The 57671-nt window shown below is 69.1% G+C and carries 50 protein-coding genes and 1 pseudogene (2 of these 51 cut by a window edge); 25 read left to right on the top strand and 26 right to left on the bottom strand.

Annotated features, from left to right (window positions below):
* On the top strand, positions 1–665 hold the 3' portion of the coding sequence (locus ACIBX3_RS51650; protein WP_397128128.1) for an ABC transporter ATP-binding protein. The gene continues 43 nt to the left of window position 1, outside the view; only the last 665 of its 708 coding nucleotides appear in the window; its start codon lies off the left edge, out of view; the stop codon is at positions 663–665.
* The gene (locus ACIBX3_RS51645; protein WP_397128127.1) at positions 662–2983 is read left to right on the top strand and encodes an FtsX-like permease family protein; all 2322 of its coding nucleotides are present in this window, start codon (positions 662–664) and stop codon (positions 2981–2983) included. Before ACIBX3_RS51650 ends, ACIBX3_RS51645 begins: the two co-directional genes overlap by 4 nt.
* 247 nt (positions 2984–3230) lie before the next feature.
* On the opposite strand, the gene ACIBX3_RS51640 is transcribed toward ACIBX3_RS51645, so the two are convergent.
* The 6 genes from ACIBX3_RS51640 to ACIBX3_RS51615 form a co-directional block, all read right to left on the bottom strand.
* Entirely contained in the window at positions 3231–3668 is a 438-nt protein-coding gene (locus tag ACIBX3_RS51640) for a hypothetical protein (protein WP_397128126.1), read from the bottom strand.
* The gene (locus ACIBX3_RS51635) at positions 3665–7363 is read right to left on the bottom strand and encodes a multicopper oxidase domain-containing protein (protein WP_397128125.1); all 3699 of its coding nucleotides are present in this window, start codon (positions 7361–7363) and stop codon (positions 3665–3667) included. The genes ACIBX3_RS51640 and ACIBX3_RS51635 overlap by 4 nt, the downstream gene beginning before the upstream one ends.
* A 229-nt stretch (positions 7364–7592) precedes the next feature.
* Entirely contained in the window at positions 7593–8816 is a 1224-nt protein-coding gene (locus tag ACIBX3_RS51630) for an MFS transporter (RefSeq protein ID WP_397128124.1), read from the bottom strand.
* Positions 8817–8940: 124 nt separating this feature from the next.
* Complete coding sequence (locus ACIBX3_RS51625; protein ID WP_397128143.1) at positions 8941–10107, bottom strand: TIGR04053 family radical SAM/SPASM domain-containing protein; 1167 nt, start codon at positions 10105–10107, stop codon at positions 8941–8943.
* A 104-nt stretch (positions 10108–10211) separates the two neighbouring features.
* Positions 10212–11627, bottom strand: coding sequence for a nitronate monooxygenase (locus ACIBX3_RS51620; protein ID WP_397128123.1), 1416 nt, complete (start codon positions 11625–11627; stop codon positions 10212–10214).
* Positions 11620–12699, bottom strand: a complete 1080-nt coding sequence (locus ACIBX3_RS51615) for an Acg family FMN-binding oxidoreductase (RefSeq protein ID WP_397128122.1) — start codon at positions 12697–12699, stop codon at positions 11620–11622. Before ACIBX3_RS51615 ends, ACIBX3_RS51620 begins: the two co-directional genes overlap by 8 nt.
* Before the next feature lie 274 nt (positions 12700–12973).
* Between ACIBX3_RS51615 and ACIBX3_RS51610 the strand changes: the two genes are divergently transcribed.
* Together ACIBX3_RS51610 and ACIBX3_RS51605 are read left to right on the top strand one after the other, a co-directional pair.
* Positions 12974–15277 carry a phosphoketolase gene (locus tag ACIBX3_RS51610; protein WP_397128121.1) on the top strand — a complete coding sequence of 768 codons (2304 nt, stop codon included), beginning with the start codon at positions 12974–12976 and terminating at the stop codon, positions 15275–15277.
* Positions 15253–16416 (top strand): acetate/propionate family kinase, encoded by a 1164-nt coding sequence (locus tag ACIBX3_RS51605; protein WP_397128120.1) that lies wholly within the window; start codon positions 15253–15255, stop codon positions 16414–16416. Before ACIBX3_RS51610 ends, ACIBX3_RS51605 begins: the two co-directional genes overlap by 25 nt.
* Before the next feature lie 201 nt (positions 16417–16617).
* On the opposite strand, the gene ACIBX3_RS51600 is transcribed toward ACIBX3_RS51605, so the two are convergent.
* Positions 16618–16851: a hypothetical protein gene (locus ACIBX3_RS51600; RefSeq protein ID WP_397128119.1), complete on the bottom strand. Its 234-nt coding sequence runs from the start codon at positions 16849–16851 to the stop codon at positions 16618–16620.
* A 12-nt stretch (positions 16852–16863) separates the two neighbouring features.
* Positions 16864–17211 (bottom strand): hypothetical protein, encoded by a 348-nt coding sequence (locus ACIBX3_RS51595; RefSeq protein WP_397128118.1) that lies wholly within the window; start codon positions 17209–17211, stop codon positions 16864–16866.
* Positions 17212–17321: 110 nt separating this feature from the next.
* On the opposite strand from ACIBX3_RS51595, the gene ACIBX3_RS51590 reads away from it, so the two are divergent.
* Both ACIBX3_RS51590 and ACIBX3_RS51585 read left to right on the top strand, forming a co-directional pair.
* Positions 17322–18062, top strand: coding sequence for a multiprotein-bridging factor 1 family protein (locus tag ACIBX3_RS51590; protein WP_397128117.1), 741 nt, complete (start codon positions 17322–17324; stop codon positions 18060–18062).
* Positions 18059–18553, top strand: coding sequence for an NUDIX domain-containing protein (locus tag ACIBX3_RS51585; protein ID WP_397128116.1), 495 nt, complete (start codon positions 18059–18061; stop codon positions 18551–18553). Before ACIBX3_RS51590 ends, ACIBX3_RS51585 begins: the two co-directional genes overlap by 4 nt.
* Positions 18554–18652: 99 nt before the next feature.
* On the opposite strand, the gene ACIBX3_RS51580 is transcribed toward ACIBX3_RS51585, so the two are convergent.
* Positions 18653–20356 (bottom strand): GAF domain-containing sensor histidine kinase, encoded by a 1704-nt coding sequence (locus tag ACIBX3_RS51580; protein WP_397128115.1) that lies wholly within the window; start codon positions 20354–20356, stop codon positions 18653–18655.
* A gap of 594 nt (positions 20357–20950) precedes the next feature.
* On the opposite strand from ACIBX3_RS51580, the gene ACIBX3_RS51575 reads away from it, so the two are divergent.
* From ACIBX3_RS51575 to ACIBX3_RS51565, 3 genes are all read left to right on the top strand, one after another.
* Entirely contained in the window at positions 20951–21193 is a 243-nt protein-coding gene (locus ACIBX3_RS51575) for a dsRBD fold-containing protein (RefSeq protein ID WP_397128114.1), read from the top strand.
* A gap of 571 nt (positions 21194–21764) precedes the next feature.
* Positions 21765–22787 carry an Acg family FMN-binding oxidoreductase gene (locus ACIBX3_RS51570; protein ID WP_397128113.1) on the top strand — a complete coding sequence of 341 codons (1023 nt, stop codon included), beginning with the start codon at positions 21765–21767 and terminating at the stop codon, positions 22785–22787.
* A complete protein-coding gene (locus ACIBX3_RS51565) occupies positions 22747–23025 on the top strand; it encodes a DUF1876 domain-containing protein (protein WP_397128112.1) in 279 nt (92 codons plus the stop codon). Before ACIBX3_RS51570 ends, ACIBX3_RS51565 begins: the two co-directional genes overlap by 41 nt.
* Positions 23026–23375: 350 nt before the next feature.
* Here ACIBX3_RS51565 and ACIBX3_RS51560 read toward each other — a convergent pair whose 3' ends face one another.
* The 3 genes and pseudogenes from ACIBX3_RS51560 to ACIBX3_RS51550 all read right to left on the bottom strand — a co-directional run.
* Positions 23376–24770, bottom strand: coding sequence for a PP2C family protein-serine/threonine phosphatase (locus tag ACIBX3_RS51560; protein WP_397128110.1), 1395 nt, complete (start codon positions 24768–24770; stop codon positions 23376–23378).
* A gap of 426 nt (positions 24771–25196) precedes the next feature.
* Positions 25197–25304 (bottom strand): hypothetical protein, encoded by a 108-nt coding sequence (locus ACIBX3_RS51555; RefSeq protein WP_397128142.1) that lies wholly within the window; start codon positions 25302–25304, stop codon positions 25197–25199.
* Between the two features lie 280 nt (positions 25305–25584).
* Positions 25585–25650, bottom strand: a pseudogene (locus ACIBX3_RS51550) (hypothetical protein); the annotation flags it as partial.
* A gap of 291 nt (positions 25651–25941) precedes the next feature.
* Between ACIBX3_RS51550 and ACIBX3_RS51545 the strand changes: the two are divergent.
* Positions 25942–26811, top strand: a complete 870-nt coding sequence (locus ACIBX3_RS51545; RefSeq protein ID WP_397128108.1) for a universal stress protein — start codon at positions 25942–25944, stop codon at positions 26809–26811.
* Position 26812: 1 nt separating this feature from the next.
* On the opposite strand, the gene ACIBX3_RS51540 is transcribed toward ACIBX3_RS51545, so the two are convergent.
* From ACIBX3_RS51540 to ACIBX3_RS51525, 4 genes are all read right to left on the bottom strand, one after another.
* Positions 26813–26998, bottom strand: a complete 186-nt coding sequence (locus ACIBX3_RS51540) for a hypothetical protein (RefSeq protein WP_397128107.1) — start codon at positions 26996–26998, stop codon at positions 26813–26815.
* Between the two features lie 15 nt (positions 26999–27013).
* Complete coding sequence (locus tag ACIBX3_RS51535; protein ID WP_397128106.1) at positions 27014–27670, bottom strand: CBS domain-containing protein; 657 nt, start codon at positions 27668–27670, stop codon at positions 27014–27016.
* Between the two features lie 226 nt (positions 27671–27896).
* Complete coding sequence (locus ACIBX3_RS51530; RefSeq protein WP_397128105.1) at positions 27897–28019, bottom strand: universal stress protein; 123 nt, start codon at positions 28017–28019, stop codon at positions 27897–27899.
* A gap of 32 nt (positions 28020–28051) precedes the next feature.
* Positions 28052–28231 carry a hypothetical protein gene (locus tag ACIBX3_RS51525; RefSeq protein WP_397128104.1) on the bottom strand — a complete coding sequence of 60 codons (180 nt, stop codon included), beginning with the start codon at positions 28229–28231 and terminating at the stop codon, positions 28052–28054.
* A 489-nt stretch (positions 28232–28720) separates the two neighbouring features.
* Between ACIBX3_RS51525 and ACIBX3_RS51520 the strand changes: the two genes are divergently transcribed.
* Both ACIBX3_RS51520 and ACIBX3_RS51515 read left to right on the top strand, forming a co-directional pair.
* Positions 28721–29656, top strand: a complete 936-nt coding sequence (locus tag ACIBX3_RS51520) for a magnesium transporter (protein ID WP_397128103.1) — start codon at positions 28721–28723, stop codon at positions 29654–29656.
* 128 nt (positions 29657–29784) lie between these two features.
* Entirely contained in the window at positions 29785–30063 is a 279-nt protein-coding gene (locus ACIBX3_RS51515; RefSeq protein WP_397128102.1) for a DUF4342 domain-containing protein, read from the top strand.
* A gap of 118 nt (positions 30064–30181) precedes the next feature.
* On the opposite strand, the gene ppk2 is transcribed toward ACIBX3_RS51515, so the two are convergent.
* Together ppk2 and ACIBX3_RS51505 are read right to left on the bottom strand one after the other, a co-directional pair.
* Complete coding sequence (ppk2, locus tag ACIBX3_RS51510; RefSeq protein WP_397128101.1) at positions 30182–30982, bottom strand: polyphosphate kinase 2; 801 nt, start codon at positions 30980–30982, stop codon at positions 30182–30184.
* A 626-nt stretch (positions 30983–31608) separates the two neighbouring features.
* Positions 31609–32451, bottom strand: coding sequence for a universal stress protein (locus ACIBX3_RS51505; protein WP_397128099.1), 843 nt, complete (start codon positions 32449–32451; stop codon positions 31609–31611).
* A gap of 161 nt (positions 32452–32612) precedes the next feature.
* Here ACIBX3_RS51505 and ACIBX3_RS51500 point away from each other — a divergent pair, with 161 nt between their 5' ends.
* The 3 genes from ACIBX3_RS51500 to ACIBX3_RS51490 all read left to right on the top strand — a co-directional run bounded on the left by ACIBX3_RS51500 (position 32613) and on the right by ACIBX3_RS51490 (position 34761).
* A complete protein-coding gene (locus ACIBX3_RS51500; protein WP_397128098.1) occupies positions 32613–33053 on the top strand; it encodes a pyridoxamine 5'-phosphate oxidase family protein in 441 nt (146 codons plus the stop codon).
* A gap of 806 nt (positions 33054–33859) precedes the next feature.
* Positions 33860–34039, top strand: coding sequence for a hypothetical protein (locus ACIBX3_RS51495; protein ID WP_397128097.1), 180 nt, complete (start codon positions 33860–33862; stop codon positions 34037–34039).
* A gap of 362 nt (positions 34040–34401) precedes the next feature.
* Positions 34402–34761 carry a hypothetical protein gene (locus ACIBX3_RS51490; protein WP_397128096.1) on the top strand — a complete coding sequence of 120 codons (360 nt, stop codon included), beginning with the start codon at positions 34402–34404 and terminating at the stop codon, positions 34759–34761.
* 349 nt (positions 34762–35110) lie between these two features.
* On the opposite strand, the gene ACIBX3_RS51485 is transcribed toward ACIBX3_RS51490, so the two are convergent.
* Positions 35111–36016: a TRM11 family SAM-dependent methyltransferase gene (locus ACIBX3_RS51485; protein ID WP_397128095.1), complete on the bottom strand. Its 906-nt coding sequence runs from the start codon at positions 36014–36016 to the stop codon at positions 35111–35113.
* Positions 36013–36846, bottom strand: a complete 834-nt coding sequence (locus ACIBX3_RS51480; RefSeq protein ID WP_397128094.1) for a hypothetical protein — start codon at positions 36844–36846, stop codon at positions 36013–36015. The genes ACIBX3_RS51485 and ACIBX3_RS51480 overlap by 4 nt, the downstream gene beginning before the upstream one ends.
* Before the next feature lie 2312 nt (positions 36847–39158).
* On the opposite strand from ACIBX3_RS51480, the gene ACIBX3_RS51475 reads away from it, so the two are divergent.
* From ACIBX3_RS51475 to ACIBX3_RS51435, 9 genes are all read left to right on the top strand, one after another.
* Positions 39159–39995 carry a hypothetical protein gene (locus tag ACIBX3_RS51475; RefSeq protein ID WP_397128093.1) on the top strand — a complete coding sequence of 279 codons (837 nt, stop codon included), beginning with the start codon at positions 39159–39161 and terminating at the stop codon, positions 39993–39995.
* A 295-nt stretch (positions 39996–40290) separates the two neighbouring features.
* The gene (locus tag ACIBX3_RS51470; protein ID WP_397128092.1) at positions 40291–40695 is read left to right on the top strand and encodes a pilin; all 405 of its coding nucleotides are present in this window, start codon (positions 40291–40293) and stop codon (positions 40693–40695) included.
* A 260-nt stretch (positions 40696–40955) separates the two neighbouring features.
* Positions 40956–42461, top strand: coding sequence for a hypothetical protein (locus tag ACIBX3_RS51465; protein ID WP_397128091.1), 1506 nt, complete (start codon positions 40956–40958; stop codon positions 42459–42461).
* Positions 42458–43411, top strand: a complete 954-nt coding sequence (locus ACIBX3_RS51460) for a PrgI family protein (RefSeq protein WP_397128090.1) — start codon at positions 42458–42460, stop codon at positions 43409–43411. The genes ACIBX3_RS51465 and ACIBX3_RS51460 overlap by 4 nt, the downstream gene beginning before the upstream one ends.
* The gene (locus tag ACIBX3_RS51455) at positions 43408–45243 is read left to right on the top strand and encodes a VirB4 family type IV secretion system protein (RefSeq protein WP_397128089.1); all 1836 of its coding nucleotides are present in this window, start codon (positions 43408–43410) and stop codon (positions 45241–45243) included. Before ACIBX3_RS51460 ends, ACIBX3_RS51455 begins: the two co-directional genes overlap by 4 nt.
* A complete protein-coding gene (locus ACIBX3_RS51450) occupies positions 45240–47723 on the top strand; it encodes a type IV secretory system conjugative DNA transfer family protein (RefSeq protein ID WP_397128088.1) in 2484 nt (827 codons plus the stop codon). The genes ACIBX3_RS51455 and ACIBX3_RS51450 overlap by 4 nt, the downstream gene beginning before the upstream one ends.
* 124 nt (positions 47724–47847) lie before the next feature.
* Positions 47848–48675, top strand: coding sequence for a replication-relaxation family protein (locus tag ACIBX3_RS51445; RefSeq protein WP_397128087.1), 828 nt, complete (start codon positions 47848–47850; stop codon positions 48673–48675).
* A gap of 182 nt (positions 48676–48857) precedes the next feature.
* The gene (locus ACIBX3_RS51440) at positions 48858–49688 is read left to right on the top strand and encodes a C40 family peptidase (RefSeq protein WP_397128086.1); all 831 of its coding nucleotides are present in this window, start codon (positions 48858–48860) and stop codon (positions 49686–49688) included.
* Positions 49689–49837: 149 nt separating this feature from the next.
* Complete coding sequence (locus ACIBX3_RS51435) at positions 49838–50704, top strand: hypothetical protein (protein ID WP_397128085.1); 867 nt, start codon at positions 49838–49840, stop codon at positions 50702–50704.
* A gap of 133 nt (positions 50705–50837) precedes the next feature.
* On the opposite strand, the gene ACIBX3_RS51430 is transcribed toward ACIBX3_RS51435, so the two are convergent.
* From ACIBX3_RS51430 to ACIBX3_RS51405, 6 genes are all read right to left on the bottom strand, one after another.
* Positions 50838–51245: a ParB N-terminal domain-containing protein gene (locus tag ACIBX3_RS51430; RefSeq protein ID WP_397128084.1), complete on the bottom strand. Its 408-nt coding sequence runs from the start codon at positions 51243–51245 to the stop codon at positions 50838–50840.
* Positions 51242–51709, bottom strand: a complete 468-nt coding sequence (locus ACIBX3_RS51425) for a hypothetical protein (protein WP_397128083.1) — start codon at positions 51707–51709, stop codon at positions 51242–51244. Before ACIBX3_RS51425 ends, ACIBX3_RS51430 begins: the two co-directional genes overlap by 4 nt.
* Before the next feature lie 67 nt (positions 51710–51776).
* Entirely contained in the window at positions 51777–52214 is a 438-nt protein-coding gene (locus ACIBX3_RS51420; protein WP_397128082.1) for a hypothetical protein, read from the bottom strand.
* Between the two features lie 86 nt (positions 52215–52300).
* On the bottom strand, positions 52301–53305 hold the full coding sequence (locus ACIBX3_RS51415) for a DUF932 domain-containing protein (protein WP_397128081.1): 1005 nt from the start codon (positions 53303–53305) through the stop codon (positions 52301–52303).
* 205 nt (positions 53306–53510) lie between these two features.
* Positions 53511–54617, bottom strand: coding sequence for a hypothetical protein (locus ACIBX3_RS51410; RefSeq protein ID WP_397128080.1), 1107 nt, complete (start codon positions 54615–54617; stop codon positions 53511–53513).
* A gap of 1076 nt (positions 54618–55693) precedes the next feature.
* On the bottom strand, positions 55694–56857 hold the full coding sequence (locus ACIBX3_RS51405) for an ATP-binding protein (RefSeq protein ID WP_397128141.1): 1164 nt from the start codon (positions 56855–56857) through the stop codon (positions 55694–55696).
* A gap of 440 nt (positions 56858–57297) precedes the next feature.
* Here ACIBX3_RS51405 and ACIBX3_RS51400 point away from each other — a divergent pair, with 440 nt between their 5' ends.
* Positions 57298–57671, top strand: the 5' portion of a protein-coding gene (locus ACIBX3_RS51400; protein ID WP_397128079.1) for a hypothetical protein. The gene runs 16 nt beyond the window's last position; the window shows 374 of its 390 coding nt (coding positions 1–374); the start codon lies at positions 57298–57300; its stop codon lies beyond the right edge, outside the window.

Below are 57671 nucleotides of genomic sequence, written 5' to 3'. Positions count from 1 at the left end.
AGGGCGTGCGCAAGCAGTATGGTGAGACAGCGGCGCTGGACGGCGTGTCCCTGGGCATCCGCGCGGGAGAGGCCGTCGCCGTGATGGGGCCCTCGGGATGCGGCAAGTCCACTCTGCTCAACATGATCGCCGGCCTCGACCGTCCCACCGAGGGCACGGTCGAAATCGACGGCCAGGACCTGGGCAGCCTGAACGAGACCGGGCTGGCGCTGTTCCGGCGCCGGCACATCGGCATGATCTTCCAGTTCTTCAACCTCATCGACGACCTGCCCGCGCTCGACAACGTCGCGCTGTCCGCGCAGCTCATCGGCATCCCTGCCCGCCAGGCGCGTAGGCGCGCGCTGGAACTGCTCGACGAGCTCGGCATAGCAGGCCGCAAGGACGCCTATCCCGCGACGCTGAGCGGCGGAGAGCGGCAGCGGGTCGCCGTGGCCCGCGCCCTGATGAACCGCCCGGCGCTGCTGCTGGCCGACGAGCCGACCGGCGCGCTGGACAGCCGCTCGGGCGAGCAGGTGATGGACCTGCTCATCGACCTCAACCAGATCGGCCAGACGCTGCTGATCGTCACCCACGACCAGCACCTGGCCGCCCGCTGTGCCAGCCACCTGATCGAGCTCGCCGACGGCCGGGTGGCCCGTGAGAGCGCCCTGGAGCGGGTCGAATGAGCACCGGAACCAGTGCGGTGTGGCGGGCCTCGCGCGCGGCGGTGCGGCGTCGCCGGATCCAGACCATCGTCATCGGCCTGGTCGTGCTGGCCAGCACCACGACGATCATGCTCGCGATGGGGTTGCTCGACGCCGCCACCGCTCCGTTCGACCGGGCTTTCGCCGAGCAGAACGGCGCCCACGCGGTAGTCGAATTCGACGCCGCGAAGACCTCCAAGGCGCAGATGGCGCAGACCGCGCAACGGCCGGGCGTCGAGGCCGCGGCCGGGCCGTTCGACCAGGTCGTCATCGACTTCCCCAGAACCACGGACATTCCCGAGGCCGAAGGCCCACTCAAAGTGGTGGGCCGAGCCGATCCCAGCGGCCCGGTAGATCGTCTGCGCCTCCTGCACGGCCGTTGGGCCACTGCCCCGGGCGAGGTCGTGATCAACCTGCGTTCCGCCGCCGCCCCGCCCCGCCCCGGCACGCTGGGGTCACAGCTGCGGGCGCCGGGAGTACCGCCGCTGACGGTCGTCGGGCTGGCCTCCAGCATGAGCCAGTCAGCCGACGCCTGGGTCGCGCCCGCGCAGATGGCGGCGCTACGCCCGGCCGCCGTCCAGATGCTCTACCGGTTCACCGACCCTTCGACGGAGGAGGTCATCCGCGCCGGCCTGGAGGCGGTCACGGGCGGGCTGCCCGCGGGTTCGCTGACCGTCGCGCAGTCCCACCTCGCGCTCAGGCAGGCCTTCTCCAGCATGGCCGACGCCTACCTGCCGTTGATGGCGCTCTTCGGCGTGCTCGGACTGCTGGTCGCCGTCCTCATCGTCGCGAACGTGGTCAGCGGCGCCGTCGTGTCCGGGTACCGGCACATCGGCGTGCTCAAGGCCGTGGGCTTCACGCCGAACCAGGTGGTCGCGGTCTACCTCACGATGGTATCCGTGCCCGCGGAGGCCGGCTGCGTGCTGGGCACGCTGTTCGGCAATCTGCTGGCCGAGCCGGTGCTGCGGGCCGCTTTCCAGGGCATCGAGAGCGGCAGCGCAGACATCGGGATCAGCCCATGGGTCTCGATCATTTGCCTGCTGGGCATGCCGCTCCTTGTCCTGCTGGCCGCGCTGGTCCCAGCGCTGCGCGCGCACCGACTGTCGGCCGCGCAGGCGATCAGCGCAGGCAGCGCGCCGCGCCCGGGACGCGGGCTGCGCGTGCAGCGCCTGCTCGGCGGCACCCGGCTGCCACGCGCCGTCAGCCTGGGCCTGGGCCAGCCCTTCGCCCGCCCCGGCCGGACCGCGATGACCATGGCGGCAATCGTCCTCGGCGTCATCACCGTCACCCTCACCACCGGGCTGACCAGCACGATGCTCGCCTTCGGCGCCGCCAACCAGGGAACGCCCACAGAGGTCGGCGTGCGGGCGGGCCAACCGGCGTTCGGGCAGCGCGCCCCCGCGCTGAACGACCGGCAGATCGAGGCGCTGCTGCGCTCCTTGCCCGGCGCCAGACAGGTGACGGCCATGGTGTTCGTGGACGTGCACCTGGCCGGGTTCACCCAGCGCAGCGCCGTCAACTTCCAGCGCGGCGACACCTTGACCCTGGCCTCCCAGATCGTCCAGGGCCGCTGGCCGGCCGGACCGGGCGAGATCGCCGCGCCGCCGTCGTTCCTGCGTCAGCGCGGCCTGGCGGTCGGCGACCAGGTCACCCTGCAGCTGAACGGCCGGCAGGCCCGTACCACCATCGTCGGCCAGCTCATGAACGGCGACGCCCGCTTCCTATGGTCGACCTGGCCGACGCTGACCGCGCTGGACCCCGGCACTGCCGCCGACCACTACGAGGTCCAACTCGCCGACGGCTCTGACGCCCACAGCTACGCCAACTCTGTCAAAGCCGCCGACCCCGGCCTGTACCCGGCCGTCTCGAGCCCAGGGGACCTCGCCACGACGACCGTCGTCGGGTTCGCCTCAGTGTTCACTACACTGCTGATCATCGTGGCGGCGCTCGGCGTCTTCAACACCGTCCTGCTCAACGCCCGCGAACGCCGCCGCGACCTTGGCATGCTCAAGTCGATCGGGATGACCCCACGCCAGGTGACGATCATGATGGTGACATCGATGGCGGCCCTGGGCGCGGTCGGCAGCCTGATCGGGATCCCCGCCGGCATGCTCACACACCGCCTGATCGTCGACACCGTCGGGATCATCGTGTTCCCCGAGTGGATGAAGGACGTCTGGCACGCGCCGCAACTCGCCGCGCTGGCGCTGGCGGGGGTGACGATCGCCGTCCTTGGCGCGCTGGTGCCCGCGCGGTCGGCGGCCCGCATGACGATCGCCCCTATCCTGCACAACGAATGACGCCGTCACACATGTGACCTCCCTGTGGGCCCCACCCGCCGGGTAGGACGCCGCATTGCTGCGACGGTCCTACCCGGCGAGCGGAGGGCCTTGTGGGAACGGTCAAGCTGCCGCAGGAGCCTTCCTGTCGCTGTTGGCTGCAACGAGTCGTTGTGCAGCCCGGCGGGCATGCAGGAGATTGACCCGCACGTTGTAGCCGCGCCGGCGGCTACCGCGCGACCGCCAAAGGACTCCTTGCGTGGACCACTCAGGTTGCGGGCAGTGCGGTGGCCAACAGGACGACACCGAGGGATCCCACCAGCGAGGTCACCGCCATGGCCCGCGCCAGCCTCGGGCGACCCCTACCGGTGGCCCAGCCGTGCACTCCGGCCGCGGCCATGACGGCGCAGAAGAGCACCAGCTTGGCGGCCAGGATCCGGCCGTACCCGGGCTCGGCGAGCGAGGCCCACGTGACGCCCTTGTGCCAGGCGATGGCCACACCGGTGGCCAGCTGCACCGGCAGGAACACCGCGACGGTGAGCAAGCCGAATCGTCGGCCGACAGCCGACAAGACATGGCCGCGTCGCTGCTCGTCCAGCAGCCGCCGGGCCAGGGGCAGCACCACCAGCGACACCGTCAGCTGCCCGCCGACCCACAGCGCCGCCCCGAGCACGTGCAGGAACCGCACCACCGACCACCACGTCATGGCGCGCTCACCTTGAACAAACCGTGCGCGCCTGCCTCGGCCTTGCGCATCGTGTGGTCCACCACCGGATACGTGCCCGCCTCCGGGAAGACCAACTCGGCGAACCCGCCCTGCGCGGGAGCCAGGTCGAGCACCTGCGCCCCGCCCGGGTCGTCAGCTCGTAGGAGGTACGCGCCTTCCTTGTAGACCGTGTCGAACGGCGCCCCTACCACATGCAGCGCCGTGCCCGAGCTGGGGCCGGCGGCCACGGCCCAGATGCGCACGCGTTCTCCGGCCTTGGCCTCCAGCGGGGCGTGGTCGTAGCCAGCGGCGGTGCCGTTGAACATCCACCCGTCCGGTTCGCCCTGCCGGATCTTGGCAACCTGGGCGTCGGTGCCGGGCTCGCCGAGATGCAGCTCGCCCTGGACGAGGAGGTACTCGCGGTCCACCTTCGGCAGGCCGGGCGGGTCGATGATGACCGCGCCGTACATGCCGCCTGCGATGTGCTGGGTCATCGGCATGGTCGAGCAATGGTACAGCCACGCCCCGGCGAACTCCGCCTTGAACCGGTACGTCAGCCGCTCCCCCTGCTGGATCGTGCGCATCGGGCCGTCCGGCGCGGTCGCCCCGGCGTGGAAGTCGATGCCGTGGCCCATCGTGCCTGCGTTGACGAACGTGACGACGAACACGTCGCCGACCTTGCCGCGCAGCACCGGCCCGGGCGTGGTCCCGTTGAACGTCCACACGCGCTGCCGCACCCCGGGTGCGACCTCCTGGACGAGGGTGTCGTCGGCGCGGATCTCGACGTGGTGCTCCGTGCCGCCGGGTGCGGGCTTCAACGTCGCGTCGTACGGCTTCCAGCCCGGTGACATGGGCGCGGCCAGATCCACGCGGGTGGGTTCACCCGCTTGCGGGGCGGCGTTCGTGCCGTGGCCGGTGTGGCCGGTGCTCGCCTGGGGCTGGGACGCCGCCGTTGCCGTGCCGGTCGGGATGATGCGCATGGTCATGCCCGCCGCGCGGTGCCCGGCCACGGTGCACCAGCCGTCCACCAGCTCGCCGAGCGGCTGCAGCTTCAGCGTGACGTTCTGGCCGGGGGCCAGCATCGGGGTGCGTTCGCCGGTCGCCAGGCGCAGGTCGTGCCGCTGGGCGTCGGCGTTGGTGACGCGCAGAGTCAGCACGGTTCCCGCGGGTGCCTCGATCACCGCAGGGCGGATGCTCATTCCGGACAGCGTGACGTCGATCGTCTGGGAACCGGTCGCGGCCACCGTGGACGGGCCTGATCCGCCGGTCGTGGCGACGACGACAGCGGCGGCGGTCAGCAGGCAGCCGACGGCCACCCCGGCGATGGCCGGCAGCGCTCGCCGCCACATCCTGCCGTCCGTCGCCGCGTCCGCGGTGGCGGTCGCCGACTGAGCGGTGGTCAGGCGGGCTCGGGTCAGAGCGGTCACGGTCAAGGCGACAAAGGCCAGGGCCGAGCCCAGCACCAGCGCCCAGCCCAGCAACGTCACCGGTTGCGGCACCGGCAGGGCCAGCAGCGGCACCCCCAGGTTGAGCGCCGCCAGCCGCGCTGGCCAGCCGCGCTCCAGCAGCGCCGCGTTCTCCTTGAATCGGGCCGGGCCACCGCCCAGCACCGCAGGCAGCAGATGCAGCAACGAGCCCAGCAGCACCTGGGCGACGAACCCGACGAGCACCAGCGGCAGCAGCGGCTCCAGCGCCGCAGCGACCCCGGCTGCCGGGCGGGTGGCGATGACCACCAGGTTCGCGGCCAATGTCACCTCGAACCAGACGATGGCCGCCCCCAGCATCCATGAGGCCCCGGTGTGCGGGCGTCTGCGACGCAGCGCGTCGGCCAGCGGCGCGAGCACCGCCAGCCCTCCTGCCGCGTACGCGACCAGCCCCGCCAGAGTCACCCACCGCCAGCCCGCCAGCAGCCCGGCGACAGTCACCGCCAGCCCGGGTGCGGCCAGCCGCAACCCCACCCGCGACGCCCGCCGAGTCATGTCTGACATGCGCGTGCGCAGGACCGTCGGCCACAGCGTGAACAGCGTGCCGAGCACGGTCAGGCCGACCCAGCCGAACAGGTTCACCACGGCGTGCGCGGCATGCAAACGCTCGTGCACCGCCCCCTGCCCGATGTGCGCGGCCAGCAGCCCGCCCAGGAGGCCGCCGACGGCGAGCGCTCCGGCCGCGGCCACGTACCAGCCGATGACATGCCCGAACCGGCCGGGCAGCGCCTGCCGCACCAGCCGGACCAGGACGGCGGCGTGCCATAGCACCATCCCCACCGCCAGCGCCGCGCCGACGGCGGCCACCTGCCACGGTCCCGCCGAAACCCCGGCCAGCACCGCCACCGTCGCCGCGTTGAGCAGGCCCAGCCTGGCCAAGCTGCCGCGCTGCGGCGGGGTGCGCACACGTAGCAGTGCCACGGTGAAGTGCTCACTCCAGATCAGGATGGCGGTGCTGACCGCGCCCAGCAGAAACACGTGGATCAGCAGCCAGCGCGGCGCCGGCAGAACGTCACCCGCCAGCGCCACCACGACGGTCAGGGCGAGCCAGCCGACCACGATTGCGTTCGCCCGCAGGTGCCACGAAGCGCGGGGACGCTGCGGCGGCGCCGGCGGTGCGCCGAGCGGCGGCTTGCCCTTTTCTATGCGGATATCGACCGGACCCACTCCGGACACCTCCCTATCGTGACCGGAGCGCGTCAACGCGATCGCGCATCCGGCGAACATCAGCAGAGCAAGCGCCGCCAGCACCCCGCCCAGCGTGCGCACCGCCTCGGCGGCGGCCAGGTCCCCGGCCACCCGCACCGCCACCGCGGCGTGCAGCGCCGCCAGGGGCATATACAGGACGGGCCGGTACGGTAGCCGCACCCGCAGCAGCGCGGGCAAGATCACCGGGGCGTGCCCGAAGACCATGGACATGACGAAGCCGAGGAAGAGCGCATGTAGCGCGGCGTCATACAGGTACCGGCCCGACGCCAGGCCGGTGGCCGCCCACAGCCCCCCGGCCGCCGCCAGCCAGCCGTACCCGGCCAGCAGGCAGACCGCCGCGTACCGGGAGAGCCCAGAACCCCGGACGGTCCGCCGCGCCACGTCGTAAAAGCCGAGCCACCCGGCGACCATGACCATCCCTACCCCGGCCATGCGCGCGCCCGCGACCGGGGCGAGGAGCGACACCACGGCACCCGCGCCCACCAGTGCGGCGGCGGCCGGCAGGCCGGCCCAGGCGATGGGCCGCAGAAACACGACATGCGCCAGCTCCAGCCGCTCCGCAGCGATCGTCAGCACCAAGAAGACGGCGAACCAGACCACCAGCTCCGGCACCGGCCGCCCAGACAGCCACAACACCCCGGCCACCGGCCACGCCAGCGCCCCGCCGAGCTGCAGGAACGTCTCAGGGGACCGACGGCGGCCGAGCAGCGCCAGGTAGATGGCCACCAGCCAGCCGCCACCGGCGGTCAGCGCTACGCGGCCGGCCTGCTCGGCACCGACGGCAAGCGCCACCGCACCCGCCGCGGCGAACGCCGGCGCCGTGTAACCCCAGGGGCGACGCAGCGCAACCGCGCGTTCGAGCGCGATCAATGTGCCGAGGAAACCCAGCGCCATCAGCGGCCCGTGCTGCTCGATGAACGACCCCGGTGCCGGAATCTCGTCGACCAGCAGCGCGAGTCCGCCGACGATCCCGGCGACCAGCGCGACCGCCGCCCCACCCATCAGAGGCAACCGCCCCCAAGCCACTCGCCGCGCAGACCGGCGCCGGTCGGCCCGTCCCGGCTGACCGGGGCGTCCCGGTTGCGCTGCACGTGGCGGCGCGCTGGGAGTCTGCGGTGTCACCACGGTCTGTCACGCCCTCTGTTACGCAGGTGGTCATTTGGCAGCAGTCAGCGGTCCGGCCGCACCGGGGCGTGCCCGGGTGCGGCCGGACCACTGGCAAGCGAGCAGGTCAGCGGGCGCCGGCGTGCTCGGCCGTGCGACGGACAGCCACTGAGCGGATTACGGTCACCGTCAGGGCCAGGGTGAGCGCGGCGGTGATGGCCAGCAGGGCCAGGCCGAGGCCGTAGGAGCCGAGCTGTCCGTAGAGGAAGCCCATCACCAGCGGGGGCACGAAGCCGCCGAGTCCGCCGGCGGCGCCGACCAGGCCGGTGACCGTGCCGACCTTGTCAGCCGGTGCGACTTGGGCGACGAGGGCGAAGGTGGCGCCGCTGCCGGCGCCGAGCGCAGCGGCCATGGTCAGGAAGGCGATGGTGCCGATCGGCATGAGGCCAGGCGTGAGCGCCTGGACGGCGGCCATGACGGCGATGGTGATGAACACGCCGGTCAGCACGGGGACGGGGCCGATTCGGTCGGACAGCCAGCCGCCGAGGGGCCGGGCCAGGACAGCCAGCACGACGAATCCGGCCATGCGGTTGGCGGCATCGGCGAGCTCCAGGCCGTAGCCGGTCTGCAGGTAGGCGGGCAGGTAGACGGAGAAGGCGACGTAGCCGCCGAACGCGACCGCGTACAACACGCACGCCTGCCACGTGATCGACAACTTCACCGTGGCGGCCATGCGCGCCGCCAGGGGCTGGGTCGCGACGGTGCGGCCGGGCGCGTCCCGCAGCACCAGCCACGCGACAACCGCATACACGGCCAGGACGAGGGCGGTGATGACGAACGGGGTGGCCGCGCCGCCGGTCCGCACCAGGGGGACGGTGGTCAGCGCGCTGATAGCGGTGCCGCCCATCCCGGCCCCGAAGACGCCGACCGCCAGGCCGCGCCGGTGCGGCGGGAACCAGGCGTTGACGAAGGGCACGCCGACGGCGAACGCGGTGCCGCCGATGCCGAGGAAGAAGCCGCCCGCCAGCAGCGCGGGCAGTGAGGTCTGCCCGAACAGTCCGATGAACAGCACGGGCACGATGGTGGCGGCAGAGATGAGCGGGAACATCACCCGCCCACCGAAACGGTCGGTCAGAGCGCCGACCGGGATGCGGCCCAGCGAGCCGACGATCACCGGCACGGCCACCAGCAACGCCTGCTGCCCAGCCGACAGGCCGAGCAACTCCTTGAAACGCGGCCCCAGCGGGCTGAGCAGCGCCCAGGCCCAGAAGTTCACCGCGAAGCCCAAGGTCGCCAAGCCCAGCATCAATGCGGGCTTGCGGCCGGTCGCGGCGGTCGGTGGGTTCGTCATGTCATCCTCACGTGATCGTGCATTCATGGGTGGCCGCGGCTGCGTGCCGCGCAGATGTCCTGGTCTCATCTCAGCTCAGAGGCCCTGGGGCGGGGTATGGACCAAGGTCCCGACGTTGGGGGACTTAGGGCGTGCGGAGGTGCCGGGCCAGGTCGCTCTGGTAGGGGAAGCTGCCCGGCTCGTAACCGCACCAGGGCTCCTCGGCGAGCACATCCCCGGTGCAGGCGTACGCGCGCGACCGCGAGCCACCGCAGATGCTCCGGAACTCGCACGCCCCGCACCGCCCGCCCAGCCGGTCGGGGTCACGCAGCGCCGCGAACAAGGGCGCGGACCGGTAGATCTCGGTCAGCGGCCGATCGCGTACGTTGCCCCCGCCCAGCGGCAGGAACCCCGACGGGTGCACGGTGCCGGTGTGGGAGACGAACACGAAGCCCCGCCCAGCGTTCACGTCGACCGGCGGGCGGCGTACCCGGCTCTTCCCGACCAACCCGGCATGCCGTGCCCGCCGGCGCAGGTTCTGGTAGAGCGGCCCCAGGGTCTCGGTGTGGTCGGCGCCATGTTCGTCCAGAATGAGCCGTTGCACGGCCACACGGCGGAAATGGTGTGCCTCGGTGGTCTTGATCGGGATTGTGGTGCCGAGGTCGTACAGGAAGTGCAGCACGTCCTCGGCCTCCTCGGGGCTCAGCGCGGACAGGGCCCGGCCCCGGCCGGTGGGCACCAGGAAGAAGACGCTCCACAGCAGCGCGCCCTGGTCGCGTACCAGGCGGGCGATGTCTGGCAAGCGCGTGAGGTTGCGGCGCGTGACCGTCGTGTTGATCTGTACCTTGAGTCCGGCCTCACCGGCGGCCTGCCAGGCCGCCATGGTCCGTGCGAATACGCCGTCGTAGCCGCGGAAGGCGTCGTGCCCGGCGGCTGTGGCCCCGTCGAGGCTGAGCGAGATCGCCGCGGTGCCTGCATCGCGCAGCCGGGCGAGGTTGCCGGGGGTGAGCGCCGGGGTGGCCGACGGCGACACGGCCGGGGACAGCCCGAGCTCGCGAGCCCGCCGTACCAGCTCGAACAGATCGGGCCGCTGGAACGGGTCGCCGCCCGTGATCACGAACAGCGGCGCGGGCCGGCCGAAGTCCGCAACCTGCCGCATCAGCTCCCCGGCCTCGTCGGTGGTCAGCTCCTCGGGATGCCGGTCGGGCACGGCCTCGGCCCGGCAGTGCAAACACGCCAGTGGACAGGCCCGGGTTGCCTCCCAGATCACGATGAAGGGACGGTCCGCGACATCCCGCCGGACCCGCCGCAACGGTGATCTCTCAGGCGGCCGCTTGCTGGAGCGCCGATCTTCTGGGGCGGCACTGCCCGGTCGGCCGCTTTCCCGCGTTGGCTGGACGGTCTCCGGTCGCTCGGTCATACCCGGGCTCCCAGCAGGATGTTGGCCACCACGTCGGCGGCCGAGTGGTCGTCGGGCAGGCTGTCGAGGAAGCTGGCGTCCTGGCCGAGCGTGAGCAGTGGCGGCTCGTCGTAGCCGTCGGCGCGATGCTGCCCGAGCCCGATCGCAGCGAGCAGGCCGTTGCACAGGCAGCGGCGGTCGGCCGCCTCCTCGGCCGGGCGTCCCTTGCGCACGTAGATGTCCACTGGCTCGGCCGGGCAGCGGTAGCCGATCGCGCCGTCCGGCTTCGCGTACGGGGTGCGCAGGTAGCCCAGGTCGCACAGCCGCGGGCGTGCCTCGTACACCTCCTGCTCCGACAGCGTCCCGGGGACAGCGGCGACCTTGAACGGGAACCCGGTGGGCGAGGCGCGCGGGTCGTTGCGCACCTGGAGGGCGCCGTTCGCGGCCTGCTCGCGCAGGCGTCTGCGTAGCCCGGGTTCGAGCCCGGACTCCCGGCACAGTGCGAACGCCGACCCGACTTGAATCCCCTCCGCGCCCGCCGCCCATGCCCGCGCCAGCCCGCCGGGCGTGCCATACCCGCCCGCCAGCCAGAATGGCAGCCCGAGCCCGGCGATCTTGCCCAGGTCGGCCTCGTCGCGCGGCCCGTACACCGGCTCTCCCGCTAGGTCGAGCGTCATCCGGCCGCGGGGCGGCGCGCTGTGCCCGCCCGCCGCCGACGTCTCGATCACGAACCCGTCCGGTCTGGTCAGCGGCGATCGGGCCAGGTAGGCGGCCAGCACGTGCGACGACACGATCGCCAGCAACCTCGGCCGCGCCAGCGGCGTCAGGCGGCGGCCGAGCAGCCCGGCCGGGTCGATCCCGATCGTGTGCCCGTCACCGCCCGCCACGGCGACCGAGATCCGGGCGGAGCGGTGCTCGGACAGGTCGTCGAGCAGCCGCGGGATCTCCGCCGGGATGCCGGCGCCCATCAGCACATAGTCGGCACCAGCCAGCATCGCACCGTACACGGCCGCCGGGGTGGCGAGCTGGATCTTCTCCAAGTAGTTCACCCCGACAGGGCCGTCGTGGCTCTCCTTGGCCAGGAAGACCTCGGCGAAGTTGGCCACTACGGAGAGTTCGTCGCGGGCCGGATTCGATCGCAGCCCAAGTCGGGGCACCGGCCGATACGGCACATCCCGGCCGGTTCCCCCGGGCACGAAATAGCGGCTGAGCACCCGCTCGGCGACCTCGGGCACCGGGAAGCAGGCCAGCGCGCGGCGCAGGTGGCCGCCCGGGTCGCCGCGCTGCAGCCGCCGAGCCAGGGTGACGTCCAGCGCCGTGCCGGACACCACGCCGAGCTGCCCGGTCGCGGCGACCGCGCGGGCAAGCTGCCACCCCGACACGCCTACCCCCATCCCGCCCTGGATCAGGACCGGTCGTACCAGCTCAGCCACGCCGGGCCTCCCGCGTGGCCAGGTCGAGAGCCTCGAACACAGGGCGGCGGGGAACGCGTGGGACCGGCGGGCCGTACCCGAGCCTGATCAGCATCTGCACGTGGCCCAGGGGTCCGGCGTGGTCGCCGCGGTGCTGCGGCGGGCGCAGGTCGAGCGGCTGGCTGAACATCGACGCGGCCACGCCGTGCGCGGTCGCGGTGAGCAGCACCCGCTGCAGTGCCTGCCCGGCACGCAGCCAGTCCCGCGGGCCATCACCTGTGGTGAACAGGGCGGCAAGCTGCGGATCCGGCTCGAAGTCCGCCTGTTCTGGTCGACGGTCACGGACGACCTGCGCACCGCCCGAAGCGAAGTCGCGCAGGGGCAGCTCACCGTGTCTCGGACGGGGACCGAAGGCGTGCTCGGGCACGCCATCGGAGCGTGCGTCCGAACCGGTCCAGCGGGCCAGCTCGGCACGGTAGGCATCCTCGGCGGCCAGCGTGCCCTCGGCCACGGCGACCATGTCGAGCACGCGCCGCGCCGTCCGCCCCTTGACCAGCACCAGCGTGGCACCCTCCGCATGGGCCGCACTGACCAGGTCGAGAAAGACTTTCCTCGGCAGCGGGCGACCATCGAAGGGGAAGCGGTTGGTACGCCGGTGCGGGATCATGTCATGCAGCAGCCGCTCGTCCTGGTCGGGCGGGCCACCCGCTATGGCGCGTACGGTGGCCAGCAGGTCAGGCCGTTCACCAGGGTCGGGCAGCGGCAGGACCTGAGAGTCGTAGCCGGTCATCCGGATCGCCAGCCGCAGGTTGAACAGTGCGGCCCCGCAACTGATGCCGAGACCGCGGCCCAGCGGATCGGTGACGGCCAGCAGCCGGTCGAGGTCGGCGTACAACTCCATAGTGGCGTCGTCGACACGGCGGAAGCGCCACGGCTGGCTGTTGTGCACCGATGGTGCCGCGACGGCGGCGCCGACCAGCCTGCGCACGCCCGCCCGCGTGGCGAAGGGCTTCTCCCCATCAGCAGACTGGGGGACGGCATAGGGCTCAGCGCTGGGAACACCGGACTCGGGAATCGCGCCAGTTCTGGTCATCGGGCCATTCCCAGCGCAGAGGTAACAACGGACATGGACCCAAGATCCCGCGCTGCACCGTCTTCACAGCAGGGACCAAAGTCCTTCAGAGCACGTCCGATGGACCGTTTTCGCCAAGACGCCGCAGGACGCTTCGACGGCAAGAGCCGCAAGCTCGCAGTAGGCAGAGTCCCACTGGCCGCATCGTGACCGGGACCATGTTGCTCTGCGAGGTTGGGACCAAGGTCCCTAGGCCGATCGCGATACATCCGAAATATTCGGACCTATGACACCCATGCAGAGAATCGATGCGTACTGGCGTGCCGCGAACTATCTGTCCGTGGGGCAGATCTACCTGCTGGACAACCCCCTCCTGACCGAGCCGCTGCGGCCCGAGCATGTCAAACCGCGCCTGCTCGGCCACTGGGGCACCACACCAGGTCTGAACTTTTGTTTCGCCCACCTCAACCGGATCATCGCCGAGCGCGGCCAGGACATGCTCTACATCGCCGGTCCCGGCCACGGCGGCCCGGCGGCGGTCGCGCACGCCTGGCTGGAGGGCTCCTACTCGGAGAAGTACCCCGACGTCTCACAGGACGCCGCGGGCATGCAGCGGCTGTTCCGGCAGTTCTCCTTCCCCGGCGGCATCCCCAGCCATGTCGCGCCCGAGACGCCCGGCTCCATCCACGAGGGCGGCGAACTAGGCTACTCGCTGGCCCATGCGTTCGGGGCCGCCTTCGACAACCCCAAGCTGGTGGTGGCGTGCATCGTCGGCGACGGCGAGGCCGAGACCGGCCCGCTGGCGGCCAGCTGGCACTCCAACAAACTGCTCGACCCCTACCGCGACGGCGTCGTCCTGCCGATCCTCCACCTGAACGGCTACAAGATCGCCAACCCGACCGTGCTCGCCCGGATCCCCGAGGAAGAGCTGATCAAGCTCATGGAAGGGTACGGCTACCGCCCGCACATCGTCGGCCCCGACCACGAGCAGATGGCGAACACCCTGGATGAGGTGTTCGACCAGATCGCCGCCTACAAGGACGGCCTGGCCGACCGCCTTCCTATGATCATCCTGCGGACGCCGAAGGGCTGGACCGGCCCACGCGAAGTCGACGGCAAGCCCGTCGAGGGCACCTGGCGCGCCCACCAGGTGCCGCTGTCCGCCGTTCGCGACAACCCCGAGCACCTGGCGATGCTCGAGGAGTGGATGCGCTCCTACCGGCCCGAGGAACTGTTCGACGCCGACGGCCGCCCGATCCCCGCACTGCGCCAGACCGTGCCAGAGGGGCCGCTGCGGATGAGCGCCAACCCGCACGCCAACGGCGGCGAACTGCTGCGCCCGCTCGCCCTGCCGGACTTCCGCGACTACGCGATCGAGGTCAAAGCACCCGCCACACAGACCAGCGAGCCCACCCGCGCCCTCGGCGCCCTCCTGCGCGACGTGATCGCCGCCAACCCGCACACCTTCCGGCTGATGGGCCCGGACGAGACCGCCTCCAACCGGCTGCAGGCCGTCTTCGAGACCACCACCCGAGCCTGGAACGCCGCCATCGAGGAAACCGACGAACACCTCGCCGCCGGCGGCCGGGTGATGGAGGTGCTGTCCGAGCACCTGTGCCAGGGCTGGCTGGAGGGCTACCTGCTGACCGGCCGGCACGGGTTGTTCAACTGCTACGAGGCGTTCATCCACATCATCGACGCCATGTTCAACCAGCACGCCAAATGGCTACAGGCCTCGAAGAAGATCCCCTGGCGGCGCCCGGTCGCCTCGCTCAACTACCTGCTGTCCTCCCACGTGTGGCGCCAGGACCACAACGGCTTCAGCCACCAGGACCCCGGCTTCCTCGACCTCGTGGTCAACAAGAAGGCCGAGGTCGTACGGGTCTACCTGCCACCGGACGCCAACACCCTGCTATCGGTCGGCGACCACTGCCTGCGCTCCCGCGACTACGTCAACGTGATCGTCGCCGGCAAGCAGCCGGTGCTCGACCTGTTCACCATGGACGAGGCCATCGCCCACTGCACCCGCGGCCTGGGCATCCTGCCCTGGGCCTCCACCGACTCCGGCGCCGAACCCGACGTGGTGCTGGCCTGCGCCGGCGACGTCCCCACCCTGGAGACCCTCGCCGCAGCCGCCATCCTGCGCGAGCACCTGCCTCACCTGAAGGTGCGGGTCATCAACGTGGTCGACCTGATGCGGCTGCAGCCGCCGTCGGAACACCCGCACGGCATGCCGGACGCCGAGTTCGACACCCTGTTCACCACCGACACGCCGATCATCTTCAACTTCCACGGCTACCCGTGGCTGATCCACCGTCTCACCTACCGCCGCAACGGCCACCACAACCTCCACGTGCGCGGCTACAAAGAGGAGGGCACCACCACCACGCCCTTCGACATGGCCATGTTGAACGACATCGACCGCTTCCACCTGGTCATGGACGTCATCGACCGCGTCCCCGGTCTCGGCACCACCGCCGCCCACCTGCGCCAGCAGATGACCGACGCCCGGCTCCAGGCCCGCGCCTACACCCGCGAACACGGCGAAGACCCCGCGGAAATAGGCTCGTGGACATGGCCAGCCACATTCTCGTCCTGAACACCGGATCCTCATCGATCAAGTACGAGCTGGTGGACGTCGAGACCCATGAGCGCCCGGCCAAAGGCCTTGTGGAACGCATCGGCGAGGAGACCGGGCGACTCACACACCGGACCGGGGACGGGCCGCCACACGTGCGTGAGCGGCCCTTCTCCGGCCACGGCGAAGGACTGGACGCGATGATGGAGGCGTTCACCACGTCGGGGCCCGAGCTGGACCCCGTCGCGGTCGGGCACCGGGTGGTGCACGGCGGCACGCGGTTCACCGAGGCCGTGCTGATCGACGACGAGGTGATCGCCGCCATCGAGGAGCTGTCCCCGCTCGCGCCCCTGCACAACCCGGTCAACCTCACCGGGATCAGGGTCGCCTGCAAGGCGTTCCCCGGCGTGCCGCAGGTTGCCGTGTTCGACACCGCCTTCCACCGCACGCTGCCGCCCGAGGCGTACACGTACGCCGTGCCTTCCGAGTGGGGCGTGCGGCGCTTCGGCTTCCACGGCACCTCCTACGCCTACGTCTCCCGCCGCGCCGCCGCTCTCCTCGGCCGCGACCTCACCGACCTCAAGCTGATCCTGCTGCACCTGGGCAACGGCGCCAGCGCCACCGCCATCAGCGGCGGCCGCAGCATCGACACCTCCATGGGCATGACGCCCCTGGAGGGGCTGATCATGGGCACCCGCTCCGGCGACGTCGACCCCGCCCTCGCCGGCTACCTCGCCCGGGTGCATGGCCTGAACGCCCAGCAGGTGGAGCACGCGCTCAGCCACCGCAGCGGCCTCCTAGCTCTCACCGGCACCAGAGACATGCGCGAAGTACGCGCCCGCGACGACGACATCGCCCGTATGGCCCTGGAGATCTACACTCGGCGCATTCGCAAGTACGTCGGCGCCTACTACGCGCTGCTCGGCCGGGTGGACGCAATCGTCTTCACCGGCGGCGTGGGCGAGCACGACGCGGCCACTCGAGCGGCCTCCCTGGCCGGGCTCGACCGGCTCGGCATCACCGTGGACCCGGGACTCAACGAGACGGACTCGGCCGATGAACGGGCCGTCTCCCCTCCCGGCGCCGAGGTGCCGGTTCTGGTCATCCCGACGGACGAGGAATGGGAGATCGCCCGCCAGGCCCACGCACTCGTCTCATGACAGGCTGCAAGTGGATCTCCCATCTGCCAGCGCTGTCTCGGCCCATCCGCGCATCTCGATCAACCCGAATACCTGGCCTCGCTTCCTCCCTGGCCATGCCGACGCGCATAGTCTTCTCCTCCCATCGGCGCTCGCCGCAGGGTTGTCGGCGGGGGCTCCCGGTTTCCGGTCGGTGGGCCCTCCGACCAACGGAGATGCTCTCTACACGCTTCGGCCGGTCAGCCAGTGCCACGTTTCCCTTGCCTTACGAGCCGTCCCGCGCGCCGTCTCCTCTTGCCGAACAATCTTGAAGTTCTGCCATGTCGTCCGGCGCACGGCCCACTGGCCACCTTCGGCGATCAGCTCCAGTTCGACGCCTTCGTAGAAGGAGGCTTGATCGTGTACCCGGGTGCGAGCGCCGCGTTCGCGATATGGCGACCAATCGAGCTTGGTCACACCGAGCATGGATCAGGACTCGATCGACGTGTGCCTGAGCGGATTCGGGTACTTCGTTGGCCCGTCGATCCGGCCCAGGTTGCGGGGGCACCGGGGGCATGTCTTGAGCGCCACATCGAACGCGATCACCTCGCCCCAACCTTGATCGGCAAGCGCCTCGATCAGCCACGTCCACGCGAATATGAGGTCCGTCGTCAGGATCGCGCCGGAGACCTCCGCAGACGTCACCGGGTTGACGTGGGCCTGCACGAGATACACGTTCGTCGTGTTCTTCGGCACGTAGATCACCATGCCGTTGATCTCGACGGCTGCCTTGTCTCCCCGGTCCCGGGTTCGCTGGGGGGTGAAGGTGTTGCTCACGGCCTCAGCATCTTCGGTGACGACAGGACAGCGCACCGTCACCCCTGGACACCTAGCGACATCTTGCAGTCAACTAGATGCGCTTGGATGTCTTAAGGCAGGATGCCGCCATGGTGAACGAACGCCTACGCCGTGCCATGCTCCGCGCAGGGCTCGATCCCCATCATCTCGCGGACCGCGCTGAGGTAAGCGTCAAGTCCGTCGAGCGCTGGCTAAATGGGACGGTCGTCCCCTACCCCAAGACCCGGTACCGGGTTGCCGCCATCCTCGAAGAAGACGAGTCGTATCTGTGGCCGGACGCCATCGACAAGGCGTCGCTCGTGGGTGCTGAGCTGGTCGCTTCCTACCCACGCCGCAACGACGTGCCGCGCCATCTGTGGACAGAGACGCTTCGCAACGCCGAGCGCAACATCGACCTGCTTGCGTTCGCCGGCCTGTTCCTGACGGAGGAACACCCTGACTGGCTGCCCACGTTGGCGGGCAAAGCGAAAGCGGGTGCGCGGGTGCGCCTGCTGCTCGGCGATCCGCAGGGCGCACAGCTCGCCTCGCGTGACGCGGAGCATCAGATCGGCGGGGGTGTGGCGGGACGTGTGACGGCGGTGCTCACCTACTACCAGAAGCACATGCCGCCGAGCGTGCAGATCCGCTTGCACGACACACCGCTGTACAACTCGATCTACCGGTTCGATGACGAGATGTTGGTGAACGTCCACGTGTACGGATTGCTCGCCGCGTACACCCCCACGATCCATCTGCGCAGGATGGACGGGGCATGGTTCAACACCTACCTGGAGTCGTTCGAGCGGGTATGGGCATCAGCCCGGACATGGGATCGAGGGACCGCCGCGTGACAAAGAAGACGAAACGCCTCGATTACTGGCGTGACCCGGACGCGCCGAAACCGACCAGTCGCAAGGCGTCGGCGAGTGTGTTCGTCCGCGACGACGCGGGCCGTCTGCTGCTGCTGCGCCGCACGGACAACGACCTGTGGACGATCCCCACCGGGGGCGTGAAAAAGGCCGAGACGGTCGCCCAGGCAGGCGTACGAGAGTGCAGAGAGGAGACCGGCCTAGACGTTGAGGTAACGGGCCTCGTCGGCGTATTTTCCACTCCCGACCACGTGATCGTCTACATGCACGGCGACAAGGTCGACGAGGTGCGACAGCCGATCAACATCTGCCTGCGCGCCCGGGTCATCGGCGGGACTGTCCGACCGGGACCCGGTGAGGCACGCGAGGTGCGATGGGTGGACCCCGATGACCTTCAGGACTACCCGATCCACCCGGCGATCAAGCTACGGATCGAGCGAGGGCTCACAGCGACTGAGCCGTACATCGGCTAAGACCCCAGATACCCGTGAACGGGCCGCCTTCCGTAGCGCGCTCCGATCTTCCTCGCCTCACTCGCCGTACAGCCCGAGACACCACCCGATAGCCATTCTTCAGTCAAAGGGGACGTGCCAGCGTAGCCGCGTCCCGCCCTCCTCCAGAGCCTCCAGCTCGGCGGAGCCGCCCAGGCGGCCGGCCCGTTCCTCGATGTTGCGCAGGCCGCTGCGGCGTCCCCCTTTACCCAGCCCGACCCCGTTGTCGGTGACCACAAGCGTGAGTCGCCGGTCAGCGACCTCCACCGACACCTCCGCCCGGGTCGCGCGGGAGTGGCGTACGACATTCGACAAGGCCTCGCGCAGCACGGCCAACAGGTGCTCGGCGACAGGCTCGGGTACCACGGTGTCGATCTGACCTTCCATCCGCAGGCCCGGCATGAACCCCAGATGCCCGCCCGCCCCCTCCACCAGCTCGACGATCTGGGTACGCAGGCTCGGAGCGGCCTCCTCGCGCGGAGTCTGCAGGGCGAAGATCGACGAGCGGATCTGCCGGATCGTCTCATCCAGCTCATCGATCGCGTGCTGCAGCCGCTTGCCCGCCTCCGGCCGCTCCACCAGCCGCACCGTGCTCATCAACGTCATCGCGGTCGCGAACAACCGCTGAATGACCACATCGTGCAGATCCTTGGCGATGCGATCCCGATCCTCCAGCAGCCCGAGCCGCTCGGCATCACGACGAGCCTCGGCCAGCTCCAGCGCGACCGCGGCCTGACCCGCGAACGACTCCAGCATCTGCTGATCAGCCCCACTGAACGGCAACCGCCCGCTCCGCTTGGCCAGCGCCAGCACCCCTCGCGCCCGCGGCGCCGTCCCCAGCGGCACCATCAGCCCGGGCCCGTACCCCAGCCGCCGCAGCGGCGAGTCCGGGTGCGGACCGCTTGGCAGATCCCGTTCCGACACCGGCACGCCTCGCCTGAACGCCTCACCGACCGGCGTGGCCGAGACATCGAACGTCATCCCCAGCAGTTCGCCGACTCCCTCGCCGCCCTCCGCCACATCCACGACCAGCGTCTCACCCGACGCCTCCGGCAGCAGCACCTGGACCAGATCCGCGTCGCACATCTGACGGGCCCGTGCCGCCATCGTGGTGAGCACCTCATGAAGGTCGGCGCCGGACAGCAGACTCGTGGTGATCTCCGACGATGCCTGCAGCCAGGCCTCCCGCCGCCGGGACTCCTCATACAACCGAGCATTCTCTACCGCCACACCGGCCGCGGTCGCCAGCGCGATGACGACGGCCTCGTCCTCCTCGTCGAAGTCGCCACCGCCGCGCTTCTCGGTCAGATACAGGTTGCCGAACACCTCGTCCCGCACCCGTACCGGCACCCCGAGGAAGGTGCCCATCGGCGGATGCCCCGGCGGGAAGCCGTACGACTCCGGATGATCGGAGATGCGGCTCAGCCGCAGCGGCCGGGCGTCCTTGATCAACAGACCGAGCAGGCCCAGCCCATGCGGCCAGTGCTCGATCTTGGCGATCTCCTCCTCGCTCAACCCCACCGGAATGAACTGGACGAGCGTGCGCTCCTCCCCCACCACGCCCAGCGCCCCGTAGCTGGCGTCCACCAGCTTGGTCGCCGTCTCCACAATGCGCCGCAGCACGGTCTCCAGATCCAGGTCGCTGCCCACCGACACGACGGCCTCGAGCAGCGCGTGCACCCGATCGCGCGTGGCCAGCACGGCGTTCAACCGCGTCTGCAGCTCAGCCAGCAACTCATCCAGCCGCATCTGCGGCAGCAGCGGACGATGCTCACTCTCGGACATACCGATCAGTGTTGCAGCAGGCCGCCTCGCCGCCCACCCCGGCCTCGGGGCGGGCGTGTGGCCGTACGCACCCGAACGGGACACCCAGCCGTGTGATCATCTGCGGGTATTCGCTGGAGGAGAGCTCCTACCGGGATGAACTCGCGCAGGTCGTGCATCTCCGGCGCCTGCGTGGGGCATGCGGCGCTGACCCCGTGCGCGGCCGATTGCGCTTTGCGGCTGGCCGGCGACCTTGCTCCGTGTCCCGTGCACACGGACCACCTTCTCCCTGCGCCCGCCCCCACTGTCCCAGCCGCGCTGCGAACCACGATCCGGGGCGAAAGTCCCGGCCAGGACGGCGTTGGTCCCTCGGCTGCCCAATGCCGCCGACCTTCAGACCTGCGTGGCTCAAGTCCGGATCGCCGTCCGGTCGTGCGGATCGTGATGGAGCCGTTGGACTGGTGGCTGAAGGCTGCCTCCGCCTCGGTCAACGGGCAATGGACACCCGGTCGAAGGTCTTTCGTCCCATCGAAAGCGGGCGTTCGCCCCTGATGGGCGTACGGGTGCCCGCTGGAAACTGGACACGACTGAGGGTTTGTGCAGGAGGTTCTTACGGTGGCGAACAAGCAGTGGATCGTGCAGATCTATCTGGCCGACGAGGGCGATGAGACGTCGGCCCGAGCTGTCCTGATCACCAGGGGCGGCGGGCGTGTGGACGGCCTGGGGCGCACGCACCGCAACCCGGCCGGAGCCTGGGTGCCCGAGATCGGCGACGAGCTGGCCGCCTCTCGCGCCCTGACCGACCTGGCCGGCAAGGTGGCTGCCATCGCCAAACAGGACCTCGCGCTCCGGGGCTGACCTCGGTCCCGATCGAGGGGACGGAGGACGAGACGTACACCGTCGCCGGCTGGCACGTCCAGGCCGTGGTGATCTGCGCCCATCCGCTTCCCCGGGTCCCGGTGGGCTGCCCGGACCTTCGGCGCCGCAGCCGCCATCGAGGGGGCCGCGGGCGAGGTCCTCATGACCAGCCTGCCCAGCTGGACAACCAGGCTGGACCCGGGCACCTGAGCGAACTGCCTCAGGCGGATCCGCGAGGTGCCACTGGCGCCCCTGGCCAGGCCGACGGCCGACAGCAGCGCTAGCACGGACGCGCCCCACAGCAGCAGGGCAAAGAGTGCACCATCTGGCGTAACAGCAACCCCACCACAGTGGCGCGGCCGGCCGACGGCAGCGTGTTCGGCCCGTCCGCGGCCAGTCGCACAGCCGTCTCAGCTTCAATGAGACGGCCTGAGCTGGGACATGGTCGTCATGTCCGGCTATCTCCGCTCACCCTAGGCGCCGGGCAGGGGCTTTCGGCACCAAAGCCGGGGCCGTCCGGCCCTACCGGGTCTAGGGCGGATGCAGGAGCGTCAGTCGCGGGAGGTGCGTCATGTCCACTCAACTCGCCACCGAACTCGGCCTCCGGCGGCTGCTGGTGGCGGCCGGTCAAGCGCCGTCAGTGCTCAACACCCAGCCGTGGCGCTTCCGCGCAGTCCGCCACGAGTACGTCGAGCTGTACGCCGATCGCGACCGGCGGCTGCGGGTGAGCGACCCGCGCGGACGCAACCAGTACATCAGCTGCGGCGCGGCCCTGTTCAACCTGCGTCTGGCGATCCGCACCTCCGGGTGGCGGCCGATGACATTCCTGCTGCCCGGCTCGGAAGACGAGCTCGATCTCCTGGCCGCCGTCCGCATAGGGGCGCCGCTGCCCGCCTCGGCCGGACAGCACGAGCTGTACGATCTCATCCCCGTGCGGCGCACCAGTCGTTGCCCCTTCTTCGACCGGCGGATACCACAGGGCGTCATGGCCGAACTGCGGATCGCCGCCGCCCGCGAGGGCGCGGGCCTGGCGTCGCTCGACCGCCACAGCACGCTCGACACCCTCGACTACGCCGCCATCGCCGAGGACGAACTCGCCGCTGACCACGAGTACCAAGCCGAGCTGGCGGCCTGGACGATGCCCGGAGCACGGTACGACGGCGTGCTTGCCTACGTGCACGGCCCTCATGCCGTCCATGATCCCGCACCGGTCAGGGACTTCGGGCGGCAAAGCGGCGAAGCCCGCTTCGAGGAGCGACCTCAGCTCGCCGTGCTGACCACGATGGGCGACCGACCGGTCGACTGGCTCCGCGCCGGACAGGCCCTGCAGCGGATGCTGCTGGTCGCCACCAAGCATGGCCTGTCGGCATCGTTCCTGAACCAGCCGCTCGACCTGCGCGACATGCGCCGCCGCCGGGATCCGCATCACCGGCGCGGCCACCCCCAGATGATCATCAGGCTCGGCTACGGCCCGTACGTCCCCCGCTGCCCACGCCGGCCCGCCACAGAGCTCTCCCATGGAGACACGCAAGCTTTTGAAGGAGGTCGTAGTCATGGAACCCATGCATTGGACCGTGCAGATTTACCTCAGTGAGGACGGCGACGACACGCGCGCACGGGCGGTGCTGACCACCAGGGACAAGTCAGGGCTGACGGGGATCGGCCACGCCCGCCGCAACCCGGCCGATCCCGCCGTGCCGGAGATCGGCGACGAACTGGCGGCATCACGGGCACTGGCCGATCTGGCCCGGAAACTAGCCGTCATCACGCAACGTGACATCACCGAGATCGCCGGATCCCCCGTCCCCCAGCGCTCATGGCGAGTGAGGTAGGGCCGCCCAGCTGACCAACGGCTCCCGCGGGCCGGGACTTCTGCCTCTGTCTGCGCCGATCCGGCCGCGCTGCGATGAAGGCAGGACCGTGCTAGGGAGGAACCCACGATGCACGTCACCGTCAAGGAAGTCCTGACGACCAAGGCGATCTCCGTCCAGGCCGACGCCCCGTTCAAGGACATCGCCGACATGCCCGGTCATCGTCATCCGTGACAGGGGCCCGCTGCCGCGCAAACCCGACCGGGGGCCGACGATGGCGGGCCTGGTTGTGCGTCCGGCCGCGTACGGCAGTCTGCCGTTTTCTCCTGCTGGCGGAAGGCGCGTGGTGGTTCCTGGCCCCTGCTCTACACCTACCCGGCCCACGTGGATGCCTCCTCGTCATGGGTGACCTGCCGCCCTTCTCGTTCACCTCCGGCGCGTCGGATGTGCGACGTGCGTAGGGCGAGGATGGCCATGTCGTCGTGGCCATCGCTGGGGTGTTGGTCGATCAGTGCTTGCACGAAGTCGCGCAAGGGCAGGGCGGCGTGGGTCGTGGCGATGGTGGCGAGGCGTTCCATTCCCTCTTCGATCGAGTGCTCGTGGTGTTCGATGAGACCGTCGGTGAAGAAGACCACTGTGGCGCGTGGGGGCAAGGGGTGGGTGTGGTCGTGGCGCGGTTGGGCGATGTCGACCCCGAGGGGCAGGTCAGGGTCGACGGGCAGGTAGCGGGCCTTCTTGTGGTGAGCGAGCAGCAGTGGCGGGAGATGACCTGCGCTGCTCCAGCGCAGCCTCCAGCCATGGGCTTCAGGTTCGACGCGGGCAAGGCACGCGGTGGTGACTGGGTTGTCCGTGATGGCGTGGACGGTGCGGTCCAACTGGCTGAGGACGGCGCTCGGCGGGGTGCGCTGGTCGTAGAGGAGGGCACGCAGCATGTTGCGGGTCTGGGTCATGGCGGCGGCGGCCTGGAGATCGTGTCCTACGACATCGCCGATGATCGCGGCGCAGGATCGGTCGGGGACGAGCATGACGTCGTACCAGTCTCCGCCGACGTGGCCGGGGGCGGCGGCGGGGCGGTAGGCAGCGGCAGCGTCGAACGGTTCCATGTGCTCGGGGAGCTGAGGGACCAGGAGCCGCTGGAGGCGCTCGGCGTCGCGGCGGGTTTGCTCATACAGACGGGCGTCGTCGATGGCCAGTCCGGCGGCGCCGGCCAGCGCGATGATCAGGGTTTCGTCGTGGGCGTCGAAGGGCCGTCCGTCGAGCCGCTCGGAGACATACAGGTCTCCGTAGATCTTGCCGCGGATGTTGATCGGGACTCCCAGCAGGGTGCGCAGGGGCGGATGGCCAGGCGGGAAGCCTGCCGAGTCCGGGTGGGCGGAGATGTCATCGACGCGCAATGGTTCCGGGTGGTTGATCAGATGCCCGAGTAGGCCGCGCCCGCGGGGAAGCTCCGTGCCGATCAGGTCGGCCTTCTCTTGCTCCGACAGACCCATGGGGACAAACAGTGCAATGTTATTTCCTTCCTCATCAAGTACGCCTAGGGCGCCATAGCGGGCGCCGACCAGGTCCATCGCGGTGGATACGATCAAACCCAGTACGACGGATAGTTCCACCTCCCGAGTCAGGACGGCCTCATACAAGCCGTGCAACTGGTCCTGGGCCCGGGCCAGCGACCTGAGCTGCTCGGCGATCTGCTCCAACTCGGTGCCCAGGCGCAGACTCATTCCGTGGATTTGCGACTGCTGCGGCTCTTCCGCTTTCTCCGTCATCGTGGCCGCCCGGTGGCTAGGCGCTCGGTTTCGGTGGCCATCGCCGGTAAGAGCCCGGTGCCGATCTGGATCGGCATGCGGTACGTGGCCCGAGACAGACTATTACCCACCTGACCAGGGATAACGCCTCCATCGTGTGTCGTGTGGCAGCTTTGCGACCGACAGGGATCGATTGGAGCGACCATCCGGCAGCCAACCACACCTTCTGGTCTCCGCCCCAACCAACCTGGGGATGCTCGGCGTTCCCACGCATGATCAGCTGCTGGGACATCATCACCGCCGCCACCGCGACGCTGGCCAGCAACCGCCCGACCCCCACCAGGCGACGCTGCAACGCGTCAGCGGCTCCCTTGACCATCATGGACGCGATCCGGCTGCTCGCGCTCGCCGCCCCCGCGGCGGTGACCATCGCTCGGTCGCGCCCCCTTACCACAACGGTGCTGGCGGAGACCGCTCGTCCGCGGTCTTGTCCACCGGCACCGATTCTCCCGTCAATGACGACTCGTCGACGAGCAAAGCCGCCGACTCCACCATCGTGGCGTCGGCCACGTGATGTCGCCTTCGGCCAGGACCGGCAGGTCTCCCACAACGACTCGGCAGCGGGGATGTCCAGGCGGGAATCGTCGCGGATCACTCGTGCCGCCGGACCGTGAACTGCGACAACTCCGTGGTGGCCCGTTCGGTGCGGACCTCCTGCGCCACCCCGGACGGAGGTGTTGACGACGATCACCAGCATGATCACGGCTGTGTCGGCCGAGTCGCCCGTGGCGACGATCAACGCCGCCACTAGCAGCACGATGATCAGCGGATCGCGAAGCTGAGCGGCGACCCGCCGCCAGAGCGGGACGGGCGGCCGTTGCGGGGAACAGGTGCTGCCCATCCCGCTCCAGGCGCACCATCGCCTCCGCAGACAACAGTCCGGAGCGTGCGGGAATCACCAGATCGATCAGCGCCTGCGTCTGCATCTGCTAACGGCAAACCCGCGCTTCAGCACCCAGCGCGCCAGCCCGTGCCCACACCAGCCACTCGTGAAAGTGCTGACTCACAGGCCACCGACCTCGGCCGTGGCTCCTTGAATCCCGTCCGGTTCCCACGGGATCATTTCCACCTTTTGGGATTCCTGGCCCTGCCAGGCCATCTGGCGAGGGAATGGAATGGAGGGGGGTATGGGATGTCTGATGTGATCGTCGTGGGTGTCGACGGCTCGAAGCCCGGATTCCGCGCCGTGGCATGGGCGGCCGACGACGCCTTTCGGTTGCATGTGCCTCTGCGTAGCGTCTGTGTGGTGGAAACCTGGCCCTACCAGGTTCCACAGATCGCCGGACCCGAGTGGGAAGAGTCACTGATAACGAACGCGCGAAAGACCCTGGCCGAAGCCGAGGAAATCGTGCGTGAACGCCAGCCTACCGTCGAGGTGAGCGCCGAGTTGATGACCGGAACGCCGGCGGCTGCCCTTCGCGCGCAGGCCAGCGACGCAACCGAGCTGGTGGTCGGTAGCAGAGGATTGGGCGGCTTCGCCGGGGCCGTGCTTGGCTCTGTCAGCATGAACGTCGCGGGCCAGGTGCCGGGCCCCGTGGTCGTCGTCAAGGCGGAGACAGCGACGGTGCACGGTGAGATCGTCGTCGGCCTCGATGGCTCCCCTGCCTGCGAGCCGGCCATGGCCTATGCCTTCCGGCAAGCCGAGCTGCGCGGAAGCAGATTGCGGGCGGTCTACGCCTGGTCGCTGCCGTTCGCCTTGGCCGCTGGCTTCTCTTGTGACTTCGAAGCGTTGCGAGAGGCCAATCAGCACGTCGCCGAGGAACAACTCGCACCGTGGCGAGAGCGATGTCCACAGGTCAAGGTGATCGTGGACGTGCGGCGCGCCCACCCTGTCGAAACGCTCGCCGCTGCTGGCGATCGAGCCGACCTGCTAGTCGTGGGCTCACATGGCAGGAGCGCGGTCGGGTCGATCGTCCTGGGCTCGGTCAGCCGGGGCGTCTTGCACCACGCACGCTGCAATATCGCGGTGGTGCGCGCCCACGAGACACCCACTCCGGCATAACTCAGGCGCTGACACCAGCATGCGGAAGGATCAACGATCCAACTAGCTCAAACGAGGCAGCGCCGGCGGACGGCCGCTCGGCTTCGATGCCCAGTGGCACACCGAGCGCAACACCGGGTACGGGCCGGCCCAGCGGCACCACGGCATCCGGCGCGCCCTTCAGGTGCAGGATCCCGTACACCACCATCGAGGCGCGGCACCGTTACATCCCAGAGGGGACGATGAGCAGGTCGTCCTTTTCCGGGACCACCTCGTTGACCACGTCGATCACGCCCTCCACGGCGCGCACCGCTTCGACGAGCGCGATGGCCTCGGACCTCCATGGCACGCTGCCGCTGATCGTCACGACGCCCTTGTCGATCTCGATGGAGAACGTCTCAGGATCCGTAAGCACGGCCCTGACGTCCGCCTCCAACTCTGCGGAGGGCCGGGTGAAGACCTGCAGCACGTCACGCCGGCATAGCGTGCCGATGACCCGTCCGGTGACCACGTCGATCACGGGCAGCTGCTTGATGCGCCTGGCGCGCATGAGCCGGGCCGCGTCACGTACGCTGGTGCCCGGTGTCACGGTGATCGCCGGAGAGGTCATCAACTGTGCCGCCGTCACTGCGGCCGCCTTTTCGTGTTCGCGCCGTTGGCTGCGCGTCTCGAACGACGACATACTGTGCCGGACCGTGTCTGTCTCCTTGAGCAGCAGATCGCCTTCGGAGATCACGCCCACCGGACGGCGGTCGGCGTCAACCACGGTGACCGCGCCCACCCCGTGCCGCTGCATGACCGTCACGATGTCGGTGAAGGCCGCGTTCTCCCGCACGGCCACGGCTACTTGACCCATGATGTCCTTGACTTCGATTGACATGGCGTCCACCTCCATGCCCACACTCCAATCCCCGCCGTCCCGCCAGCAGTGGCGAACGTCCTCGACGCCGGTGACCAAGGTCCCGCCTGTGGCCTCTCGGCCGATTCACGAGACCCGCATGCTCAGCCGCAGGATGGCGCTGCCGGGACCGGTTGATGAAGGCAACGTCGTTGGCCGGCCGGCGTATCAGCCAGGTCCCTCTGACCGGCGGTCAGCGACTCGAAGCTCATGACTCCTGCTCGATGCGAGGCCTCGCGATCGCGACCGGGCAGGTCACGTGGTGGAGCACGCCGTGGCTGATTGAGCCGAGCACCGCCGATGCCAGCCCGCCCAGCCCGCACGAGCCCACCACTACCAGGTCAGCGCTCCGGGCCGCCGCGATCAGCGCGACCGGGTGCCCACATGGTTGGTCGTCGGTGATGAGAAGATCGGGTTGCTCCCACGCCAGAGCATGACACGCTCACGTGCCGCGCGATTGTGCGCCTGCATGGCCTCCTCGATCAGGTTGCCGTAGACGACGGCGTACGGTGAGAAGAGCGGCACCAGCCACGCGGAGACCACGTACAGGTCCGCCTCCCGTGCCCTGGCTTGCTCGACGGCATGGGCGTTCTTGGCACCCAGGCCTTCGGCCTACCGCACACACCGAGGTCACGCTGCTCGACCTCGACGACCGGCTCGCGAGCTGACCTTTACTCTGCCCGCAGCTGCTGCCGGCGTCGAGCGGGAGGGACCTTCGGCGCATGGCATGAGGCCCAAAGACCCTACGCGTGCAGCGCTCCGGCAGGCCATCGTCGGAGTGCGACACCCGCTGAGACGGGCCCGAGGGCCGGGGCCCGGAGATTGTCTCCGGGAGAAGCCCTGAGCGGACAACAGGGAGAGGCGACGGTGGCCGTGCGACCCACCAGACCCGCCATCACCGCGATGGCTGCCCTGTTCCACCGGGCGGGCCACCAGCCCGGACGGCCCGCCAGGCGGGTGTCGCCGTTCGTCCCGACGTTCCGAGGGATCATCCCCTCCTCACGCAGCCTTCGGCCGGGCATCATGAGCGCCATGCCTACCACCGCCGTCGAGCACGTCGTCACCCGGGTTCCCGTGTTCGCTCCCGAGGTCAATGCGGGCCAGGCACGCGAGCGCATGCTGGGCGAGCGGTTCGACACCGCTTCCGACGCCGTGGTCCTGGATCCGGCAGGACTGCTGGTCGGCATGATCAACATCGAGCGGCTGCTCGCGGCCCCGCACGACATGCCCCTCTCGGAGCTAGCCGACACGGATCCGCCCGTCGTGCTGCCCGGCGTGGACCAGGAGGTGGCGGCCTGGCGGGCCGTGCAGCACGGGGAGAGCAGCCTGGCCGTGGTCGGCGAGGACGGCCGCTTCCACGGGCTGGTGCCTCGGCGCCGGCTGCTGCGCGTCCTGCTCGAGGAGCACGACGAGGACATGGCCAGGCTGGGCGGCAGCCTCAAGGCCAAGACGGCCGCCGAGGAGTCCGTGCGGCGCCGGTTCCTGCACCGCATCCCGTGGCTACTGATCGGGCTGGCCGGCGCGATGCTGTCGGCGGGCATCGTCGGCTCCTTCGAAGAGCGCCTGTCTGCCAACGTGACCTTGGCGTTCTTCCTTCCCGGCGTGGTCTACCTGGCCGACGCCGTGGGCACCCAGACCGAGGCCGTGGTGGTGCGTGCGCTGTCGGTGGGGGTCTCCGTCCGCCGGCTCGCTCGTGGGGAGGCGATCACCGGCCTGGTCATCGGGCTGGCGATGGCCGCCGCATTCCTGCCCTTCGCCCTGCTGTACGGCGACGCGGGCGTGGCCGTGACGGCCGCCATCGCCCTGTTCGCCGCCTGCTCCGTGGCCTCGCTGCTGGCCATGGGCCTGCCGTGGCTGCTCAACCGCCTGGGCCGCGACCCCGCCTACGGTTCCGGGCCGCTGGCCACCGTCATCCAGGACCTGGTCTCCATCACGGTCTACCTGTTCACAGCGCTGGCCTTCGCCTGACGGCCCACCGGCGATTCAGCCGCTCCGAATCGGGACCACCGGCGGCGATGATCAGGCCCTTCGGCCGTACCTCAGGCGGCTGCCGGGAGGAATCCTGACAGTGGCGCAAGTCAGAGAGGAGACGAGAAATGACCATCGCTAAGGAAGAGATCAGGGTACGTGGCGCGGAACTCACCGAAAAGATCAAGACCGTCATCCATGAGGGAAACGTCAGCCGGATCATCGTCAAGGACTCCCATGGCCACACCGTGATGGAGACCCCCGTGACCGTCGGCGTCGTGGCGTTCATCGCCGCTCCTGTCGTCACCGCCGCCGCCGCGCTCGCCGCCGCCGCGGCCGAATGGACCATTCAGATCCACCGCGACCCCCAGGATGAGCAGGACCCGCCGCCGATTCCTCCAGCCTGAAGACCACCAGGGCGAGCCAGGACGTGGACCCGGTCACACGGCGCCGGAGTGCAGTGAGCCGTGTGACCGGGGACGCCGGGCTCGCCGTGGCTCCGTGGAGCGGTACACGGTGTGGCGGTCATTCGTGAGCGAGCTCCGAAGCCACGTCGGGAACGCGTGTCTCCAGACGGGGCGGGCGGCGATAGCCCGTGGAAGGTGGTCGCTTCGGGATCTTCAGCGGCGCCCGCTGCACCTCCCGGTATGGGATGCTGGACAGCAGGTGGGAAATCATGTTGATCCTGGCCCGCCGCTTGTCCCCGCTCTCCACCTCGTACCACGGCGCCTCGGGGATATGCGTGTGGATCATCATCTCGTCCTTGGCCCGGGAGTACTCCTCCCAGCGGGTGATCGACTCCAGATCCATCTCCGACAGCTTCCACCGCCGCATGGGGTCCTCCAGCCGGGCCCGGAAGCGCCGCTCTTGCTCGGCGTCATCGACGGAAAACCAGTACTTGCGCAGCAGGGTCCCGTCCTCCACCAGCAGCCGCTCGAAGATCGGGCACTGGTGCAGGAAGCGCGTGTACTCCTCCTGCGTGCAGAACCCCATCACCCGCTCCACCCCGGCCCGGTTGTACCAGCTCCGGTCGAGCAGCACGATCTCCCCCGCCGCCGGCAGATGCTCCACGTACCGCTGGAAGTACCACTGCGTACGCTCCCGCTCGGTGGGCGCGGGCAGCGCGACGATCCTGGCCACCCGGGGGTTGAGGTACTCGGTCACCCGCTTGATGGTGCTCCCCTTGCCGGCGGCGTCCCGTCCTTCGAAGATCACGACCACCCGCTGACTCTCAGCCTTCACCCACTCCTGCAGCTTCACCAGCTCGGCCTGCAGCCGAAAGAGCTCCCTCTCGTACGGTTTGCGCCGCAACCTCTGGTCGGCCATAAGCGAACCCTTCCTGCACGGCTACTAGGGTGCTGCCGAACCCATCGTGCCAGGCTGGCCGGAAAGCTACGATCTGTCGGCTGGCGGCTGAGGAGCGTGACTGTCAGCGAGCGCCTTTGGGGCTTTCATCCCGCCGCCGGAGCAAGCGCCTGGTGCCAGCGTGCGGTGTCTGTGTGCCGGAACGGCCAAGAGATCAGGCCGTCGGTCACCCGCCAAGGGGGGGACGAACTCGGCGGAGTCCCCCGTCAGTCCCGTAGAGCTCGATCTGCCGCTCCGCACCCTGATCGTCGCTACAGCAGCGGACGAACGACGATGGTGTCCTCCGCGTCGCAGGACATCTCATACTCCACGTCGACGACGCCCTCGACGGCTCAAAGCGCCTCCACAAAGGCGATGGCCTGAGAGCGGCGCCGCATGCGGCCGCCGGGGAGGTCATGAGCTGGACCGCCGTCACCCCCGCCGCCTTCACGCGAACGAGGTGTTCCGCAGCACGGCGATGGCCACCCGCCCCATGACTCCTTGACTTCGATCGACATGATGTCGTACTTCGCTTTCGCCTTTCGCAATCCCTCTGGACGACGCCGTGCGGCAGCGGCGAACGTCCCGATGGATCTTGGGTCCTTGCGCTAGGCGCGAACCACCGCCACCGGGCAGCGGGCGTGGTGCAGCACGCCCCGACTGACCGAACCGAGCAGCATCGACCCCACGGCGCCGCGCCCGTGCGAGCCCACGACCAACAGATCCGCCCGTCCGGATGCATCGGTGAGCGCCTCCACAGGATGCGCTGATTGCACGTCCTCGATGACCTCCACTTGCGGGTAATCCTTGGCGACGGCTTCCAGCCGGTTCCGGACGACCTGGTGCTGCGCCGTACGTACCTCGTCCATGTCGTAAGCGATCTCCGGGGCGAAGGCGTGCACCGGCAGCTGCCAGGCGTGCAGCACCCGCAGTGCAGAACCCCGCAGCTTCGCCTGCTCGAAGGCGTAGGCGAGCGCGGGCTCGCACTCGGGCGAGTCGTCCACGCCGACGACGACCTCCCCCTGCGGCGGCCGGTGCTCGCCCCGGATCACCACGACGGGGCAGTGGATGTGCCCGGCTACATGGATGCTGACCGAGCCGAGCAGCGCGCCGGCGAAGCCGCCGAGCCCTCGGCTGCCCACCACGAGTTCGGTGGCGTCTTTGGCTTGCTCGCGCAGGACCACGGTAGGCGTGCCCTCGATCTGCTGCGTGGTGACGTCCACGGTGGGCTGGCGCTCGTGAACGAGTGCCTCGGCTTCGCGCAGGATTCTCCGCCCCTCTCGGACCAGGAAGTCGGGCAGGCCGACGTAAGGGTATTTGCCGAGCTGGTACCAGCTACCATCCAGCGCGTACACCACCCGTAGCGGCACCCGCATGCGGAAGGCGTCGTTGGCCGCCCATTCGACCGCGGCCCGTGAGGTCACGGAGCCGTCGACTCCCACGATGATCATGATGTGTCCCTCCTTCGTCGTACCTCCATCGCACCCTGCCCGCACCTGTCGGGTGCAGTGCCAGAGGTCGGTCGCTCAAGGGACGAAGGGCCCTGTACGCTCTGCCACGAGATCGCGAGGGTAGCGTCATCACTGTGACCGTCACCGAGAAGGAGATACGCATGACGACCCATGGCGACTCGCGTCCCGCCGCGGCAGAGCCGACGCTGGAGGTCCTCGATCGTGAGGAGTGCCTGCGACTGGTGGCGCCGGGCGGCATCGGCCGGGTGGCGTTCAACGGCTCGCACGGGCCGACGGTGCTGCCTGTCAACTACAAGCTCTACGACGGCGCCATCGTCTTCCGCACCTCTTACGGCGGCCCCATGGACCAGGACCTGCGCACCGGCCTGGAGGGCGTGGAGATCAAGATCGGTTTCCAGGTGGACCGGATCGACGAGGCTAAGCAGGAGGGCTGGAGCGTCCTCATCCAGGGTCCGGCCCACCACGTGCCGCCGGACGAGGTGCCCGATGTCGACGTCACCCCGTGGGCGGGCGGCGACCGCCACCTGTACATCCGCATCGTCCCGCATCACGTCACCGGCCGCCGCATCCACCGCCTATGAGGAACTCGCGGCCGGACGGTCCCTGAGCCAGCCGCCGTTGGCAAGCACGCGCGGCGTGCCGGGCCGGTTCAGACCTTCATGGGGACATGCCAGGCGCGCCTACAACAGCCACGGGGAAACGCACCTGGTGCAGGACCCCGTGACTCACCGAGCCGAGGACGGCAGAGGCGACTCCTCCCCCAGCCCGCGTGATCCCACCACCGCGAGGTCTGCCAGGCGCGAAGCCCGACCGGGACTCCGACTGGACGACTGGCCTCGGCCATCTTCACGATCTCGACATCCGGGTACTTCTGCCGCCACACCGCCAGTCGCTGCCCGATCTCCCTCCCAAGGTGTCCCGCAGTACCACCCAGCGCCAGCCCGGCGAGCTCTCCCATCAGGGACGATCGTCCCCGGTGGGCGCGGGCTTGTCGGCTGTAGGACTCGGCGGGCCAGGTCGCACAGCGGCGGGGTGAGTACGGCGGCGCCCAGTGCCATGGCCCAGCCCGGCGGTGGGATCGGGGCAAGGGCGAGCAACGTGGCCAGCGCCTGGATCGCCAGCAGCCTGCGAACGATCACCCCAAGCCCGGCCATGCGCTACGAGCCGAGCGCAAGTGCGGTGGTGACGGCCGCGGCCATGCTCTCGGGCACCGCCGCGATCGCCAATGCAGGCCGACCACGTCGTTGCGTATTCCGCCCTTCGAACGTCCGCCCCGGAGCGATGACGGCCATGCCTTTGGTCCCTGCGGTCTGGGACGTTCGCCGCTACCCGTCAGAACGTCGAGCGTTCACCCTGTGGGTGTTCCGTAACGTGGAGGTGAACCATCATGATCGGTGGACGAATGGTCATGGAGGCGTCAGCAGTCGATCTCGAGCTGCTGGCACTGAAGAAGCGGGTCAACGACCTGGAAGAGCAGGTCCGTACGCTGACGGCGGCGAACCTCGCCCTCGTCCGGAGTGTTGACAATCTCCGCTGCGCCTATGCCGGCCAGCCCCTCGAAGTGTGAGGAGTGCCGGTCGGGTCGTTTCTCCCGAAACCGGTCAATCCCATGTCGACAGGCGCACGCCCCACAGAGCCCGGGGTGTGGCGGTAACGATCACTCAGAAAGGCTGACGCGCGCGCCCAACGACAGGCAGCTTCACTGCAGGCGACGACACGTAGCTACGGATCTTTTGTTCGCGGCCAGCTGCGGAAGCACACGTTGACACTCGCAAGAGGAACTGCTCGAGGCACCAAGCTCTTCGCATCCTGTGGTACTCGCCAAATGTTGATCAAGCCATGCCGTTACAGCTCTCACCTGCGATATCTCGGCCGTGGCGATGCCTCACAGTGGCACCGTTCTGATCTGCTCAGCGGAACGGATAGCGCATGTTCCCTCGCATCGTCCTGGCGACTACCGCCCTCACGATCGTGCTGGTGGCGGCACCAGCTGCCGCCCGCTCACCTAGCGGTTGGCGTGACGACGCCGGCTGGGGTTCGGTCACCGTCTCGGCCGACCGCAAGCACATCACGGTCTGCGACCTGAGCGACGATGGCCAAGCGGTGCGGGTCGAATATGCCACCACCTACCTGCAGAAGTGGACGGTGGCCGACGGCAACGGCGCCAGGTGGGGCTGCGGAACCGACTCCGCCTTCTTCAGCCGCATCACGGTCTTCAAGCTATGCCAGGGCCGGAAGTACGGGGCATGCCGTCCCTCCGTGTGGATCAGACCGACCGGCCTGGCCTAGAAGCATGACGCTGCGACGGGGGCTCGCGTCGCGGGCGGAGGATACGGGCCCGCTGGGAGATCTCCAGCAAGCCCGATTCCTCTTTGCGATCGGACGGATATGGCGAGTCGCCAAGTGAAACGCCGCAACGGCGATCCAGTGGTGGGTGCCGCGTTCCTTCCCACCAGCATCCCGCCTTCTGGGAGTGGCTGTGGCGCGACTAAGGCCGAGTAGCGATGCCCGAGCGCACATGGGTCGTGCCGCCGACGCCAATCTGGCATGGGACACCAGCCACGTCCACAGATCCACGCCTCAATGTTGCACGGTCCGAGCCGTCCGTACTCTTACGACTCGTCCCCTCGGGCGTTGATCACGTGATATCCCCCGCCCGAAGCTTGCCGGAGCCGTTCTGCAATGGCGCCGAGCCTGCTGGCTGCGCAGGCTTGGTGAAGATGAGTAGGTCCTCGTGCGCGGTGGCGTGGATGGGCATGCCGCGCGTCCAGCCCTTGCGCGCCTCGTAAAGCTGGAAGAACGACGCCCGGTTGAGCAGCCTGCCATTCCCCACGCCGCAGAGCAGGCACACGATCCGGTCGGCGAACTCCAGCCCGGCCCGCCGAGCCACCTTCTGCACATGGCCGGGCAGGTCGACCAGTTCCCCGCGCGCCCGGTACGGCCGCACCGTCACCGCGACCGTCCCGCCCGGCCGCAGGAGCTCAGCACACCCGGTCAGGATCTGGGCGAAGCCGTCCAGCAACACGGGCAGGCGCTGGTGGGCCAGGTTGGCGCGGTCGCGGGAGTAACGCTGGTTCCACTTGCGGATGCCCGGCTCGCCGCTGTCGCGGCTGGCCCGGATGTGGCCGTGGGTGGCAGCCCCGTACGGCGGGGACGTCAGCACCAGCGCCGCCTGCCCGGCCAGATCTGGCAGCAACCGGGCGATGCCGCGTGCGTCACCGGCGAGCACAGTGCCGAATCCGGTGGCACCCTGGCGGCGGGCGTGGGCGAGGTTGGCCACCGCGAGCTTGGCCCAGCCCTCCTCGTACTCCACCCCGGCCGCGTGCCGGCCCAGGTGCACGGCCTCCACCAGGGTGGTACCGATGCCGCACATCGGATCGATCACTAGATCGCCGGGCTCGGTGTAGGTGTCGATCACCCGGGTGGCGATCGCGGGCAGCATCTTGCCGGGGTGTTTCATCGATTCCGGCAGGTAGCGGCCCCGGCGCTGGGTGCGGGACGGTTGCTGGCCAGTAGTCCACACCGATGTCGTCACCGTGGTCATGCCTGCTTTCCTTCCACCCACGTCTGCTCGCCCAGCACCGGATCGTCTGTTTGCGTGCTGGCAGTGCCGGCGTGGGACGTGACTGAGGGTTCCGTGCGAGGTTTGGTGAAGATCAGCAGGTCCGAGTGCACGCGGGTGCTGGCGGGCATTCCCGCAGGCTCCTGCCCGTGCGTTCTCGAGCGGACGCCGCAGAACAGCGTGGGCTCGATGGGCGCGCCGCGGGCCGGTACCCGCAAGGCGACGATGTGCTGCAGGTACACCAGCCCTGCCCGGCGCGCCTCGATGATCAGGTTCGGGACGGGGTCGACGGCGTGTCGTCCGCTGCGGCGTAGAGCAGTCACGACCGCGAGGTGACCACCCGGCTTCAGCAGCGCCGTCACTTTGGCCACGTCGAGCGCGATCGGCTGGTTGTGCTGGAGGGGATCAGCCGACGACCGTGTCGGCTGCCGTCTTTCCTGCGGGCAGGTGTGCTTGGCCACCACCAGCGCGGCGAGACCGGCCAAGTCTTCGACGGCGGTGAGCACAGTATCGGGGCCGGTGAGGCGCAGGTCGGCCACCTCCAGGTCGTGGTCGGGATGCGTGGTGGCCAGCATCTTGCCGATGACGCCGGCCAGGCCGGGGCTGGTGATGATGGCGGTGGCGTGGCAGCCCAGCGTCAGCGCGGCGGAGACCACATGGTGGTCGGCGGCATCCAGATCGATCACCAGATCGCCGAGCCGGGTGCACGCGGTCACCATCTGGCGGGCCAGCGGCCCGCTCACTGGAAGGCAGCAGCCACTGGGGCAGGCGGGCACGGATTCTGTGTCGGCGGCGGCCAGCCAGACACTCAACGGCAGATGCCCCTGCTGAACATCGCGTGTGCGCTGACGGCCGACGGCGTGGGCGATGGTGTGAGAGCGGTGGGAATGAGCGGGTGGCGTCACGATGGTGTGGCCCGATCACCCAGGCCGACTGATCCCTGTCACTGATCTAAATACCTGGGCCCGAGGCCAGGTTCGGACATGACGGTAGGCAAACGGTCGGTCATGCCTGCTCCCTTGCAGGGGCTCAGCCGAGCGTTCCTCCTGTACCAACCCGGCGATCTCAGCCAAGCACAAGGTGCCTCCAGCCGTGGCAGTCACCCTTGCTGATCAAGCTAGTCCACCTCAAGTAAGGGTGCCCTGATCGGGGCCTTCACCGTCCAGGCTCGGGCGGATGGTGAAGGGTGCGTGGCCTAAACGGGCTCAGGTTCGGGAGGGGACGGCCCCGTTCCCGGACGCAGGCTGAGCGCAGAAACGGTCCGCGCCCATGCCTCCTACATGGGTGGCATCATCACCACCATCAGAAGAGTTCTCGCAGGTCAGAGCATTTTCGTGCACGTTCGGGACAGTTCTCGGACAGCAGGATCATCCTCTGGCCATGGATGGCCAAGGGAAGATCAAAGCCCGAAGCACAGCCGAAGAGTCATGAATAAGCTGCGCACCGTAGCGATCAAGTGGTCGGGAGCGGAGAATGCGCCAAAAAATTAAGAGACTGCGTAGGCGGGTGCGCGCCAGAAAGCTGCTGCTGGTGGGCGGAGCGGCCGCCACCGTGGCCGCCGCGATGATGCTGGACGGAGCTGGGTCGGTCAAGTCGACCGGCCAACCGAGCCCCGTACCTCGGGCGGTGGACACACACCGGGCCACCACTGGAGATGATGCTCCCCTGTCTGCCCGACTGCGGAGTCAACCGAACGCCTCCTCCGCCTCCCACACCCGGACATCACCGGCCATGCCCCGCCGGAAGACCGGTAAAAAAGACGATCACGGTGGCGGTGCCAGGCATGTCGACGCGGCCAGCAACCATGCGCACGTCCACCAGTCGCACGGTGGGCACGAACCCCCGCGATCACGGCCGCTGGCGGAACCTGCGCCTGACCGTCCCGCTCTCCGACCGAGTCCTCACGCGAAGCGCACACCGGACAGCCCGCGTCCGACCTGGTGGGACACCACCCGGCGCGAGGGGAACCGATCGCTGATCGGTATGAAGTGCGATGAGTTGTTCCCGCCGCATAAGCGGGAGTTTCGGCTGCGCAACACCGCGTGCCATCGTCTCTTGGGCTGAACGAGGCCGGTGACTCCTGGTCTCCGGACACCGCCGCGACGGCAATCAACGATGGAGGACCCCCGCCGGTGTCGGCGGGGGCGATCACGATGTCCCTTGGGGTGTTCACACGCCGCCCCGGCCTGCGATGAATCGCGGGCTCGAAGAACGCTTCCCGAGACGGCGAGCGTTTCCCGGCAACGCGCAGACGCGGTTACCCCTCGTCCCGACCCGCGGTCACTGGTTCCCCCGCACCGCTTCCGCCATCGTCGAGCGGGAGCGCCGCGCGACCGTTGACGTGTACCCAGGTGCGTGACGTTCGGGGTGTGCACGCCCCTGGTCGTCTCCAATTCAATGGCCTCCTTGCCTGCGAGGTCGGGATCGGCGTCGAGCAGCCGCATCCCGGCGCCGACTATCCCGTCGGTGACGCAGGTGATGCTGGGGCATCCTGCTCACCGCCGCAAAGCCCGGCCGCTCACCCCACGACATTGCGTCATGGCAGCCACTCCGAAGGAGACGAGCAAGATCTCATCGGAGTCGGCATCCGGCTCGGCGATCGCGGCCTCAGTGTTGAGCCTTGGAATGGAAACAGCTGGTTAGAAGATCGCTTCCCTGAGTAAGCGCGGGCCTCGGACCCATCCTGTACGCACCTGAACCGCAGGTAGGGAACTCCCTCCCCGGCACCAGCACCGGGTTCATGCGCGCCCGGCGGCCGGTTCCTCACCGCGTGCGGAGGTGAACGCCTCACACGGGTGAGCTCCTCGGGTTTCTAGCAGGGCCGCATGACATGCCCACCAACCTGCTCAATCTTTGACCTGCGTAATCCGGCATGAGGCCGTCTTCGCAGGTCAGCACGTTTCCGATGACAGTCCGAACACCAGCCGGACCAGCCGCTCTCTGAGTTCGGAAATCAGCCGATCCGCTGTGTTGCCCCAGGTCGAACCCGGTTGCGCCGCATCGCCTCACCTTGGCCTGATCTTTATGTGATCCGATGTCTGTCCGGAAGTCGTCCGGTTCCTGTACGTCGCCTCTGGCGCCATGAGCAGCGTCCGACATCGCTCGATTCCCTTCGGGAGCTGCCATGTTCCACACCCCATCCCAGACCGCGTCCACCGCTACGGCCGCCGACACCCCCTCGCAGACATCCCGTGCCGGGAGCGGGGCCCCGGCGTCCGCCCGGGACACCTCGCCAACTCACCAGGCGCGTCCGCTGGATCTGGCCGAGCGCTCCTTCAGGCTGCTGATGCAAGGGCCACAGCCGCTGGCGGTCGATGGGGCCACGCTAGGGCCGGGTCTGCCCGCCCGGCCGATTCCCCTGGACGAGCTCGGCGCGATTCTGCTGCATCCCTGCTGCGACCGAGCCACCCGCGATGGCGTGTGGCGATACCTGATCGAGCAGGCGCGTACCCATCGCGGGGCGTGGATGGTGGCCGCCGTCGCGTTGGCGGCGCCGATGCTGCGGCGCCTGCTCAAGACCCTGGCCGAGACGCTTCCCGTGGAGCGGGAGGAGCTGGAGGCCGAGCTGCTGACCTGCTTCATGGAGGCGCTGCTGCGGGTGGAGCTGTCCTGGACGCATCCGGTCTTGCGGTTGTCCCGGCTGACCCAGTTCGGCGTCCTGCGCGCTTACGCCGCCGCCCAGCCCGACCTGCTCACCGAGCCCGATACGACCGGCGACCAGCCGGCGTTGCGGTACCCGGCCGGCCATGCCGACCTGCTGCTGGCCCGCGCGGTCGCCCACGGCATCATCACCGCCCCGGCGGCCGAGATGATCGAGCTGACGCGGCTGGAGGACATGCCGCTCAGCGTCTACTGCCGCGAGCGCGGCCTGCTCTACTGCACCGCGCTCAAGCAGCGCCAGCGCGCCGAGGCCCGTCTGGCGCAGGCGCTCGCCGCGGGCCAGCTGTCCGACGAGCCATAGAGCGCACACCAGGCGATCACCTTGTCGACGGCTTGCCGGTCATGAACGCGCAAAATCCGCTGGCCTCGATGTCCGATCTCGGCCCTTCGACCAGGTCTTTTCACAGGTGAAAGGCAGCGCGGACGCCCACCGGTCCGGCCGGGCCGCACCCGGCCACCCGGTTCCTGTCACCACCGGATCCGCCACCGCACCGCACCAGAGGAGGACGCCCACCCGGCCTGCCGGACCCCGGGCGTCCGCGCCGCCTCGCACACCCTGACCCGCGCATCCTCGACACCCTGCCAGGAGGCCCGTCGTGATCCCACGTTCCCGCTTCACCTCCCGCAAAGCCCTGCTCATCGCCGTGTTCGTCCTCGCCGCCGTCGCCTTCGGTACCCTCGTCGAACTCGCTCTTGCGCACCTCGCCCACGCCGTCGGCCAGGAGGCTGCCGGCATGTCGGCGGCCAAGCCGCAGGAGGCGAAGCCGGCGGCCTCGCTCAACCAGGTGATCGACAACCTGCGCAACGTGATCGTCGGCCTGCTGGTCGGCCTGGCCACGCTCTTTCTGACCGTGGGCGGAGTCCGCTACATCCTGGCCGGCGGCGACCCCGGCGAGGTCGAAGCGGCCAAGAAGACGCTGCGCTACGCCGCCATCGGCTACGGCACCGCCGTACTCGCGCCGCTGCTGGTCAGCATTCTCAAGGGCATCGTCGGAGCCTGACTGTGAACCGCCACCCGCCCGCTCGCCCACCGTGCCCCTCGCCGGTGGCCGCCGTGGGTCGTCTCGCGGCCCTGCTGATCACGCTGGTCGCCATCACGCTGACAGTAACCAGCACCGCAACCGCCGTATCTCCCGTCCCTCCCCCAGCGCCAGCACCGACACCGCAGCGGGAGCCGTCGCCTACCGCCAACCCACAGCCGTCACCCGCACCCTCGCCCACGCCGACTCCGACCTCGATACCTCGGCGGCCCACCGGGCCGATGCTGACGCCGCCGCCAGAGATCCGGCCGAGCACCCCGGTACCGGACCAAGGCGCGGGGGTGGAGGAGTGCGGCTGGCTGGATGTCGGCTGCAAGTTCAACCGTGCGGTGAACGGCTGGTTCGGGCTGGTCGTGACCGAGGCGATCCATCCCACCTTCGCGCTGGTCGGTGGACTGCTGTTGTCCTCACCGCCGCCCTCCATGGTGGAGCGGGTTCGCGAGTTGTCGGATCACGTGCGGTTGGTGGCCAACGCCTTGCTGGCCTTGTTCGTGCTGGCCGGCGGACTCATCGTGATGGCGCATGGCAGCGTGCACACCGCCACCACGGCCCGCGACATCGCGCCGCGCCTGGTGGTCGCGGTCATCGCGGTCAACACCTCGCTCACCGTGTGCCAGCACGCCATCGAGCTGGCCAACGGCCTCGTCGCCGCGCTGCTCGGGGACGGCGTGGATGGACGGCGGGCGGGCGACCTTCTGGCCAACAAGCTGACCAATCCGATCGGCCAGCTCCAGGCCCCGCAGATGTTTCTGATCTGGATGATCGGCCTGGCCGTGGTGATGGGGCTCATTCTGGCGTTCATCGCGATCCTGCGGATCGCGCTGCTGCTGTTTCTGATCATCGCAGCGCCGCTCGCCCTGTTGTGCCACGCGCTGCCGCAGACCGAGTACATCGCCCGGCTGTGGTGGCGCGCCATCACCGGCGTCCTCGTCATGCAGGTACTCCAGGCCCTGGTCCTCATCCTGGCGTTCAAGGTGTACTTCACCGACGCCGCCGATGCCTTCGCCACCGGTCCCGACGAGCCGGTCCTGGCGGCGGTGAAACCGATCGTCAGCAGAGCGCTGGATGCGCTGGTGCTGATCGGGCTGCTGTTCATCCTGATCAAGATCCCAGGCTGGGTCGCCCGCTCCGTCTGGCAGCCCGCCCAGCCCCAGCTGCTCACACGCCTGGTCAAGGCGGTGCTGCTCTACAAACTCCTGGGCGCGGCCAAGGCCGTTGCGGCCGGCAGGACCGCCCGCGCCGGGGCGAAGTCCCGGTCGGCCGTGCAGCACCGCCGCCCGCCGCCTCGGCCTCGGCCCGGCGCGGGTGGGCGGCCCCATCCCGCCGGGCCACGACCACGCGGCGGCCCGGCGACGACCTCCAAGGGAGGACCACGACCGGTGCACACCTCGACCTCGGCCTCAGCATCCGCGTCGACATTCATCGGTGGCGCGGCGCGGCAACTTGAGCTGCCACTCGACATGCCGCCCACACCCAGGTCGGCCTCTACCTCCCGTACCTCCCGCCGAAGCTGGCGGCAGCTGGCGTTGCCGTTTCCGGTCACCCGGGTACCGCGCCCGCCCACGAACACCGCCCCGTCGCCGACGAACAAGTCGTGGATCCGGCCGAAGCCACCCTGGGTTCAGCCGATGCTGCCCGGTATGCCGACCCGCGCCGCCCGGCCTCGCCAGCTGCAACTGCGGCTTGATCCACCGCCCCGGCGCGTCCGCGGGAGGCGAGAACAGTGAACGAGCCGGAGCCGTTGATCGCGCACATTCCCGCCGATGTCAGCCAACCGGACAAGATTGCCTACGGACTCACCGCTCACCAGATCGTCATCGTTGCCGCCACCGGCGGCCTGGCCGCGCTCGTCTACTACCTATGCCACGACCTGGTGCCGGTGCTGGTGCTGGCCGGGGCACTCCTGCCACTGCTCGCAGTCGGCCTGGTGGTTGCGCTCGGCCGCCGCGACGGCTTGACCTTCGACCGCTTCGCCCTGGCCGCGCTCGCCTTTGCCCGCACACCCAAGAAGCTGGTCGCCGCCTCTGAGGGCGTGGTGCAGCCGCCCGTGTGGTGTCGGCTGCGCGGCAGGCTACCAGCCCCATTGCGGCTACCGGTGCGCGCCATCCGCACCGACGGAGCGCTGGAGCTGGCAGACGGTGGGGTGGCGGTGCTGGTGGAAACCAGCACGGTGTCGTTCCACCTGCGCACGACGGGCGAGCAGGCCGCTTTGGTGGGGGCGTTCGGCCGCTGGCTCAACTCCCTGGAAACCCCAACGCAGATCCTCGTCCGAGCCCGTCCGGTGGACCTGGACGGCCTGATCGACGGCCTCGACCAGCGCGCCGACGGCCTGCCACATCCGGCGCTGGCCCATAGCGCCGCCGACCACCTGGCGTTCCTGCAGCAGCTGAACGCCTCCCGCGACCTGCTGGCCCGGCAGGTCCTGCTGGTGCTGCGCGACCACCACCCGGCACGCGGACGGAGAAGGGTCCGCCGAGATGCCGCAGCGGCCGTCGTGCTGCGCCGCGCCGACGAAGCAGCGCGCAGCCTGACTGCCCTCGGCATCACCACGACGGTCTTGGACGCCCAGGCCGCGCGTCGGGTGCTGACCGAATGCCTGGACCCGGGCGGCTCGCATCCGGCCCAACAAGCTCTGCCGGACGACCTGATCTCCGCCACTGACCAGGAGGATCGATGAAACGCCGCCACCATGACCGCCCGTCCGAACCCACCGCGCCCATGGAAGCGGGCGGGCTCTACGAACCCGGCGCGCTGGAGATAGGCGCCCGCACACTCACCTTCCCCGGCGGCGTTACCGCCTCGTTCGCGGTGGTCGGCTATCCGCGCGAAGTGGGCGCGGGCTGGCTGGAACCCTTGCTCACCTACCCTGGCCGCCTCGACGTCTCGCTACACATCGAACCGATCCCGCAGGCGGTGGCGGCGATGCGACTACGCCGCCAGCTTGCCCGGCTGGAATCGGCCAGCCGCAGCGACGCCGCGCACGGCCGCCTGGCCGACTTCGCCGTCGAGGCCGCCGCCGATGACGCCACCGACCTGGCCGCCAGCCTGGCCCGAGGCCACGGACGGCTGTTCAAGGTCGGCCTCTACCTCACCCTGCACGCCGCCACCGACGCAGAGCTCACTGCCGAGATCGACCGGGTGCACGCGCTGGCCGCCTCACTGCTGCTGGATGCCCAGCCGACCACCTTCCGCGCCCTCCAGGGCTGGATCACCAGCCTGCCCCTCGGCACCGACGCCATCGCCTTGCACCGCACGTTCGACACCACCGCACTGGCCGCCGCATTCCCCTTCACCTCACCCGACCTGGCCGCCCCTATCGGGGACAGCGCGGTGTTGTACGGCACCAGCGCCTCGGGCACCGGCATCGTCGTGTGGGACCGCTTCGCGCAGGACAACCACAACTCCGTCACCTTGGCCCGCTCCGGCGCCGGCAAGAGCTTCCTCACCAAACTCGAAGCCCTGCGCCTGCTCTACCAGGCGGTCGAGGTCGCTGTGGTCGACCCCGAAGACGAGTACGCCCGCCTGGCCCGCGCGGTCGGCGGCACCCACCTCCGCCTCGGCGCCACCGGAGTGCGGTGGAACCCGCTCGACCTGCCCGCCAGCCACGGCCCCCACGACGACGCATTGTCCCGGCGCGCCCTGTTCCTGCAAACGCTGATTGCCACCATGCTCGGCGCACCATTGATCGCGCAGGCGCGCGCCGCGCTCGACACCGCCGTCCTGGCCACGTACGCGGCGGCCGGGATCAGCCGCGACCCGACCACGTGGACCCGGCCCGCCCCGCTGCTGGCCGATTTGGTGGCGGTGTTGAAGGCCAGCAAGCAGGGTGTGGATTTGGCCGAACAGCTCACCCCGTATGTCTCCGGCTCCTACCGGGAGTTGTTCGACGGGCCGACCACCACCACACCGACCGGACATTTGATCGTCTTCTCCCTGCGGGACCTTCCCGAGGAGGTCAAACCGGTCGGCATCCTACTGGCGTTGGATGCCATCTGGCGCCGGGTGGCCAACCCTCGAGACCGCAGGAAACGCCTGGTCGTGGTGGACGAGGCGTGGCTGCTGATGAAACAGGCCGAAGGCGCCCGGTTCCTTTTTCGGATGGCCAAGGCCGCCCGCAAGCACTGGGCCGGGCTCGCCTTGGTCACCCAAGACGCCGCCGATCTGCTTGGCACGGAACTCGGCCAGGCCATCGTGGCCAACGCCGCCAGCCAGATCCTGCTGCGCCAGGCCCCGCAAGCCATCGGCGCGGTCGGCGACGCCTTCGATCTGTCCGACGGGGAGCGGCAATTCCTGCTCACCGCCGAACGTGGCGAAGCCTTGATGGTGGCCGGCCCGGCGAGCCGAGTCGCCTTTCATGTGATCGCCTCCCCCGCCGAGGCCGAGTTGATCACAACCGACCCGGCCGAGCTTGCCGAACTGGAACGCCAAGAAGACCCTGCACACGCCCTCAGTCCGCTGATCGCTGATGCCGCCTACGACGAGCTTGACGAGGAGGCCGACCCGCTATGAGCCCCACCGTTTCCTGCCTGCTGTGCGACATCAGCGACCGAGACGTCGAAAGGGCGCTGGAGTTCCTGCGCGAGCTGCCCGCCCGGCTGCCCGAGTACGCGCTGCATTACGGCTGGCGCATCGCCCTCACCGTCCTCGCCATCATCTCCACGCTGGCCCTCGCCCGATACCTCATCGGCCGACTGCGCCACCGAAGACTCACCATCAACGCCCGGCTGATCGAGATCTCCTGCCCGCCCGACAGCGACCCACACGGCGCCCAAGTGCTGTGGAGCCAGCTGATCGGACTGCTCCGCCCCGCCTGGAAACGCCTCCTGACCGGCCAACCCCATCTGGTCTGGGAGTACCAAGGCGATGACTCCGGCATCCGCGTCCGCCTCTGGATACCCGGTACCGTCCCACCCGGCATCGTGGAAAAGGCCATCCAGGCCGCCTGGCCCGGGGCGATCACCACCACCACACCTGCCACCCGCCCGCTGCCGCCCTACGCCCGCGCCGTCGGCGGACGGCTGATCCTCGGCCGCGCCGAGCACTTCCCGCTCAAGAGCGACCACCCCGCAGACCCGATCCGCTCCCTGCTGTCCGCGATGAGCGGGCTGCGCGACGGCGAGCACGCCCTGGTGCAGATCCTGGCCCGGCCCACTACCGGCCGCCGCCTCCGGCGCGCTCACCGAGCCGCCGCCGCCCTGCGGGGCGGCAAGACCAGCAGCGCGATCGGCCACGCGCTGGACGAGCTCGTGCTGATGTCCGGGCACGCGCATCCGGGCGAGCTGGCCCGCATGTTCCCCGAACGCGCCGAGCAGGTGCGCGCCATCCTCACCAAAGCGAACCAGCCGCGCTACCAGGTCGCCATCCGCTACGCCGTGGCCTCCACGCGCGACGACGATGCGACACCTGATCGACTGCGCGGTCAAGCCCACACTCTGGCCGCTGTCTTCGCTTTGTTCACCTCCGGCCACCAGCACCTGCGTCGCGCCCGGCTCTGGCGCCCCCACACGCTGGCCAGCTCACGCCATCTGCACCTCGGCTATCTGCTGTCCGTGGGAGAGCTGGCAGCGCTGGCGCACCTGCCCTGGGATGTGGACGCCCCCGGCATCACCCGCGCCGGAGCCCGCCCCATCGCCCCCTCCTCCGCCATACCACGCGGTCCGGCCAGCGGCCCGGTCCGGGTACTGGGTGACAGCGACAGCGGACCACGGCGCCCCATAGCCCTGCCCGTGGCCGACGCCCGGCACCACATCCACGTCCTCGGCGGCACCGGCGTCGGCAAATCCACCCTGCTCGCCGCCATGGTCCTCGCTGACGCCCGTGCAGGCCGAGGCGCTCTGGTCATCGACCCCAAAGGCGACCTGATCACCGACATCCTCGCCCGACTCCCCGAACGCGCCATCGGCAGAACCGTTGTGTTCGACCCGCAAGACCCCGCTCATCCGCCAACGATCAACGTGCTCGCCGGGCCCAATCCCACCTTGGCGGTCGACTCCGTCGTCACCATCTTTCACCGCTGCTTCCGCTCAGCCTGGGGACCACGTGTCGACGACCTGCTCCGGTCCACCTGCCTCACTTTGACCCGCGTCCTTGGGCAACGCGCCACTCTCGCGGAAGTCCCCCGGCTCCTCACCGACTCCGCTTTCCGCGCCCGCATCACGGCCAAGCTCGACGACGAACTGCTAAACGGGTTCTGGGACTCCTACCACGCGCTCACCCCCGCCGGACAAGCCACGGTCATCGGCCCGGTGATGAACAAGCTGCGTGCCGTACTGCTCCGCCCTTTCGTCCGTGATGCTCTCACCAGCCCGAACACCACCGTCTCCGTCGGGCAACTCCTGGACGGCGGCGGCCTCATCCTGGCGCGTCTCCCCAAGGGCATCCTCGGCGAAGATGCGGCCAGACTGTTCGGTTCGATCCTGCTCGCCCACACCTGGCAAGCCGCCACCCGCCGAGCCGACCGCAACGAGGCCGACCGGCCCGACGCCGCCCTCTACATCGACGAATGCCACAACTTCCTCAACCTGCCGGGCCACATCAACGACGTCTTGGCCGAAGCACGCGGCTACCGGCTCTCCCTCGTCCTCGCGCATCAGCACCTCGACCAGCTCCCCGGCGACCTGCGAGAAGCACTGTCCGCCGACGCCCGCAACAAGATTTACTTCAACGCCTCCCCCAAGGACGCAGGCGACCTCAAGCACCACACCGCGCCTCTGATCACTCCGCACGACCTCACCCATCTGGGTGCTTACCAGGCGGCTGCCCGCCTCGTCATCGACGGCCAGCAGACGTCCGCCTTCACCATGCGCACCCGCCCTCTGCCGCCCGTCATTCAGGAACGTGCAGAGGCCATCCGGGAGGCCTCCCGCGAGCGCTTCACCCAGCCGCGCCTCTCCACCCCTTCTCCTGCAGCGCCTCGCAAGCAGCAGGGTGTGTACGACTCCGAGTGCGACCCCCGCCCCTCAAGTCGCAGCCTCCCTGGCGGGAGGTGAACCGGCACCAACCAGAGACCTGCCAGAACCGGACTTCCATCCAGCGCATGGGCGCCGCTTTGAGAGGAACCGCATGGCTGCTACCCGTATCCCGCTCGGACTGCCTCGCTTCGACGCCGCCGCGATGGTCGAGCTCGCGGCGCGACTCACTCCGCGTGACTACGACATCCTCAGCTTTCTGCACCAGCACCGAGTGTTGACCACGCATCAGATCCAGCGCCTGTTCTTCACCCTGCCCCAGCCCACTCGCCGCCGTCTCGGCATCCTCCACAAGCTGCACGTCGTGACCCGCTACCGGCCCTGGATGCCCTACGGGGGCTCCGCGCCTCATCACTGGATCCTCGGCCGCGTCGGTGCCGAACTTCTGGCGCTGAAAGAGGACGTCACCGTCAAGGAACTCGGCTACCACCCAGATCTGGCGATGTCCGTGTCGGTATCCACGAAGGCCAACCATCAGATCGGAGTCAACGACTTCTTCACCGACCTGCACTACCTCGCTCGCCAGGAAGGTGCCGAGGCGCGTGTGAAGGAGTGGTGGTCCGAACGACGCTGCGCCAAGCTCTGGGGTGACCTGGCTCGTCCAGACGCGTACGGATACTGGATCGAGGCAGGCAAGGAGATCGACTTCTTCCTCGAGCACGACACCGGGACCGAGACCCTGTCGAAGGTGATGGCGAAGCTTCCCGGCTACGCCAACCTCGCCGAGGCGACCGGCATCACGACGCCCGTCTTGTTCTGGCTACCCAGCCACACCCGCGAAGCCAATCTGCGCAAGCTCCTCGCCGAAGTCGAAGTGCCCGTCGCCACTGCCGTCCACACCAGCCTCGGCGACGGCCCGGCTGGACCCGTCTGGCTACCGGCCGGAGCGCAAGGACCTCGGGTCCGGCTGGCCGAGCTCGCCGACGCCTGGCCCCACCTCGCCCGCTCTGCTCAAGACGTCCTTGACACCTGACGGATGACCGCCCGCTTCTCGCTGGAAGGAACTCCCAAGAGGTGAAGACAGCCGCGGCCGGCACCGCACTCCTGCTTCTTCTCGTTGTCGCCTTCATCGCAGCAGCCACCAGCATCCTCACCAGCTCAGGAAGCCCTGGAGGCACTGGCTGCCTGATCACGACAGCGGGAAGCCGGGAGGCTATGTCGGTCGCGGAACTGGATGAGGAGCAGCGCGGCAACGCCGCCCTCATCGTCCAAGTCGGCCTGCAACTCGGCCTCCCCGCCCGTGCGTACGTGATCGCGATAGCCACAGCCCTGCAGGAGTCCAAGCTCCGGAATCTGCCCTCCGGGCACCTGGATTCTCTCGGCCTGTTCCAGCAGCGAACTTCACAAGGGTGGGGAAGCCCGGCGCAGATCCTCGACCCCAACTACGCGACCCGCCAGTTCTACGACCGGCTCACCAACGTGCCCGGCTGGCAGCGACTTCCCCTGGCCAAGGCCGCCCAAAGCGTCCAACGATCCGCCTTCCCCAACGCGTACGCCCCATGGGAAGCACTCGCCCAGCGCACAGTCGATGTACTGACCGGCTCGTGCGTCGGCATCATCCCCGGCGAGCAGGCCGCAGCCGTGATCGCCTATGCCCACGCACAGCTCGGCAAGCCGTACCTGTGGGGGGCCGAAGGCCCGGACTCCTTCGACTGCTCTGGCCTGACCATGCGTGCCTTCCAAGCGGCAGGCGTCACGATCCCGCGCGTCGCCGCCGACCAATGGCGACACGGCCCGCCCATCCCATCCGGCCATGAACAGCCAGGTGACCTGGTCTTCTTTCGCATGGAACAGAACGGCCCCGGCCACGTCGGTCTTGTCATCGCGCCGGGCCAGATGATCCACGCCCCCAATCGGCGCGAGGTCATCCAGCTTAGTTCCTATCGGCGTAGCGACCTGGTGGGATTCACCCGGCCCGGAGCCCCGTACGACCCAGTCCCGGATAGTGGCCAATCACCGCTTCGTCTCCGCCAGCCCGGCCTGTGAGCAGGTCCTTTCAAGCAACGCATGGTCACGGAGAGGTATGCTTCCGATACTCTCCGGGAAGATCTCGAAAGGGCTCAGGAACGGAGGAGGCCGAAGTGGAAGGGCGACCCGCAAAGGCGTCACCGTACAGAGTGACCATCCCCCACGCCTTGAACGCACCTCTGGAACTCCGCGCAGACAACTCGGTGGTGCGGCTGGCCGTGGTCGAGCGCGCCCACGTCAAGCAACTCCACGACGTCTGGGACGCGACCGGCGTCTATGTCCTTCTCGACCGCCCCAGCGCAGACGGCACCTGGGGTGCCTACGTCGGCAAGGCAGCGCCCGGTACTTTGAGCAAGCGCCTCCGTACCCACCTGCGCAACCGCGACCACTGGTACCGCGCGCTCCTGATCCGGCGTGACACCGAAGATCCCTTCCACACCAGCCAAGTCGGCTGGCTCGAAGGCCGCCTCTACGACGTCATGGCCCGCGCCGAGCTCGTCCACCTGCACAATGGCAACCGGCCCCAGGACTGCACCATGCACCTGGACGACCAGATCGGCATGGCCGAACACCTCCGCCCGATCTTCAGCGCTCTGCACCTCATCGGCCATAACCTCACGCCTCCCGTCCCCGCACGTCGCTCCCGATCGACCCGGGCCAGGACCAGCGATCTCCTACCGCCCTACGAACTGCTCGCGGAAGCCGTGCAAGACAAGGGCCCCAGCCCCGCGACACCCACCAAGACGCGTTACAAGACCACCATGCTCGACCTCGTCCAGGCGGGGTTGGTGCAGCCCGGCGCCAAGCTCTACTCGACCTCGGACCCGCACCCTGCCGAGGCGCGCCTCAACGCCGACGGGTCGATCCAGTACGACGGCGAGCCCCATGACTTCTTGTCCGGCGCGGCAGAGGCAGTGACCGGGTACCCCGTCAACGGCTGGACCTTCTGGGAGATCGATACCTCTCAGGGCCGGCGGAGTCTCGCAGCAGTACGGGCCGAGTTGCTGCGGCGGCGAACCGCCCCTCAGTCCTGAAGTTCGCATCCATCGCAGGCTTCGCGGGCGCTGGACCCGCAGGTCAGGCCAAGTCCGGTGGTGCAGGAGATGTGCCCCAGCCGCACACAAGCTGTGCACGACTGGGGCAGACCACCTGCGCCACCGGAACGAGCTACCGCCAGCCTTGGCCCTTCTCACCGCCGTGAACGCGGCAGGCCAGCTCCTCCTCGGCGGTCAGCACGATCACCGGCAGCTTGTCCACCTCCGTGGTGAGGGCCTTGTGGATACGGTGCCAGCCGTCGATGATCAGCCATCCGGCCTCGGGGATGGGTACTGCTATCACGGGTTCGGACAGGTCCGTAGCGGCTGCGTGAGCGTGGTCGACGCGGACCAGGTAGAGCATGCCCGCCCAGTCGCCGGGGTCCAGCTCTCCGGTGGGCTCACGACCTGCCGTGAGCTGCTTGGCAGCGGTGACGTTCCACTTCCAGGCCAGCATCTGAAACGTCTCGATCCGCGAGCAGTCGACCGCGTTCGCCTGGGGACCATAGCCATTCGGGCTCTGAGGCGCTTCGGTGTTCACTTGCTCTCCCCCATTTCGTTGGTCTGGTTCTTCAGCTGCTCGGCCGGGATCTTCGCCGCGTGATCGAGGAATTCGCGGGCGGCGGCCCGCTTGATCAGCTCCAGCGCACATTCGAGATGTGCGAGGGCCTGTTCCTCATCCGAGGCGTTGCCCCGCACGATGACGGCCCGAGCCTCCGCCAGGTCGTCGGTGAGATAGCAGCCGATCCAGGAGCTGAACTTGGCAATCGCTCGCGCGATGCCCAGCCCCTGCTGGGTGTGCCGGGCCACCAGGCGCCACCATGTGCGCGAGAGATGGGCGTACAGGCCCTCGTACACCTGCTCGGCCCGCAGTCGTTGGTCGTGGTTGAGCCTCGCGGCCAGGCCAGCCACGTTGATCTCGTACGTGGCCCGCTGGGTGTCCACGATGCTCTGCGGGGAGATCGACTTGAGGTGGCGGCGGAAGTCGGGCGTGGGCGTGCTCACGGTGTTCGTCTCCTATCCGAGTCGGGAGGTTGTTTCGCGCTTACCGAGGGCGTTGGCGCGGAGCCGGTCACGCGTGGCTGCTGCAGGTGCCGGGTTCAGTCCGCGCGCTGTTAACCCGGCCGTTGGTAGTGGCAGGCCCAGCCAGGACATCCACCAACGGTTGGGTCGTGGCCAGGAACTGCTGGGCAGCCTGACGGCCTGCCTGGAGCATGGCCTGGGCGAACAGATCCCCGTACAGCGCCGGGCTTCCCATCAGGAGCCGACGCTCGGCCTCCTGCCGGATGCGGGTGATGGCCTCGGCCCCGTCGGCATCCTCGCTGTTGACGACGTCCATGACCTGCTGCCACCAGCCACAGACGAACTGGGTGACGGCGACCCGGGCCAGATCCTCGGAGTGGAGGTCCTCTCCTGACTCTGCGGCGTAGGTGAGCTTGCCGATCGCCTCGCACGCCTCGATCGCGGCGTTGGCGTAGTGGGTCTCGGCCAGGGTTTCGAGCTGTCCCATGACGTTTCTCCTGAGTGAACGGACGGGTGAAGTGGAGGGCGGTTCCGGTACGGCCCGGCCCCGGGCCGTACCGGAGTGGGAGGGAGTCAGGCCGTGGCGAGCAGGGTGAACGCTCGCGTCTTGATCTTGGTGTTGGCGTGGTCATCGAGCAGGGCGCGCTCGGCCCGTACGATCGCGGCCTCGCGCCGCCCGGTCACCGGGCTACGGTGGTCCAGCCGCTCGGTGACCGCGTTGTACGCAGCCCATCGGGTGTTGCGGATCGGCTCCTGCGTGGGGGCGGTGGTGAACAGGTATTCCAGCTCGCGCATCGCCAGCTCGTGGTTGCGGCGGGTGAGCTCTTTGGCATTCGGGGCGAGCGGGTGCAAGGTGTTGGCGAACTGGCGGAACTCCTTGACGTCCATCGGGACTCGGAGAAGCTTCTCGGCCTCAGCGGCGAACGCCTCGCCGTGCCGCCAGGTCAGCTGGAGCGCCTCGCGCGCCTCGATGATCCGGCCGCCGATGTGGCCGGTGTGGCGAACCTTGAACATCGAGGCGTGATTGCGCAGCGCGGCCCGTTCGGTGTTCGCGCACACCACCCGTACCGGCGTGGCGACCGTGGTGAAGGAACCCCAGCCGTCGTGCCGGGAGAAGGCCGCCAGATACAGGTCGAGGCGGTCGTGCCCGCCGACCATGAGCGGCTCGGGCAGGCGCATGGTGACGAACACGCGCCGTCCGCCGTTCAGCGAGCCGCCGGTGTCGAAGATGGCCCCGGACTCGTCCACGAGCGTCTGCAAGAAGTCGGCGACCTCCTCGTTCTGCACGATCTTGTAGTCCTTGCCGACCATGCCCAGCCGCTCGGGCTCGCCGGTGACCGGGTTGGTACGGACGATCAGGAAGTCCTCATCAGAGGTGACGGGCTGGCCCGTCTCGGGATCGGTCACCGAGCCGACGGCCACCTTTCGCACGTTCCATCCGGCGAGCTGGGCGTTGGTGAGCAGTTCCTCGGCGGTCATCGGGCCGGGCGCGGTGTAGCCGAGCCGGTGCCAGCCGGGCTTTCCGGCGGCGGCGAATCCGGCCGAACCGTTGGCGAAGATCTCAATCTCGTGAGCCATGGCAGATGTCTCCTGGTCAGGTTGTGAACGGGCTGGCGTACCGTCAGCGAAACGGGGCGCGGTCGAGCGGCTGACGGGGCGCTGGGACGTAGATGGCTAGTGCGGGGTTTTCGGCCGAGATGCCCCGGGACCGCACAGCAGGACGGCTGTCCGTCGGGCGGCTATCGGACGCGCGGGCCGGTGAGACGGCCCGCGCGCCAGGTGGCTAGTTTCCGAGGGCTGAGTCCGCCCCGAGCTTGAAACGGCGGGGCCTCTCGCACGTCAGCTCGGCCTGGCCGAGGCCGACCAAACGGTCCAGGGCGTTGGCGACCGCGCCGGAGGAGGCGTCCAGCACCCGCCCGATCTCGTACGGGGTGAAGTCCTTACCCGGGTGCTCGGTCAGGTGTGCCAGCACCCGGTCCCGCAACGCCCCCGGCCGAACGGTGCCCCCGGCCCCGGGCGCGTTACCCCCGGCCGCCGTGCGAGCCGTGCGAGCAGGGGCGGCGGTGGTGCCGGTCAGTACCGCGCGGGCGTTGCGATGCGCCCAGGGCATCTTGGCCATGGCCATCTCCAACCGGCCCAGCGCCATGACGGGATCGTCGTTCACCCGTGCGGTAACCGCGCCGATCAGGAGATCGGCCAGTTCCAACAGCTCCGTTCGCGCCTGTACCCACGCCTCCTCCTCTGGGGACATCGGCTCGTCCGCCTCCTCGGCGATGTCCTCGTCCGGAACCCGGCTCTCGGCGAGATCGTTGCCCGGCTCGTCAACGCCCGCCCCCTCGGCCTCCGGCTCGTTGACACCCGAATCGGCGATGTCGAGGGACATGGGCGGCTGGGCAGGCTGCTCAGTGGTGTCGGCGGCGGTGTCCCCGTCGGTCACGGGCTCGTCGACCACGTCACCGTTAGGCAGCTCGTTCTCGTCGGTGTCCGAGGCGCCGTCCGTTCCATCCGTGGCCGCGTCGGGCGAGGTCACGGCGGCGGCCGGTTCGGCGGCGGGGATGTCGTCTGTCGCGGCGGTGTCGGCAGCCGGGTACCACAGGTCCCGGGTCCGGCCCCGCGTCTGTCCGTCGTGCCCGCCCGCAGTACGCCGTGCCCGGCCCTCCGCCTCGAGCCTGTTGAGGATCTTGCCTGCCGCTACGCGGCTGATCCCCGCCGCCGCGCCGATCGCCGTGGCGGGCGCGCCGGGGTTGGCCACCAGCGCGGCCCACACCGCCTCCTGACGGGCGTTCGCCGTGTCCCCGGCGCCGTCGTCCGGGCCAGCCGCAGGGGGCGCGTCAGCGTTGCAGGTAACGGTTTGCATGGTGGCGTCGGGCGCGATTTCGGGGAATTCCACGGCCGAAGTTTCCGTAATTTGGATTGCCATTGACAGGGGTCCTTTCCGGGACTTTCCCGGCCGGTGCCAGCCGGTTGATTTTCGTTTGCGGCTCGACGATGTCTCGATTGCATCCCCACGGCAAGCGGTCGTGGAATGTTTCTTGGTCACCGCAACGGCTGGAGAGGCTTACCTCACCGAATCCTTCTCTCATCTGGAGAAACAGCTCGTGAGGAGGTCGCCATTCAGGCTTGACACTCAAAAGATGAGCGGGTCGTCCAACATTTATCCGAACGACGGTAAACGATGCCGCGATGTCTATTTAACGGCCTGGCTCTCCTCACAAATAATCGTCCGACGACTTGACATTCATAGCCCAGTCGAGCATCGCGGGAAGATTGCCGAGAACCCGACCCAGTCACCGGCGGGACCAGAAGTGAATGGGCCGCACGCAAGATGGGAGCCGAGATTCGGAAGGATGCAAGTTCGTCGTGGACGCGTCCTACAAAGGCCGTCTGCCCACGGCGGCAGAGGGAAGCTGATGCGGGACGCGCCGACACCGGCACCGCTGTCGCGGGCCTGGGGCGACGCTAGCAACCCCTAACAGGGCCGTCCCGCCCTTCCCGTCGGCGACGCGGCTGACCGACTCCCGGGTCTGGATGCCCAGGCCCTTGCGTGTGCGTACGGATGGTGGGGCCAATCTCGAGAAGCATCCGCAGGGGGCAAACGTCACATCGCCGCACGTCACCAGGCAACGGTTCAGCCGGGCCCACAGGCAGGCCGGCGTGAGGCCGGCCAGGGACAAGCCGGCGATGAAGGGAAAGCACCCAACAGCGGGAACCACAGCCGGATAATCGGGTCATAGAGCCGCGCCACAACGAATCCGCACACATATTGAGACCTCGCCCTAAGGCGAGTCGGGGCGCCGATCGCATCGTCCAGAACCGGGCTGACCTGCAAGGATAAAAGCTAGGAGGTGAGTCGGCCTCAGCGGCCACACCGATCGCTACGACAAAACGCGACCACGGATGCAACAGCGATATCCGCCCACCCACTGACCTTGGCCGGCGAACGCAACACTCTCACGCCTACCTGGCTCACCTCCCCATGGTCATCGCTCCTTCGGACGAAGTGTCCGGCGCCACCGCACGACTCCGGGCTCTAGGCTGACGAGTGCGTCGACGTGGCCATGACCAGCGCAGCGGCCACCAGCCCGTTCCCTCCGTCTTCTCGTCCGTGACCGCCCATGTTCCCGTTTCGGACTGGTTCGCGGGCACAAACCCCGCCCGCTCCTGACTGTCTACGACAGGGGCCGACGGGGTCGTCCTGACCGGTCCGCGGGCGTGGCCCCCATGTGGCGCCGCTCCCGCTATCGGGCCCACCATCGGCGCCTCTCCCGGTACAACTCGCCGCTCATCAGCCGAGGGCAAGCTCAGCCGCAGCTGACCCGGCCCGGAGGCGACAATCACCCGGGCCTTCCCTTGCAGGGCCATCCACCTGAAGCGCACGACCAGGAACGCCCAGTCCGGATAGTCCCAGCGCAACCGCCAGAGTTCCTGCTGTGCCCACGACTCCTGCCCGAATGCGGACACCTGATCCGCCGCCTCATTCGAGGGCGGCACTCGCTCAACCAGGCAAGCGGAGCGGGCGGCACCCCGCTCAGACAGTGACCGCGACCGCTGTCCCACCACTGGCAGCTGATCCCAAGAGCGGACCGGCCCCGAACGTACATCGCGAGACCGTTCCTCTGACCCCTCTTCCGACGAAAGACCGTCGTTCTCCCCGAGCCTGCTTCCCACGACGAGCTGAGAGGAAGCCCCCTGTTTGGCGATCAGATGCTGTTCGTCCACATGAGGCGCCGCCAGGCATAGTTCGGCCCAGACCGCATGCCCGCCGATGGGATCGCCGCACACTCCTACCTGGTCGGCCAGCCTGGCAACGCTCACCAGGCCGTACCCGCCTTCCTCCTGGCCCGGCTGACGTCCCCCAGAAGCCTTGATCGCCCGCTGGAAGTCCGGGACAGTTGCTCCGCCGAGGTCGTATACGGCAATCCGCACTCGCTGCGTCGTACGCACGACCTCCACCACGAAGAAGCCACCCTCGGCGCCTGAGCGGGTGTGCCTCAGCGCGTTGCTGATCAGTTCCCCCGCCACCCATTCGGCGTCGCTGACGCGCGGCAGGTCCTCCAGCAGTGCCCGCACCAGACGACGTGCAGGAGACGCTTGATCCTTTCGACCAGCGAATGTCCGCCGCCATCCCATCTGGCCTGCCATTCGCCCCGACCGGATCTCCTCGAGAACCAGGCTCGGCTGAGGACCAATGGATGTGCTCGAATGTCGCTCTTCGCTCTCCGGCATGCCCTGCTCGTACGGCTGTGCCGGGTCATGCGCTCGACCGCGCGTCTGCTGGTTGTGATGCTGGTTCATCCGTGGTCACCTCCATGGCGCCCCCGGCCATCCGGGAGTGGCCAGCACCATCACTCGCCTCCGCGCCCGAATCACACCCCCAACACCGTCGCGTCCGCGCCCGCCGCAAAACCCCTATCCACCTGCAGCATCGGCCTACGCCAAGGCATCCATCGCCAAATGACGGGTGAACCGATCACCCCAACCAGCAGCTTGAGGCCCCTCCCCCAGGTGCCCTACCGTCCATCGACACCGCCCAGCGGCACGACGCCGCTGTCCAAAGAAAGGTGGAGACCATGTCGGGCACCGGATATCAAACGCTTCTCGACTGCCGCCGCCGCGGCCGGCTACTACGCGAGCACGGCTTCACCATCGACCAGATCGCCATCGTGCTCAGCCTCGACCACCCGGTCAGCCCGCTCCGGCTCTACCGATATGCCGCCGGATTCACCGCCAGCCAGGTCGTCACCACGTACGGGTCCCTCGACCCCGCAGGAACCTCCAGCCTGCGCGAATCCCGGCTATACGACTACGAGAACTGGCCGCAGGCAGGCCGACGTCCCCCGATCTACGTCCTTCGGCTACTGGCCGGCATCTACGGCACCACACCCATCCGTCTGGTCACCCCCGGGGTCCTGGCCAACTATTCGGCCCATGACCAGCGCGTGCT

It is taken from the genome of Nonomuraea sp. NPDC049480, assembly GCF_044465905.1.
Taxonomy (GTDB): domain Bacteria; phylum Actinomycetota; class Actinomycetes; order Streptosporangiales; family Streptosporangiaceae; genus Nonomuraea.
This window is presented reverse-complemented; position numbering and strand designations above follow the sequence as displayed.

Excerpts from the sequence above, each read along its gene's own strand:
- ACIBX3_RS51645 (WP_397128127.1), top strand. The coding sequence starts at position 662 with ATGAGCACCGGAACCAGTGCGGTGTGGCGGGCCTCGCGCGCGGCGGTG.
- ACIBX3_RS51640 (WP_397128126.1), bottom strand. The coding sequence starts at position 3,668 with ATGACGTGGTGGTCGGTGGTGCGGTTCCTGCACGTGCTCGGGGCGGCG.
- ACIBX3_RS51635 (WP_397128125.1), bottom strand. The coding sequence starts at position 7,363 with ATGGGTGGGGCGGCGGTCGCGCTGGTCGCCGGGATCGTCGGCGGACTC.
- ACIBX3_RS51630 (WP_397128124.1), bottom strand. The coding sequence starts at position 8,816 with ATGACGAACCCACCGACCGCCGCGACCGGCCGCAAGCCCGCATTGATG.
- ACIBX3_RS51615 (WP_397128122.1), bottom strand. The coding sequence starts at position 12,699 with ATGACCAGAACTGGCGCGATTCCCGAGTCCGGTGTTCCCAGCGCTGAG.
- ACIBX3_RS51610 (WP_397128121.1), top strand. The coding sequence starts at position 12,974 with ATGCAGAGAATCGATGCGTACTGGCGTGCCGCGAACTATCTGTCCGTG.
- ACIBX3_RS51605 (WP_397128120.1), top strand. The coding sequence starts at position 15,253 with ATGGCCAGCCACATTCTCGTCCTGAACACCGGATCCTCATCGATCAAG.
- ACIBX3_RS51590 (WP_397128117.1), top strand. The coding sequence starts at position 17,322 with ATGGTGAACGAACGCCTACGCCGTGCCATGCTCCGCGCAGGGCTCGAT.
- ACIBX3_RS51580 (WP_397128115.1), bottom strand. The coding sequence starts at position 20,356 with ATGTCCGAGAGTGAGCATCGTCCGCTGCTGCCGCAGATGCGGCTGGAT.
- ACIBX3_RS51570 (WP_397128113.1), top strand. The coding sequence starts at position 21,765 with ATGTCCACTCAACTCGCCACCGAACTCGGCCTCCGGCGGCTGCTGGTG.
- ACIBX3_RS51565 (WP_397128112.1), top strand. The coding sequence starts at position 22,747 with ATGGAACCCATGCATTGGACCGTGCAGATTTACCTCAGTGAGGACGGC.
- ACIBX3_RS51560 (WP_397128110.1), bottom strand. The coding sequence starts at position 24,770 with ATGACGGAGAAAGCGGAAGAGCCGCAGCAGTCGCAAATCCACGGAATG.
- ACIBX3_RS51555 (WP_397128142.1), bottom strand. The coding sequence starts at position 25,304 with ATGGTGGAGTCGGCGGCTTTGCTCGTCGACGAGTCGTCATTGACGGGA.
- ACIBX3_RS51545 (WP_397128108.1), top strand. The coding sequence starts at position 25,942 with ATGTCTGATGTGATCGTCGTGGGTGTCGACGGCTCGAAGCCCGGATTC.
- ACIBX3_RS51540 (WP_397128107.1), bottom strand. The coding sequence starts at position 26,998 with ATGGTGGTGTACGGGATCCTGCACCTGAAGGGCGCGCCGGATGCCGTG.
- ACIBX3_RS51535 (WP_397128106.1), bottom strand. The coding sequence starts at position 27,670 with ATGTCAATCGAAGTCAAGGACATCATGGGTCAAGTAGCCGTGGCCGTG.
- ACIBX3_RS51520 (WP_397128103.1), top strand. The coding sequence starts at position 28,721 with ATGCCTACCACCGCCGTCGAGCACGTCGTCACCCGGGTTCCCGTGTTC.
- ACIBX3_RS51515 (WP_397128102.1), top strand. The coding sequence starts at position 29,785 with ATGACCATCGCTAAGGAAGAGATCAGGGTACGTGGCGCGGAACTCACC.
- ppk2 (WP_397128101.1), bottom strand. The coding sequence starts at position 30,982 with ATGGCCGACCAGAGGTTGCGGCGCAAACCGTACGAGAGGGAGCTCTTT.
- ACIBX3_RS51505 (WP_397128099.1), bottom strand. The coding sequence starts at position 32,451 with ATGATCATCGTGGGAGTCGACGGCTCCGTGACCTCACGGGCCGCGGTC.
- ACIBX3_RS51500 (WP_397128098.1), top strand. The coding sequence starts at position 32,613 with ATGACGACCCATGGCGACTCGCGTCCCGCCGCGGCAGAGCCGACGCTG.
- ACIBX3_RS51495 (WP_397128097.1), top strand. The coding sequence starts at position 33,860 with ATGATCGGTGGACGAATGGTCATGGAGGCGTCAGCAGTCGATCTCGAG.
- ACIBX3_RS51490 (WP_397128096.1), top strand. The coding sequence starts at position 34,402 with ATGTTCCCTCGCATCGTCCTGGCGACTACCGCCCTCACGATCGTGCTG.
- ACIBX3_RS51485 (WP_397128095.1), bottom strand. The coding sequence starts at position 36,016 with ATGACCACGGTGACGACATCGGTGTGGACTACTGGCCAGCAACCGTCC.
- ACIBX3_RS51475 (WP_397128093.1), top strand. The coding sequence starts at position 39,159 with ATGTTCCACACCCCATCCCAGACCGCGTCCACCGCTACGGCCGCCGAC.
- ACIBX3_RS51465 (WP_397128091.1), top strand. The coding sequence starts at position 40,956 with ATGCTGACGCCGCCGCCAGAGATCCGGCCGAGCACCCCGGTACCGGAC.
- ACIBX3_RS51455 (WP_397128089.1), top strand. The coding sequence starts at position 43,408 with ATGAAACGCCGCCACCATGACCGCCCGTCCGAACCCACCGCGCCCATG.
- ACIBX3_RS51450 (WP_397128088.1), top strand. The coding sequence starts at position 45,240 with ATGAGCCCCACCGTTTCCTGCCTGCTGTGCGACATCAGCGACCGAGAC.
- ACIBX3_RS51445 (WP_397128087.1), top strand. The coding sequence starts at position 47,848 with ATGGTCGAGCTCGCGGCGCGACTCACTCCGCGTGACTACGACATCCTC.
- ACIBX3_RS51440 (WP_397128086.1), top strand. The coding sequence starts at position 48,858 with ATGTCGGTCGCGGAACTGGATGAGGAGCAGCGCGGCAACGCCGCCCTC.
- ACIBX3_RS51420 (WP_397128082.1), bottom strand. The coding sequence starts at position 52,214 with ATGGGACAGCTCGAAACCCTGGCCGAGACCCACTACGCCAACGCCGCG.
- ACIBX3_RS51415 (WP_397128081.1), bottom strand. The coding sequence starts at position 53,305 with ATGGCTCACGAGATTGAGATCTTCGCCAACGGTTCGGCCGGATTCGCC.
- ACIBX3_RS51405 (WP_397128141.1), bottom strand. The coding sequence starts at position 56,857 with ATGGGATGGCGGCGGACATTCGCTGGTCGAAAGGATCAAGCGTCTCCT.